This window comes from Sulfitobacter sp. 1A15258 (genome assembly GCF_043557045.1).
Lineage (GTDB): Bacteria > Pseudomonadota > Alphaproteobacteria > Rhodobacterales > Rhodobacteraceae > Sulfitobacter > Sulfitobacter faviae.
The window spans coordinates 1-53962 of sequence record NZ_JBIFFK010000011.1; the positions used below are offsets into that span (position 1 = coordinate 1).

The 53962-nt window shown below is 63.4% G+C and carries 58 protein-coding genes and 1 pseudogene (1 of these 59 cut by a window edge); 33 read left to right on the plus strand and 26 right to left on the minus strand.

What is annotated here, in order from left to right; all coding sequences use genetic code 11:
* Positions 1-1197, plus strand: a 1197-nt coding sequence (locus ACGYK9_RS17265; RefSeq protein ID WP_394422632.1) for a hypothetical protein, incomplete at its 5' end; no start/stop codon positions are given.
* Between the two features lie 68 nt (positions 1198-1265).
* On the opposite strand, the gene ACGYK9_RS17270 is transcribed toward ACGYK9_RS17265, so the two are convergent.
* Together ACGYK9_RS17270 and ACGYK9_RS17275 are read right to left on the minus strand one after the other, a co-directional pair.
* The gene (locus tag ACGYK9_RS17270; RefSeq protein ID WP_394414905.1) at positions 1266-2123 is read right to left on the minus strand and encodes a bile acid:sodium symporter family protein; all 858 of its coding nucleotides are present in this window, start codon (positions 2121-2123) and stop codon (positions 1266-1268) included.
* Positions 2124-2198: 75 nt separating this feature from the next.
* Entirely contained in the window at positions 2199-3971 is a 1773-nt protein-coding gene (locus tag ACGYK9_RS17275) for an SLC13 family permease (RefSeq protein WP_322328161.1), read from the minus strand.
* Between the two features lie 119 nt (positions 3972-4090).
* Here ACGYK9_RS17275 and ACGYK9_RS17280 point away from each other — a divergent pair, with 119 nt between their 5' ends.
* Positions 4091-4831, plus strand: coding sequence for a YebC/PmpR family DNA-binding transcriptional regulator (locus ACGYK9_RS17280; RefSeq protein ID WP_394402223.1), 741 nt, complete (start codon positions 4091-4093; stop codon positions 4829-4831).
* On the opposite strand, the gene ACGYK9_RS17285 is transcribed toward ACGYK9_RS17280, so the two are convergent.
* Positions 4828-5709: a LysR family transcriptional regulator ArgP gene (locus ACGYK9_RS17285; RefSeq protein ID WP_394414901.1), complete on the minus strand. Its 882-nt coding sequence runs from the start codon at positions 5707-5709 to the stop codon at positions 4828-4830. The two genes, ACGYK9_RS17280 and ACGYK9_RS17285, sit on opposite strands and share 4 nt — an antisense overlap.
* A gap of 91 nt (positions 5710-5800) precedes the next feature.
* Here ACGYK9_RS17285 and ACGYK9_RS17290 point away from each other — a divergent pair, with 91 nt between their 5' ends.
* The 6 genes from ACGYK9_RS17290 (at position 5801) to ACGYK9_RS17315 (ending at position 12139) form a co-directional block, all read left to right on the plus strand.
* Entirely contained in the window at positions 5801-6400 is a 600-nt protein-coding gene (locus tag ACGYK9_RS17290) for a LysE/ArgO family amino acid transporter (RefSeq protein WP_209219057.1), read from the plus strand.
* Positions 6401-6455: 55 nt separating this feature from the next.
* Positions 6456-7385: a DMT family transporter gene (locus ACGYK9_RS17295; RefSeq protein ID WP_394414898.1), complete on the plus strand. Its 930-nt coding sequence runs from the start codon at positions 6456-6458 to the stop codon at positions 7383-7385.
* A 92-nt stretch (positions 7386-7477) separates the two neighbouring features.
* Positions 7478-8053 (plus strand): choline-responsive transcriptional repressor BetI, encoded by a 576-nt coding sequence (betI, locus tag ACGYK9_RS17300; RefSeq protein WP_209219056.1) that lies wholly within the window; start codon positions 7478-7480, stop codon positions 8051-8053.
* A 76-nt stretch (positions 8054-8129) separates the two neighbouring features.
* The gene (betB, locus tag ACGYK9_RS17305) at positions 8130-9587 is read left to right on the plus strand and encodes a betaine-aldehyde dehydrogenase (protein WP_394414895.1); all 1458 of its coding nucleotides are present in this window, start codon (positions 8130-8132) and stop codon (positions 9585-9587) included.
* Positions 9588-9744: 157 nt separating this feature from the next.
* On the plus strand, positions 9745-11403 hold the full coding sequence (gene betA / locus ACGYK9_RS17310; protein ID WP_394414892.1) for a choline dehydrogenase: 1659 nt from the start codon (positions 9745-9747) through the stop codon (positions 11401-11403).
* Positions 11404-11464: 61 nt separating this feature from the next.
* Entirely contained in the window at positions 11465-12139 is a 675-nt protein-coding gene (locus ACGYK9_RS17315; protein WP_394414889.1) for a thermonuclease family protein, read from the plus strand.
* Here the strand turns inward: ACGYK9_RS17315 and ACGYK9_RS17320 are convergent, their stop codons facing one another.
* Both ACGYK9_RS17320 and ACGYK9_RS17325 read right to left on the minus strand, forming a co-directional pair.
* Entirely contained in the window at positions 12140-13540 is a 1401-nt protein-coding gene (locus ACGYK9_RS17320) for a short-chain fatty acyl-CoA regulator family protein (protein ID WP_067261653.1), read from the minus strand.
* 78 nt (positions 13541-13618) lie between these two features.
* On the minus strand, positions 13619-14833 hold the full coding sequence (locus ACGYK9_RS17325; RefSeq protein ID WP_394414885.1) for a multidrug effflux MFS transporter: 1215 nt from the start codon (positions 14831-14833) through the stop codon (positions 13619-13621).
* Positions 14834-15002: 169 nt separating this feature from the next.
* On the opposite strand from ACGYK9_RS17325, the gene ACGYK9_RS17330 reads away from it, so the two are divergent.
* The 7 genes from ACGYK9_RS17330 to ACGYK9_RS17360 all read left to right on the plus strand — a co-directional run bounded on the left by ACGYK9_RS17330 (position 15003) and on the right by ACGYK9_RS17360 (position 20786).
* Positions 15003-16535 carry an acyl-CoA carboxylase subunit beta gene (locus ACGYK9_RS17330; RefSeq protein WP_168612268.1) on the plus strand — a complete coding sequence of 511 codons (1533 nt, stop codon included), beginning with the start codon at positions 15003-15005 and terminating at the stop codon, positions 16533-16535.
* Positions 16536-16640: 105 nt separating this feature from the next.
* Complete coding sequence (locus ACGYK9_RS17335; RefSeq protein WP_394414881.1) at positions 16641-16895, plus strand: Rho termination factor; 255 nt, start codon at positions 16641-16643, stop codon at positions 16893-16895.
* On the plus strand, positions 16793-17293 hold the full coding sequence (locus tag ACGYK9_RS17340; RefSeq protein ID WP_394414878.1) for a DUF6497 family protein: 501 nt from the start codon (positions 16793-16795) through the stop codon (positions 17291-17293). The genes ACGYK9_RS17335 and ACGYK9_RS17340 overlap by 103 nt, the downstream gene beginning before the upstream one ends.
* A 214-nt stretch (positions 17294-17507) precedes the next feature.
* Complete coding sequence (locus tag ACGYK9_RS17345) at positions 17508-17648, plus strand: hypothetical protein (RefSeq protein WP_168613065.1); 141 nt, start codon at positions 17508-17510, stop codon at positions 17646-17648.
* Between the two features lie 81 nt (positions 17649-17729).
* The gene (locus ACGYK9_RS17350; protein WP_271693800.1) at positions 17730-18077 is read left to right on the plus strand and encodes a hypothetical protein; all 348 of its coding nucleotides are present in this window, start codon (positions 17730-17732) and stop codon (positions 18075-18077) included.
* A gap of 319 nt (positions 18078-18396) precedes the next feature.
* Positions 18397-18603, plus strand: a complete 207-nt coding sequence (locus ACGYK9_RS17355) for a hypothetical protein (protein ID WP_067261646.1) — start codon at positions 18397-18399, stop codon at positions 18601-18603.
* Between the two features lie 137 nt (positions 18604-18740).
* Positions 18741-20786 carry an acetyl-CoA carboxylase biotin carboxylase subunit gene (locus ACGYK9_RS17360; protein ID WP_394414875.1) on the plus strand — a complete coding sequence of 682 codons (2046 nt, stop codon included), beginning with the start codon at positions 18741-18743 and terminating at the stop codon, positions 20784-20786.
* A gap of 42 nt (positions 20787-20828) precedes the next feature.
* Here ACGYK9_RS17360 and ACGYK9_RS17365 read toward each other — a convergent pair whose 3' ends face one another.
* The gene (locus ACGYK9_RS17365) at positions 20829-21284 is read right to left on the minus strand and encodes a DUF4174 domain-containing protein (RefSeq protein ID WP_394414872.1); all 456 of its coding nucleotides are present in this window, start codon (positions 21282-21284) and stop codon (positions 20829-20831) included.
* A 165-nt stretch (positions 21285-21449) separates the two neighbouring features.
* On the opposite strand from ACGYK9_RS17365, the gene scpA reads away from it, so the two are divergent.
* The 5 genes from scpA (at position 21450) to ACGYK9_RS17390 (ending at position 26289) form a co-directional block, all read left to right on the plus strand.
* A complete protein-coding gene (scpA, locus tag ACGYK9_RS17370) occupies positions 21450-23591 on the plus strand; it encodes a methylmalonyl-CoA mutase (protein WP_394414869.1) in 2142 nt (713 codons plus the stop codon).
* A complete protein-coding gene (locus ACGYK9_RS17375; RefSeq protein WP_394414866.1) occupies positions 23591-24112 on the plus strand; it encodes a GNAT family N-acetyltransferase in 522 nt (173 codons plus the stop codon). The genes scpA and ACGYK9_RS17375 overlap by 1 nt, the downstream gene beginning before the upstream one ends.
* 52 nt (positions 24113-24164) lie before the next feature.
* Positions 24165-24845 (plus strand): molecular chaperone DjiA, encoded by a 681-nt coding sequence (locus tag ACGYK9_RS17380; RefSeq protein ID WP_067261634.1) that lies wholly within the window; start codon positions 24165-24167, stop codon positions 24843-24845.
* On the plus strand, positions 24845-25846 hold the full coding sequence (locus ACGYK9_RS17385; RefSeq protein WP_394414911.1) for an endonuclease/exonuclease/phosphatase family protein: 1002 nt from the start codon (positions 24845-24847) through the stop codon (positions 25844-25846). Before ACGYK9_RS17380 ends, ACGYK9_RS17385 begins: the two co-directional genes overlap by 1 nt.
* A gap of 77 nt (positions 25847-25923) precedes the next feature.
* A complete protein-coding gene (locus tag ACGYK9_RS17390; RefSeq protein WP_394422635.1) occupies positions 25924-26289 on the plus strand; it encodes a hypothetical protein in 366 nt (121 codons plus the stop codon).
* Here ACGYK9_RS17390 and ACGYK9_RS17395 read toward each other — a convergent pair.
* From ACGYK9_RS17395 to ACGYK9_RS17410, 4 genes are all read right to left on the minus strand, one after another.
* The gene (locus tag ACGYK9_RS17395) at positions 26286-27869 is read right to left on the minus strand and encodes a Ppx/GppA family phosphatase (protein WP_394414860.1); all 1584 of its coding nucleotides are present in this window, start codon (positions 27867-27869) and stop codon (positions 26286-26288) included. The genes ACGYK9_RS17390 and ACGYK9_RS17395 overlap by 4 nt on opposite strands.
* An 82-nt stretch (positions 27870-27951) precedes the next feature.
* Positions 27952-30126, minus strand: coding sequence for an RNA degradosome polyphosphate kinase (locus ACGYK9_RS17400; RefSeq protein ID WP_394414857.1), 2175 nt, complete (start codon positions 30124-30126; stop codon positions 27952-27954).
* 61 nt (positions 30127-30187) lie between these two features.
* A complete protein-coding gene (locus ACGYK9_RS17405) occupies positions 30188-30868 on the minus strand; it encodes a chromosomal replication initiator DnaA (RefSeq protein ID WP_394414854.1) in 681 nt (226 codons plus the stop codon).
* A gap of 1 nt (position 30869) precedes the next feature.
* A complete protein-coding gene (locus tag ACGYK9_RS17410) occupies positions 30870-31952 on the minus strand; it encodes an AI-2E family transporter (protein ID WP_067265471.1) in 1083 nt (360 codons plus the stop codon).
* A 201-nt stretch (positions 31953-32153) separates the two neighbouring features.
* On the opposite strand from ACGYK9_RS17410, the gene proS reads away from it, so the two are divergent.
* Genes proS through ACGYK9_RS17430 form a run of 4 tightly spaced genes read left to right on the plus strand, consistent with a single transcriptional unit; the run spans position 32154 to position 36035 of the window.
* On the plus strand, positions 32154-33494 hold the full coding sequence (gene proS / locus ACGYK9_RS17415; protein WP_394414847.1) for a proline--tRNA ligase: 1341 nt from the start codon (positions 32154-32156) through the stop codon (positions 33492-33494).
* 8 nt (positions 33495-33502) lie between these two features.
* The gene (locus tag ACGYK9_RS17420) at positions 33503-34009 is read left to right on the plus strand and encodes a DUF2937 family protein (RefSeq protein WP_394414844.1); all 507 of its coding nucleotides are present in this window, start codon (positions 33503-33505) and stop codon (positions 34007-34009) included.
* Positions 34010-34063: 54 nt separating this feature from the next.
* Entirely contained in the window at positions 34064-35359 is a 1296-nt protein-coding gene (locus ACGYK9_RS17425) for a lipoprotein-releasing ABC transporter permease subunit (RefSeq protein WP_394414841.1), read from the plus strand.
* Positions 35352-36035, plus strand: a complete 684-nt coding sequence (locus tag ACGYK9_RS17430) for an ABC transporter ATP-binding protein (protein WP_394414838.1) — start codon at positions 35352-35354, stop codon at positions 36033-36035. The genes ACGYK9_RS17425 and ACGYK9_RS17430 overlap by 8 nt, the downstream gene beginning before the upstream one ends.
* A gap of 1 nt (position 36036) precedes the next feature.
* Here the strand turns inward: ACGYK9_RS17430 and ACGYK9_RS17435 are convergent, their stop codons facing one another.
* The 6 genes from ACGYK9_RS17435 to ACGYK9_RS17460 all read right to left on the minus strand — a co-directional run bounded on the left by ACGYK9_RS17435 (position 36037) and on the right by ACGYK9_RS17460 (position 41422).
* The gene (locus ACGYK9_RS17435) at positions 36037-36714 is read right to left on the minus strand and encodes a hypothetical protein (protein ID WP_394414835.1); all 678 of its coding nucleotides are present in this window, start codon (positions 36712-36714) and stop codon (positions 36037-36039) included.
* 392 nt (positions 36715-37106) lie between these two features.
* On the minus strand, positions 37107-37817 hold the full coding sequence (locus tag ACGYK9_RS17440) for a hypothetical protein (protein ID WP_394414832.1): 711 nt from the start codon (positions 37815-37817) through the stop codon (positions 37107-37109).
* Positions 37814-39769, minus strand: coding sequence for a DNA topoisomerase IV subunit B (gene parE / locus ACGYK9_RS17445; RefSeq protein ID WP_394422637.1), 1956 nt, complete (start codon positions 39767-39769; stop codon positions 37814-37816). The genes ACGYK9_RS17440 and parE overlap by 4 nt, the downstream gene beginning before the upstream one ends.
* A gap of 95 nt (positions 39770-39864) precedes the next feature.
* On the minus strand, positions 39865-40242 hold the full coding sequence (locus ACGYK9_RS17450; protein WP_394414546.1) for a type II toxin-antitoxin system death-on-curing family toxin: 378 nt from the start codon (positions 40240-40242) through the stop codon (positions 39865-39867).
* Positions 40239-40487, minus strand: coding sequence for a hypothetical protein (locus tag ACGYK9_RS17455; RefSeq protein ID WP_093926785.1), 249 nt, complete (start codon positions 40485-40487; stop codon positions 40239-40241). Before ACGYK9_RS17455 ends, ACGYK9_RS17450 begins: the two co-directional genes overlap by 4 nt.
* Before the next feature lie 47 nt (positions 40488-40534).
* Entirely contained in the window at positions 40535-41422 is an 888-nt protein-coding gene (locus ACGYK9_RS17460; protein WP_394414549.1) for an alpha/beta fold hydrolase, read from the minus strand.
* A gap of 149 nt (positions 41423-41571) precedes the next feature.
* Here ACGYK9_RS17460 and ACGYK9_RS17465 point away from each other — a divergent pair, with 149 nt between their 5' ends.
* Complete coding sequence (locus ACGYK9_RS17465; RefSeq protein WP_394414552.1) at positions 41572-42927, plus strand: MATE family efflux transporter; 1356 nt, start codon at positions 41572-41574, stop codon at positions 42925-42927.
* A gap of 3 nt (positions 42928-42930) precedes the next feature.
* Here ACGYK9_RS17465 and ACGYK9_RS17470 read toward each other — a convergent pair whose 3' ends face one another.
* On the minus strand, positions 42931-43332 hold the full coding sequence (locus tag ACGYK9_RS17470; protein WP_394414555.1) for a hypothetical protein: 402 nt from the start codon (positions 43330-43332) through the stop codon (positions 42931-42933).
* Positions 43333-43343: 11 nt separating this feature from the next.
* The gene (locus tag ACGYK9_RS17475) at positions 43344-44546 is read right to left on the minus strand and encodes a pyridoxal phosphate-dependent aminotransferase (RefSeq protein ID WP_394414558.1); all 1203 of its coding nucleotides are present in this window, start codon (positions 44544-44546) and stop codon (positions 43344-43346) included.
* An 85-nt stretch (positions 44547-44631) separates the two neighbouring features.
* On the opposite strand from ACGYK9_RS17475, the gene ACGYK9_RS17480 reads away from it, so the two are divergent.
* The 3 genes from ACGYK9_RS17480 (at position 44632) to ACGYK9_RS17490 (ending at position 45877) form a co-directional block, all read left to right on the plus strand.
* The gene (locus tag ACGYK9_RS17480; RefSeq protein ID WP_209219029.1) at positions 44632-45033 is read left to right on the plus strand and encodes a helix-turn-helix domain-containing protein; all 402 of its coding nucleotides are present in this window, start codon (positions 44632-44634) and stop codon (positions 45031-45033) included.
* Positions 45026-45292 (plus strand): succinate dehydrogenase assembly factor 2, encoded by a 267-nt coding sequence (locus ACGYK9_RS17485; RefSeq protein ID WP_209219028.1) that lies wholly within the window; start codon positions 45026-45028, stop codon positions 45290-45292. Before ACGYK9_RS17480 ends, ACGYK9_RS17485 begins: the two co-directional genes overlap by 8 nt.
* Before the next feature lie 84 nt (positions 45293-45376).
* Positions 45377-45877 carry a MarR family winged helix-turn-helix transcriptional regulator gene (locus ACGYK9_RS17490; RefSeq protein ID WP_067262129.1) on the plus strand — a complete coding sequence of 167 codons (501 nt, stop codon included), beginning with the start codon at positions 45377-45379 and terminating at the stop codon, positions 45875-45877.
* On the opposite strand, the gene ACGYK9_RS17495 is transcribed toward ACGYK9_RS17490, so the two are convergent.
* Positions 45871-46614, minus strand: a complete 744-nt coding sequence (locus ACGYK9_RS17495) for a DUF1194 domain-containing protein (protein WP_394414561.1) — start codon at positions 46612-46614, stop codon at positions 45871-45873. The two genes, ACGYK9_RS17490 and ACGYK9_RS17495, sit on opposite strands and share 7 nt — an antisense overlap.
* A 106-nt stretch (positions 46615-46720) precedes the next feature.
* A complete protein-coding gene (locus ACGYK9_RS17500; protein WP_067262125.1) occupies positions 46721-47155 on the minus strand; it encodes a VOC family protein in 435 nt (144 codons plus the stop codon).
* Between the two features lie 234 nt (positions 47156-47389).
* Between ACGYK9_RS17500 and ACGYK9_RS17505 the strand changes: the two genes are divergently transcribed.
* The 4 genes and pseudogenes from ACGYK9_RS17505 to ACGYK9_RS17520 all read left to right on the plus strand — a co-directional run bounded on the left by ACGYK9_RS17505 (position 47390) and on the right by ACGYK9_RS17520 (position 50306).
* Positions 47390-48223, plus strand: coding sequence for a thymidylate synthase (locus tag ACGYK9_RS17505; protein WP_394414564.1), 834 nt, complete (start codon positions 47390-47392; stop codon positions 48221-48223).
* On the plus strand, positions 48223-48702 hold the full coding sequence (locus ACGYK9_RS17510; protein ID WP_394414567.1) for a dihydrofolate reductase: 480 nt from the start codon (positions 48223-48225) through the stop codon (positions 48700-48702). The genes ACGYK9_RS17505 and ACGYK9_RS17510 overlap by 1 nt, the downstream gene beginning before the upstream one ends.
* A 43-nt stretch (positions 48703-48745) precedes the next feature.
* Positions 48746-49929: pseudogene (locus tag ACGYK9_RS17515) on the plus strand (cytochrome P450).
* A gap of 83 nt (positions 49930-50012) precedes the next feature.
* Positions 50013-50306: a hypothetical protein gene (locus ACGYK9_RS17520; RefSeq protein ID WP_394414570.1), complete on the plus strand. Its 294-nt coding sequence runs from the start codon at positions 50013-50015 to the stop codon at positions 50304-50306.
* A 54-nt stretch (positions 50307-50360) separates the two neighbouring features.
* Here the strand turns inward: ACGYK9_RS17520 and ACGYK9_RS17525 are convergent, their stop codons facing one another.
* Entirely contained in the window at positions 50361-50567 is a 207-nt protein-coding gene (locus ACGYK9_RS17525; protein WP_067262111.1) for a cold-shock protein, read from the minus strand.
* Positions 50568-50735: 168 nt separating this feature from the next.
* On the opposite strand from ACGYK9_RS17525, the gene ACGYK9_RS17530 reads away from it, so the two are divergent.
* The gene (locus tag ACGYK9_RS17530) at positions 50736-51056 is read left to right on the plus strand and encodes an ArsC/Spx/MgsR family protein (protein ID WP_394414573.1); all 321 of its coding nucleotides are present in this window, start codon (positions 50736-50738) and stop codon (positions 51054-51056) included.
* Here ACGYK9_RS17530 and ACGYK9_RS17535 read toward each other — a convergent pair.
* The 5 genes from ACGYK9_RS17535 to thrS all read right to left on the minus strand — a co-directional run.
* Positions 51053-51586 carry a DoxX family protein gene (locus ACGYK9_RS17535; protein ID WP_394414576.1) on the minus strand — a complete coding sequence of 178 codons (534 nt, stop codon included), beginning with the start codon at positions 51584-51586 and terminating at the stop codon, positions 51053-51055. The two genes, ACGYK9_RS17530 and ACGYK9_RS17535, sit on opposite strands and share 4 nt — an antisense overlap.
* A complete protein-coding gene (locus tag ACGYK9_RS17540) occupies positions 51583-52341 on the minus strand; it encodes a putative DNA-binding domain-containing protein (protein ID WP_394414579.1) in 759 nt (252 codons plus the stop codon). The genes ACGYK9_RS17535 and ACGYK9_RS17540 overlap by 4 nt, the downstream gene beginning before the upstream one ends.
* Positions 52338-53183, minus strand: a complete 846-nt coding sequence (locus ACGYK9_RS17545) for a DUF692 domain-containing protein (RefSeq protein ID WP_394414582.1) — start codon at positions 53181-53183, stop codon at positions 52338-52340. The genes ACGYK9_RS17540 and ACGYK9_RS17545 overlap by 4 nt, the downstream gene beginning before the upstream one ends.
* 59 nt (positions 53184-53242) lie before the next feature.
* Positions 53243-53545 carry a DUF2282 domain-containing protein gene (locus tag ACGYK9_RS17550; RefSeq protein ID WP_271687884.1) on the minus strand — a complete coding sequence of 101 codons (303 nt, stop codon included), beginning with the start codon at positions 53543-53545 and terminating at the stop codon, positions 53243-53245.
* Positions 53546-53770: 225 nt separating this feature from the next.
* Positions 53771-53962: the final stretch of a threonine--tRNA ligase gene (thrS, locus tag ACGYK9_RS17555; RefSeq protein ID WP_394414585.1), read on the minus strand. The gene runs 1755 nt beyond the window's last position; only the last 192 of its 1947 coding nucleotides appear in the window; its start codon lies beyond the right edge, outside the window; the stop codon is at positions 53771-53773.

The window sequence follows — 53962 nt, forward strand, 5'->3', positions numbered from 1 at the left end:
GGTGGCACCAAGGGCTCCGGCTCGGGTGGCACGAAGGGTTCTGGTTCTGGCGGCACGAAAGGCTCCGGCTCGGGTGGCACTAAGGGTTCCGGTTCCGGCGGTACGAAGGGCTCCGGCTCTGGTGGCACCAAGGGCTCCGGCTCGGGTGGCACGAAGGGTTCTGGTTCTGGCGGCACGAAAGGCTCCGGCTCGGGTGGGACCAAGGGCTCCGGCTCGGGTGGCACGAAGGGCTCCGGCTCGGGTGGGACCAAGGGCTCCGGCTCGGGTGGCACGAAGGGTTCTGGTTCTGGCGGCACGAAAGGTTCCGGCTCCGGCGGTACCAAGGGTTCCGGCTCTGGCGGTACGAAGGGCTCCGGCTCGGGTGGCACGAAGGGCTCCGGTTCTGGCGGCACGAAGGGCTCCGGTTCTGGTGGCACCAAGGGCTCCGGTTCTGGCGGCACGAAGGGCTCCGGTTCTGGTGGCACCAAGGGCTCCGGTTCTGGTGGTACGAAAGGTTCCGGCTCGGGGGGCACCAAAGGCTCCGGCTCTTGCGGCACTAAGGGGTCTGGCTCGGGTGGTACGCAAGGTAGTGATACCGGTGGCGACGATAAGTCCGTTCTTAATTTCCTGATGGGAGAGAATGGGGAGATCACAATCGCCGTCACGGAAACGCCGGAGGGGCAGTTGCACTTCAACCTCTCGCCCACTGATCCCGAAGCGGAATCCCACGCTGACATCAACGGGCTTTTCTTCAATGTGACTGATGGCAGCGCAATCGAAGAACTGAACTTCTTCCCTGATGTGAACGCCGAAGGCTATCACCTGACGGATGTGAAGGCCGTGGATGACGGTGTCGACGGTTTCGACGATGGTCCCCAAGCGGGGGGCAGCTTCGATGTGGGTCTGCAGTTCGGCACGACCGCTGACAGTTCCGATGATGAGGTCACAAGCACGAACTTCACCCTCTGGACCTATCCCGGCTCGCTGTCTTTCGAAGATATCGATCTGAGCGGCATGCGTGTTGTGTTGGACTCGGATGAGAGCGGCGGTGAGGTGCTTGAGGTGTCCGGTATGGTCGATCCTGACATGGAGGACTCCGATGCCGATACCTCCGACCCCGCGAGCGCCCTCATGGACGCGCTGACCCTCACTTCCGTGCCGGAGGAGGAAGACGAAGGGGGCGACACCTGCGAGGATGACGCCTTCGACATGGCCTAAGGGGCCGTCAGTCTAAAAACGAAAGGCGCGTCCCTCGGGGCGCGCCTTTTGCTTGGCGGGCGTCGCCCTCAGCGTCCGCGCATCCAAAGGACGAAGGGCAGGGCCACCAGATACATTGTGATGCCATAAACCGCCGAGGGCAGGGCATAGGCGCTGAACCCCGACACTTGGCCTGAGATCAACCCGGCGAGGGTGATGCCGAGCGTCGCGTTCTGGATGCCCGCTTCGATCGAGATCGTCTTGCGCGTCTGCCACGCCAGACCAGCCGCCGCGGCAATGCCCAGCCCCAACAACATCAGCGCCGCGTTCATGCTGATGAGCGCGGGACCAAGGCGGGCGAGATTCTGGGTGAAAACGCTCCAATTTCCGGCCAATGCGGCGAGGACAATCAGCACGAAGAGCAGCGCGGCGAGGGAGGAGAGGCCCGGCTCGATCCGCGCGGCAAAGCCGGGGGCGAGGTGGCGCAGGGCAAGCCCAAGCGCCACGGGCAAGGTGGTGATCACGAACATCGCCACCGCCAGCGCCGCGACCGAAACATCCGGCGCGGCATCGCCCATGAAGTGCCGCACGGCGATGGCGGTGAAGACCGGCACGGTCAGGATGCTCAGAAGCGAGACGACCGCCGTCAAAGTCACCGAAAGCGCCACATCGCCCCGTGCGAATTTGCTGATCATGTTCGAGGTCACACCGCCGGGGCAGAAAGAGAGGATCATCAGCCCCACGGCCAGTTCTCCACGCAGGCCAAAGGCCATGGCCACCGCCCATGCGGCAGCGGGCACCAGCACCACTTGGCAAAGCGCGCCCAAGGCAAAGGCGCGCGGGTATTTCGCCACGCGGGTGAAGTCTGGGACCGTGAGGCCCACGCCCAGCGACAGCATGATGATCGCCAATGACAGCGGCAGTACGACGTTGATTAGAATGTCCATTTGTCCCCCCAAAGCTGACCTTCAGCCTAGGGGCGGCAAATATGCTCTGGCAAGTCCGACGCGCGGGGGCGGCTGTTAAAGCGGCCAGAAGAACAGGATGGCGGGGATCGACACGGCGACGACGATGATCTCCAGCGGCAGCCCCATGCGCCAATAGTCGCCGAAGGAATAGCCGCCGGGGCCGAGGATCAGCGTGTTGTTCTTATGCCCAATCGGCGTCAGGAAAGCCGAAGAGGCCGCCACCGCAACCGCCATCAGAAACGGGTCAGGGGAGACGCCGAGCGACTGGGCCATTTGTATGCCCACGGGCGCCGCGACGATGGTCGTCGCGGTGTTGTTGAGCACATCCGACAGCGACATGGTCACCACCATCAGAACCGTGAGGACCACCCAAGCGGGCAGTCCCTCGGTCAGCCCCACCAGCGCGCCCGCGATCAATTCGGTCCCGCCCGAAGTCTCGAGCGCCGCGCCCAGCGGGATCATGGAGCCCAACAGCACGATGACCGGCCATTCGATATGGGTATAGAGTTCCGACAGCGGCACGATCTTGGCCAGCACATAGCCGACCACGACGATTCCAAGCGCGATGGGCAGGTAGATCAGCCCGAAGGAGGCCGCCGCCACGGCCCCCGCGAACATCGCGATGGCGAGCCATGTCTTGCTGTCTTGGGTCACCGCAAGCCCCCGGTCGGCCAGCGGCAGCACGCCCAGCCAGTCGGTGACATGGGCCACCGTGTCGCGCGGGACCAGCAGCAACAGGATGTCCCCGGGTTTCAGCTCGGTCGTGCGCAGTTGCGAGGTGATCTTGCGGCCCTGTCGCGACAGGCCCAGCAGCACCGTGCGCTGCCGCCACGACAGACCCACCGCCTGCGCCGTGCGCCCGTTGAGCCGCGAGCCATCGGTCACCACGACCTCGACAATCTCGACCCCGTCGCCATCGGCCAACAGCAGGTCTTCGCGGTCCCGGTCAGCCAGCGCGAGGTTCAGCGTGCTGCGGAACTCGTCCAGCGCGTCGGGCGTGGCCTCAAGCACGATCGCGTCTCCGGCTTGCAGCACCACGTTGCGCGCCGTGCCATAGCGCCGCTTGCCGTCGCGCATCAGGCCCAAGATCGCCACATCGGCGCGATGCGCCTCTTCTTGCAACTCGGCCAGCCGTTTGCCGATCTGTTTGTTGCCCTCGGGTACGGTTAGCTCGGCGATATATTGGGCGATATCCTCGGCCTCGATCATGGCGTCTTCGCGGGCGGGGATCAGCCGCCAGCCGATCAGCGCGACAAAGATCAGCCCCGCGATGGCGGCCAGCCCACCGACTGGGGCGAAATCGAACATCTTGAAAGGCGCGCCCAAGGATTCCTGCCGGATGGAGGCGATAATGATATTGGGCGGCGTGCCGATCAGCGTGGCCATGCCGCCAAGGATGGTGGCGAAACTGAGTGGCATCAGGCTCAGCCCCGGCGCGCGGCCCGCCTTGCGTGCGGTCTGGATATCGACCGGCATCAGCAGGGCCAAGGCGGCGACGTTGTTCATAAAGGCCGACAGCACCCCGCCCACGGCGCCCATCATGGTGATATGCGCGCCCAAGCTGCGCGAACTGTCGACCAACGTGCGGGTGATCAGCATCACCGCGCCCGAACGGACCAACCCAGCCGAAACCACCAAGACCAGCGCCACGATCAGCGTGGCCGGATGGCCGAAGCCGTCAAAGGCGTTTTCCGTGGGCACCACCCCCAGCACCACGCCGAGCATCAGCGCCCCGAAGGCCACGATGTCATAGCGAAACCGCCCCCAAAGCAGCAGACCAAAGACCGCGCCGAAGAGGGTGAATAGGATGATCTGATCAGTGGTCATAAATCCGGTCTAACGTGGTTGCCCCATCGGCGGAAAGCTAAGCACAGGCCGGGTGGCTTGTTCCAGCGGTGATGCTGGCATATAGAGTGGCGCAAACGCATTGCCAGAACGAGGTATTCATGGCCGGTCACTCCAAATGGGCAAACATCCAGCATCGCAAGGGCCGTCAGGACAAGCTGCGCGCCAAGGTGTTTTCCAAACTCTCCAAGGAAATCACCATCGCGGCCAAGATGGGCGACCCCGACCCGGACAAGAACCCGCGTCTTCGTCTGGCGGTGAAAGAGGCCAAGGGCCAGTCCATGCCCAAGGACAACATCGAACGCGCCATTAAGAAGGCCGTCGGCGGTGAGGGCGAGGATTACGAGGAAATCCGCTATGAGGGCTATGGCCCCAATGGCGTGGCGGTGATCGTTGAGGCGATGACCGACAACCGCAACCGCACCGCCTCGACCGTGCGCTCGACCTTCACCAAGAACGGCGGCAATCTGGGCGAGACCGGTTCGGTCGGCTTCATGTTTGAGCGCAAGGGCGAGGTGATCTATCCCGCTTCCGTGGGCGACGCCGACACCGTGATGATGGCCGCGATCGAAGCCGGTGCCGAAGACGTGGAAAGCTCTGAAGAAGGCCATGTGATCTATTGCGCCGACACCGATCTCAACGACGTGTCGACCGCGCTGGAGGCCGAACTGGGCGAGTCGGAATCGACCAAGCTGATCTGGCGTCCGACCACCACCACCGAGATGGATCTTGAGAACATGGAAAAGCTGATGAAGCTGATCGATGCGCTTGAGGAAGATGACGACGTGCAGCGCGTCACCACGAACTTTGAGGCCTCAGACGAGGTTATGTCGCAGCTTTAACGCGGCATTTGCACCAGCGCCTCGCGCGCCGCGGCCCTTATGGCGGCGGTGAGCGGGGCCAGCGCGGGCGCCATGATCCGCGCCACCTGCCAGTAAAGCGGCACATCCAGCGGCAGCGCCTCGTCCAGCGACACGAGCCGCCCCGCCGCCATATCCTCGGCCACCAGCGGCGCGGGGTTCATCCCCCAGCCCAGTCCTTGCTGCGCTGCTGCGACAAAGCCGTGGCTTGAGGGTAGGTGGTGGCTCGGCGGGGTCAGTCGCTGCCCGGTCTTTCGCATCAGCCATCGCCCTTGCAGTTGGTCCTTGTGGTCGAAGGTGAGCATTGGCGCGCGGGCCAGTGCCTGGGTCGTGACGCCCTCGGCAAACCACGTCTCGCGATAAGCGGGGCTGGCGGTGGCATGGTAGCGCAGCGCCCCCAAGGGCAGCACGTCGCAGCCCGGTGCCGCGCGGGCTTGCCCCGTCACCGCCGCGCTGACCTCCCCCTTTCGCAGCCAATCGGCAGAGGTGTCTTGGTCGTCGATCATCAGATCGAAGAGCATGTCGGGCACCTGCGCCAGCGCCGGGATCAGCCATGTGGCCAAGACATCCGCAGGCACCGCAAGGCGCAGCCGGGGCGGGGCGGTGGCATCGCCCGCGCCAAGCGCCTGCGCTTCGAGCAGGGCCACATCCTCCGCATGTTTGGCAAGACGCTGGCCCATGGGCGTGCCGGTGCAGGGCTGGCCGCGCAGAACGAGGGTGGCCCCCACACGATCCTCCAGCGCCTTCACCCGTTGCGAGATTGCCGAGGGGGTCACCCCCAGCACCGCCGCTGCGGCATCAAAACTGCCGAGCCGTAGGATATGGGCTAAGGCGGTTAGCTGCGCGCTGTCGAGCTGCATAAGATTTGCTAATCCTAACGTAGACTATTGAATTTGAGTAATCTGAACCGCCGGGCTAGGCAAAGGCAACCCATGTTATAGGACGCCTTTGATGTTCACCTCACTCCTTCCCGGCTTCGCCCTCAGCCTCACCCTCATCATGGCCATCGGGGCGCAGAACGCCTTTGTCTTGCGCCAAGGGCTGCGCCGCGAACATGTGCTGCCGGTGGTGCTGGTTTGTGCTGCCTCGGATGCGGTGTTGATCATGTCGGGGGTCGCGGGCTTTGGCGCGCTGGCCGAGGCGGCCCCGTGGTTCGGCCCGCTGATGCGCTATGGCGGCGCGGCTTTCCTGCTGTGGTACGGCTGGCGCAACGCGGTTTCCGCATGGCAGGGCGGGGAGGCGCTGGAGGCCGAGGGGCAATCCACCCGCAGCCTGCGCAAGGCGATCCTGACGCTGCTGGCGCTGACTTGGCTGAACCCGCATGTCTACCTCGACACCTTGGTGCTGCTCGGCTCGATCTCGGCGCAATATCCCGACCGGCTCAGCTTTGGCATCGGGGCGGTGCTGGCAAGCTTCGTCTTCTTCTTCTCACTGGGCTATGGCGCGCGGCTGCTGGCGCCGCTCTTTGCCAGACCGCGCAGTTGGCAGGTCTTGGACGCCATCATTGCCGTGACCATGTGGGCGATTGCCATCAAATTGCTTGCGATGTGAATAAAAATGCCGCGCCCATCTTGCCCTTGGCAGCGCTTTGGGAAAGGGTCGCGGCATGACACACTCTCCCGCCACCACCCCCGACATCCCCGCTCCGCCCAACCGTCCGCTTGTCGGGGTCTTTTGGATGTTGGTGACGGGGGCCTGTTTCATCGGCGTGACCGCGCTGGTGAAATACATGGGGCCGCGCCTGCCTTCGGCAGAGGCCGCTTTCCTGCGCTACGCCATGGGGCTGGTCTTTGTCTTGCCGATCCTGCGGTCGCTGCTGGCCACCCCGGTAAGCCGGCGGCAATGGGGTCTGTTTGGCATGCGGGGCCTGTGCCACGCGGGCGGGGTGATCCTGTGGTTCTACGCCATGACCCGCCTGCCCATCGCCGAGGTGACGGCGATGAACTACCTCGCGCCGATCTATGTCACCGTGGGTGCCGCGATCTTTCTAGGGGAGAAGCTGGCCGCGCGGCGCATCGTGGCGGTCTGTCTGGGGCTGGCGGGGGCGGCGATCATCCTGCGGCCCGGTTTTCGCGAAGTCTCTACCGGGCATCTGGCGATGTTGCTGGCGGCGGTGGTCTTTGCCGGGTCCTACCTCTTGGCCAAGGTGCTGGCGGATGAGGCGCGCCCGGTGATGATCGTGACGATGCTGTCGATCTTTGTGACCATCGGGCTGGCGCCCTTTGCCTTCGCCGTCTGGATCGCGCCAACACCGCAGGAACTGCTGATCCTCGCCGGGGTCGCCTTTTTCGCGACGGCGGGGCATTTCACCATGACGCTGGCCTTTGCCGCCGCCCCGGTGACGGTGACACAGCCGGTCACTTTCCTGCAATTGGTCTGGGCAACGATCCTCGGCGTGGTGGTCTTTGCCGAGCCGGTGGACCTCTGGGTCGTGCTGGGCGGGGCGGTGATCTTGGGCTCTGTCACCTTTATCACATGGCGCGAAGCGATGTTGAAACGGCAGGTCACGCCCCCCTCGCATGCGACGAAATTCTGACCTTCCGCTATGTCGGGTGGTACTTGATTGACGAGTCAATAAAGATTCCCCTATCCTGAGGCGGTCAACACTGCCCCAAGGATCCGAATCCAATGCCCAAAGTCGGAATGGAACCCATTCGCCGCTCTGCGCTGGTCAAAGCCACCATCGCCGAGATCGGCGAGGCCCAGTCGCTGGATGTGACGGTGAGCCAGATCGCCAAGCGGGCAGGCATGTCGAGCGCGCTGGCGCATCACTACTTCGGCGGCAAGAACCAGATCTTTCTGGCGGCGATGCGGCATATCCTGTCGGAATATGCCGCCGGGGTCCGCGAGCGGCTTGCCACGGCCCGCACGCCGCATGACCGCGCGGCGGCGATCATCGTGGCCAGTTTCGACGACACCGGCTTTCACCCCGGCACGATCAGCGCGTGGATGACACTCTACGCCCATGCCCGCACCAACCCCGAAACCCGGCGGCTGCTGACGGCCTATCAAAGCCGGTTGCGGTCCAACCTCACACATGCGCTGCGCCCGATCAGCCCTCAGCCCGAAGGCGACGCCGAAACCTTGGCGGCGCTGATCGACGGGCTCTACCTGCGCGCGGCGCTGTCGGATGGCGTCAGCGCGGCAGAGGCCATGACCCGCGCGCTCTATACACTCGACCTGCTGCTTAAAGCGGGCCGTTGAACACCGCGGAGACGGGCGGCACCGCCGCGCTCCGCTTCTCTGAACACTCCTCGCCTCAGGCAAGAAAGTCCCTTTGATGTCCTATGATCCCCAACCCACCGCCAGCCACTTTATCGACGGCGCCTATGTCGAAGACACCAATGGCACGCCGATCCCGGTGATCTATCCCGCCACGGGCGAAAAGATCGCCACGGTCTATGCCGCCACGCCTCAGATCGTGGAGCAGGCCATCGCCTCGGCCCGCCGCGCGCAGGCCGCATGGGGCGCGATGAGCGGCACCGAGCGCGGCCGTATCCTGCGCCGCGCCGCCGACATGATCCGCGACCGCAACCACGATCTGTCGGTGCTGGAAACCCAAGACACCGGCAAACCCTATCAGGAGACCTCCGTCGCCGATGCCACCAGCGGCGCGGACGCGCTGGAGTATTTCGGCGGCCTCGCTGGCAGCCTGACCGGCGAGCATATCCAGCTTGGCGAGGATTGGGTCTACACCCGGCGCGAGCCCTTGGGTGTCTGCGTCGGCATCGGCGCATGGAACTACCCCACCCAGATCGCCTGCTGGAAGGCCGCGCCCGCGCTGGCCTGCGGCAATGCGATGATCTTCAAACCGTCCGAGACCACGCCGCTTTGCGCCCTGAAGGTCGCCGAAATCCTGATCGAGGCCGGGCTGCCTGCGGGCCTCTTCAACGTGGTCCAGGGCATGGGCGAGGTCGGCCAGTCGCTGGTCACCGATGCCCGTGTCGACAAGGTCTCGCTCACTGGGTCCGTGCCCACGGGGCGCAAGGTCTATGCCGCGGCTGCCGAGGGCATCAAACATGTGACGATGGAACTGGGCGGCAAGTCGCCCCTGATCGTCTTCGAAGATGCGGACATCGACAATGCCGTCGGCGGCGCGATCTTGGGCAACTTCTACAGCTCGGGGCAGATCTGCTCGAACGGCACCCGCGTCTTTGTGCACCGCGACATCAAGGAGAAGTTCCTCGCCCGGCTTTCTGAGCGGCTGGATAACGCTGCGATCGGCGATCCGATGGACCCCGACACAAGCTTCGGTCCCATGGTTAGCGAACGTCAGATGCAGATTGCGCTAGACTACGTCGAAAAGGGCAAGGCCGAAGGTGCGCGACTGGTCTATGGCGGCACCCGGATCGAACGTGATGGTTTCTACATGCGGCCCACGGTCTTTGCCGATGTGACCGACGACATGGTCATCGCCCGCGAAGAGATTTTCGGCCCCGTCATGGCGGTGCTCGACTTCGAAGACGAGGGTGAGGTCATGGCCCGCGCCAACGCGACCGAGTTCGGCCTTGCTGCCGGTGTCTTCACCCGCGACCTCACCCGCGCGCACCGCGTCGCGGCGGGGTTCGAGGCCGGGACCTGCTACATCAACAGCTACAACGACGCCCCCGTCGAAGCGCCCTTCGGCGGCATGAAGAACTCCGGCGTCGGCCGCGAGAACGCCAAGGCGGCGATCGAGCACTACAGCCAGGTGAAGTCGGTCTACGTGCGCATGGGCGATGTCGAGGCGCCCTTCTAAGGGGTGAATTTGTTGAGAGGTGCTTGAGGGATCAGCCTGATCCTCAAGTCACCTCGTCAATTCTGGGGAGCGATTCCCCACCGCCTCAAGGACAAGCCGCGCCTTCGCGCGGTGCTGCGCATCCTTGACCCGGCGGGGAATCACGGAAGGAAGAGCTATGGAAGCTGAATTTGTCATTGTCGGCGCGGGCTCCGCGGGTTGCGCCATGGCCTACCGTCTGGCCGAGGCGGGCCGGAAGGTCATCGTCATCGAACATGGCGGCAGCGACGCGGGTCCTTTCATCCAGATGCCGGCGGCGCTCAGCTATCCGATGAACATGCCGCGTTACGACTGGGGCTATAAATCCGAGCCCGAGCCGCATCTCAATAACCGCGAGCTGGTCTGCCCGCGCGGCAAGGTGATCGGCGGCTCGTCCTCGATCAACGGCATGGTCTATGTGCGCGGCCACGCCAAGGATTTCGACCATTGGGAAGAGTCCGGCGCGCGCGGTTGGTCCTACGCCGATGTGCTGCCCTACTACAAGCGCATGGAGACATGGCATGAGAACGGCCATGGCGGCGATCCGGCATGGCGCGGCAAGGATGGCCCGCTGCACGTCAGCCGCGGCCCGCGCGAGAACCCGCTATTCGATGCCTTCGTGCAGGCCGGGGCGCAGGCCGGCTACCAGGTGACCCATGACTACAACGGCCGCCAGCAGGAGGGTTTCGGCCCGATGGAACAGACTGTCTGGAACGGGCGGCGCTGGTCGGCGGCCAATGCCTATCTTCGCCCGGCGCAGAAGACCGGCAACGTCACCCTGATCCGCGCGTTGGCGCAGCGCGTGGTGATCGAAGAGGGCCGTGCTGTGGGTGTCGAGGTCAAGCGTGGCCGCGCGACGGAGGTGATTCGCGCCAGCCGCGAGGTGGTGCTGGCGGCCTCGTCGATCAACTCGCCCAAACTGCTGATGCTTTCGGGGATCGGCCCCGCCGCGCATCTGGCCGAACACGGGATCGAGGTGCTGGCCGACCGCCCCGGCGTTGGGCAGAACCTGCAGGACCATCTGGAGCTTTACATCCAGATGGCCTCGCGCCAGCCGATCACGCTCTACAAGCACTGGAACCTCTTGTCGAAGGCCGTCATTGGCGCGCAATGGCTGTTCACCAAGACCGGCATGGGGGCCTCGAACCAGTTCGAATCCGCGGCTTTCATCCGCTCGAAGCCCGGCGTGGAATACCCTGATATTCAATACCATTTCCTGCCCATTGCCGTGCGCTACGACGGGCAGGCGGCGGCCGAGGGGCATGGCTTTCAGGCCCATACCGGGCCGATGCGCTCGAAGTCGCGGGGCGAGATTACCCTGCGCTCCGCCGACCCTGCCGAGGCGCCGCGCATCCGCTTCAACTACATGTCCCATCCCGACGATTGGGAGGAGTTTCGCACCTGCATCCGCCTCACGCGGGAGATCTTCGCGCAGGACGCCTTCAAGCCCTTCGTCAAACACGAGATCCAGCCCGGAGAAGCGCTGCAATCGGACGCGGAACTGGACGCCTTCATCGCCGAACACGCCGAGAGCGCCTATCACCCCTGCGGCACCTGCCGCATGGGGGCGGCGGACGATCCCAACGCCGTGGTCGACCCGCAAGCACGGGTGATCGGGGTCGAGGGGCTGCGCGTGGCCGACAGTTCGATCTTCCCGCGGATCACCAATGGCAACCTTAACGCGCCTTCGATCATGGTCGGCGAAAAGGTCTCGGACCTCCTTCTGGGCCGCGATCCGCTGCCGCGCGCGAATGACGAACCTTGGCTGCATCCGAACTGGCAGGTGGCGCAGCGTTGATCATTAACCTGCCTTAACATCCTGTCTTGAAGGCCGCGGGGCGGGGCGTCATACCTGCCTCATGTTAAGGATTTGTTCACTTTTCGCCCTCAGTCTGACACTGAGCCTCGCAACTGGATCAGCGGGGGCGCAAACCGTCTCGGGCCTGGTTCGCGTGATCGATGGGGATACTTTCGATCTCGGCGGTACGCGCATCCGCTTGCATGGTATCGATGCGCTCGAGTCCAGCCAGTCCTGCGAGACCGATGACGGGCAGGCCTGGGCCTGCGGAGATTGGACAACGAGGGAGGTGCGCGACAGATACCAAGGGGCCAACGCGCATTGTGAGGCACTAGACCGCGACCGCTATGATCGCATCGTCGCCCGCTGCCATGTGGGCGACGTTGACGTGGGGCAGGCGCTGGTGCGTGACGGGCTGGCCTTTGCCTATCGGAAATATTCGATGGACTATGATCTGGATGAGAAGGCCGCCTTTGTCGCGGGCCGTGGGATTCACGGGTTCAAGACGGTTTCCCCCGCCCGCTACCGCGTGACCCGCCGCAGCGGGTCCGAGCCTGCCCGACCCGAGGGGAGCTGCCAGATCAAAGGTAATATCAGCGCCAAGGGGGTCAAGATTTACCATATGCCGGGGCAGGAATTTTACAGCCGCACCCGCATCAGCGCCCGCAAGGGCGAGCGTTGGTTCTGTTCCGAGGCAGAGGCACGCGGCGCGGGGTGGCGGCGCGCGCGGCGCTGATCACTCCACCCGGTAGGGCAGGGTGTCGCGCAGATGCGGGTCGACCACCAACTGCCGCTCTAGCGGCGGGACGGAGCGTTGATGGCAATCCCGGCGCTCGCAAATCCGGCAGGAAATGCCAATCGGTTCAAAGGCATCGCTGCGGGTGACGTCCATCCCATCGGCGTAGACCAGCGCGGGCGCATGGCGCACCTCGCAGCCGAGTGAGATCGCGTAGCGCCGCACCGGCGCGCCAAACCGTCCCGCCGGTTTCGAGATGTCCCGCGCCAAACTGATATAGCGCACCCCATCCGGCGTCTCGGCCAGCTGCCGCAGGAACCGCCCCGGCGTCTCAAAGGCACGGTGGACGTTCCAAAGCGGGCAGGCGCCGCCGAAACGCGCGAATTGCAGCCGGGTGGCGGAATGGCGTTTGGTGATCGTGCCCGCCTGATCGACCCGGACGAAGAAGAAGGGCACCCCCTTTGCCCCGGGCCGCTGCATCGTCGATAGCCGATGCGCCACCTGCTCGATCGAGGCACCGAAATGCCCGGCCAGCACCTCCAGATCATGGCGGCAGTCCTGCGCCTTTTGCAAAAACCGCCCATAGGGCAAGAGGGCCGCCCCGGCGAAGTAATTGGCCAGCCCAATCTTTGCGATATCCCGCGCCGCGGTGCTGTGGAAGCGGGCGAGGTCCAGCGTCGCCTCCAGCAGCGCGTCTTGCTGGGTCAGCGCTACCTGCAACAACATCTGAAATGTCTGCGTCTCAGGTGCCGCACGGGCCGATAGATGCAGTACCTTGCGGGCGGGATCATAGGCGCGCAGCCGGTCGTCATCCTCAAAAACCACGCGCACCCCGGCACTCTCAAGCGCACGCGCCGCGGTCGCCCGCGTGTCACTGCCGCTGCCTTCGCGGGTCGCGAAATGCTCTGCCGCACGGTCGACGGCGTCGATGTAATTGTCGCAATAGTGAAAGAAGTCCCGCACTTCTTCCCAAGGGGAGGGCATCGCGCGGGCGTCTTCGCGGCCCAGGGCTTCGTCCAGCGAGGCCAGCCGTTCATGTACCTGTCGGTAGCTTTGATGCAGCGCGAGAAAGGCATGTGCCAGCCCCGGCGCGTTGGAGGCGGTAAGGCGCAGATCGGCCACCGGGGGTGCCTTTCCGGCGAAAATCGGATCGGCCAGCGCCTCGCGCAGATCGCTGACCAACCGCTCCCCATCGCCGCTGGAAAGCTCGGTCACATCCAGCCTGAACTCCGACGCCAAGGCGAGCACGACATTGGTGCTGACAGGCCGGTTGTTGTTCTCCATCTGGTTGAGATAGGGCAAGGAGACGCCCAGCCGGGCGGCGAAGTCTTTCTGCGTCAGCCCCGCGCGGGTGCGGGTCTCACGTAGTTTCACACCGGCATAGAGTTTCTGGATCGCCATCCGCGCGCCTTTGCAAATTTGCAGTCGGGTGCAGCCTAGCTTTGCAAAGCCGGGGTCACAAGTGCGGAGAGCGTGGGCCTAGAGGCCCAAAGCTTTCTCACGCCGGATCACCACCCAGATGGAGGCGACCGAGGCGATGGCCGTCAGCAGCATGAGCCACAACAGCGGATAGGCTCCGGTTTCAGGGGTGAGCAGGGCGCCCGCCAGCGCGCTCAAAGCCGCGCCGCCGACGATCATGATCGCCCCGCCCAGCCCGGAGGCCGTGCCCGCCAAGTGCGGGCGCACCGACAGCATCCCGGCGGTGGCATTGGGGATGCAGAGCCCGTTGCCCAGCCCCACCAGCGTCATTAGTCCGAAGAAGCTGAGTGGCGAGCCGTAGCCCGCCAGGAAGATCAGCAGCGACACCGTGCCACCCACGGCATTGGAAATGCAGCCCCAAAGCACCAGCGTATTGACGCCAAACCGGGTCGCCGTCCGCGCGGTGACGAAGTTGCCGATGAAATAGCCAATCGCGGGTGCGCCGAAATAGAGGCCAAGCACCGCAGGCTCCATCCCGAAGACCACGGTGCCCACGAAGGGCGCGCCGCCGAGATAGGCAAAGAAGGCGCCCGAGCAAAAGCCCGTGGCCAGCGCATAGCCCCAAAAACGGGGGGAGCGGAGCAACTCGGGGTATTCGCCGAACTGCTGGCGCAGCGATTTGCCACTGGCCCGGGCGGTCTCGCCCAAATCCGCCCAAGCCACCCAAAACACCAACCCGCCAAGGATCAGCATCGCCCAGAAGGAAGCCTGCCAGCCGAAACCCTGTTCCAGCAGCCCGCCTAAGGCGGGGCTGATCATCGGCACCAGCGCCATGCCCATGGTGACATAGCCGATCATAGAGGCCGATTCGTCTTGGGTATAGAGATCGCGGATCACCGCGCGGCTCAGGACCATGCCCGTGGCGATCACAGCCTGCGCCATGCGGAATACCAGAAACACGGCGATGTTCGGCGCCAGCAGACAGCCCACCGTGGCCACGAAGAAGATGCCCAAGCCCCAAAGCATCACCCGCCGCCGCCCGAGGTTGTCCGAAATCGGCCCGATGAAGATTTGCAGTATCCCGCTGAAGAACAGGTAGAGCGGCACCGAAAGCTGGATCACCGCATAATCCGTGTCGAAATGCTCTGCCATCTTCGGCAGGCTGGGCAGGAAAATGTTCATGACCATGGCCGAAAGCCCGGCCAGCAGGATCAGCGTTGAGATATGGGGTGGGGTCGTCCGGTCTAGATACCGGACCCGGGGGATATCGCTCATGCAAATGCAAGTAGTCGCGGGTATGGGAAATGTCCATGTTAACTAGATTGTTTTGCAACTTTTCATTTTGCTTCACCACGCCTGTATTGATTTTGCAAATTTGCAAAATTGCGCTTTGGTCAGTTGCGCTCCTCCGGTAGACTGGTCGAAATCACAATAGGGGTGCGTCATGAAAGACATTCTCGAACAACTGGAGCGGCGTCGCGAAGATGCGCGTTTGGGCGGCGGTCAGGCACGGATCGATGCGCAGCACGGCCGCGGCAAGCTCACCGCACGGGAGCGTGTCGATCTGCTGCTCGACGAAGGCTCCTTCGAGGAATTCGACATGTTCGTCACCCACCGCTGCACCGATTTCGGCATGCAGGATCAAAAGCCCGCCGGCGATGGCGTGGTCACCGGCTGGGGCACGATCAATGGCCGCCTCGTCTATGTCTTCAGTCAGGATTTCACCGTCTTCGGCGGCTCCCTATCTGAAACCCATGCCCAGAAAATCTGCAAGATCATGGACATGGCAGTGCAAAACGGCGCCCCGGTGATCGGCATTAACGATTCCGGCGGCGCGCGCATCCAAGAAGGCGTGGCAAGCCTTGCAGGCTACGCCGAGGTCTTCCAGCGCAACATCGAAGCCTCCGGCGTGATCCCCCAGATCAGCGTCATCATGGGCCCCTGCGCGGGCGGGGCGGTCTATTCGCCCGCGATGACCGACTTCATCTTCATGGTCAAAGACAGCTCCTATATGTTCGTCACCGGTCCGGACGTGGTGAAAACCGTGACCAACGAAGTCGTCACCGCCGAAGAGCTGGGCGGCGCCACCACCCACACGCGCAAATCCTCCGTCGCCGACGCGGCCTTCGAGAACGATGTGGAGGCGCTGGCCGAAGTGCGCCGCCTCGTCGATCTGCTGCCCGCCAACAACCGCGAGAAACCGCCGGTCCGCCCCTTCTTCGACGATCCCAATCGGATCGAGCCCTCGCTCGACACGCTGGTGCCGTCGAACGCCAACACCCCCTATGATATGAAGGAATTGATCCTCAAACTGGCGGATGAGGGCGACTTTTACGAAATCCAAGAGGAATTCGCCAAGAACATCATCACCGGTTTCATCCGCCTTGAGGGGCGTACCGTTGGCGTGGTGGCCAACCAACCGATGGTGCTGGCCGGATGCCTCGACATCGACAGTTCGCGCAAAGCGGCGCGTTTCGTACGCTTCTGCGATGCCTTCGAAATTCCGATCCTCACGCTGGTGGATGTGCCCGGCTTCCTGCCCGGCACCGGTCAGGAATTCGGCGGCGTCATCAAACACGGCGCGAAACTGCTCTTCGCCTATGGCGAGGCGACGGTGCCGATGGTCACCGTCATCACGCGCAAAGCCTATGGCGGCGCCTATGACGTGATGGCCTCGAAACACCTGCGCTCGGATTTCAACTACGCTTGGCCCACCGCCGAAGTTGCCGTGATGGGCGCCAAAGGCGCGACCGAGATCATCCACCGCAAGGATCTGAACGACCCCGAAAAGATCGCCAAACACACCAAGGATTATGAGGATCGTTTCGCCAATCCCTTCGTCGCCGCCGAACGTGGTTTCATCGACGAGGTGATCCAGCCCCGCAGCACCCGCAAACGGGTCGCCCGCGCCTTCGCCTCTCTGCGCAACAAGAAAGTGCAGACCCCGTGGAAGAAACACGACAACATCCCGCTCTGAGCGCCATCATGCAGCTTCATCCTTTCTCAAATACCGATCCCACGAGGGCCGCGCGCGGAACCCTCGGCGGGCTGGGTGGTTTTCCTTGCAAAGGAGGACCGGATCATGCCGAATTCATCCATCAAGGACGAAGAGACCTACAAGTCCCTGCGCGAGGATGGGGCGAGCAAGGAGAAAGCCGCCCGCATCGCCAATGCGCAGGCCAACGACAACCAGCACCCCGGCAAGAAGGGGGGCAAACAGCCGCCCTACGAGGATTGGACCAAGGACGATCTCTACGACCGAGCGCAGGAGCTCGGGATCGAAGGACGCTCGGACATGGACAAGGACGCGCTGATCGACGCGCTGCGCAACCACTAGGCGCTCTTCTGCGCCGGGCTTGGCTGCCAGCCCTGCTGGCGGTCGGGCTTGCAGCCCCCGCGCGGGCCATTGATGTCCCCTCTGGCCAAACCGTTGACCTGCAAGAGGTCTTGGTCGAGGATCTCGGCGGTGAGACTTGGCTTCGCTTCCGTTTCATTGCGCCGCAGATTGCCAAAGGGCCGGGGGCCATCGCCTATGACCGCGCCGCGCCGGATATGGAACATCTCTGCGCGGTCGTCGCACTTCCTTACATGACTGAACATGCGCTGGCGGGGCAGGTGATCGTCGTCTCCCTCGCCGACCGTCCGGTGGAATTCGGCGCGGCCGACCCCGAGGCGACCCAGTATTTCGAAGCTTTCCGGGCGCAGAATGACACCTGCATTTGGGAGGGTTTGTGATGCGCAGGCAATATCTTGCAAGAATCCGCCGATCCTCGGATTGGAATGATGCTTTGGAGTCACAACGTGGCCGATTGCACTTGCAACCGTATCCATTGCCATGTGAATCGCATATGATGCGGTCAAGGAATACCCACGTATCCCTTACCTCAGAACCCGGGCTTGGCCGGCGTGTTGTCGTGTCAGGTTCATTTAACATTAATAGGAGATATACATGTCCAAGAGCATCAAGTTGCTGGCAGCTATCGGTTTCGTCGCAGCGGTTTCGGCCTGCGCACAGCAAGAAGAAGAGTACGTCGTGGTTGAGCCCGAGCCCATCTCGGTTGAGCCCGTCTACACCGGCAAGTACAAGTAATGCCGTCGCAGGGCAGGCGTTTGCGCCTGCCCTGATCCCAGCCACCCCTGCAACCGGGAGGGGTGTCTGATGCCCGCCTATATGTTGAAACACCGCGGGTTCCCCGGGCGTCTGCCCGGCACCGATTTCCAATTCACAATTCGCCGTCCGAACCCCAAAGGGGTCACGCCCATCACCCGGCGTGAGCGTCGCCCCGACCGCCGCGCCCCGGATCGCCGCGCTGATACCGCCTTTGTCAAAGCCCTTTGGGAAGCCTTTGGCGAACATCCTTTCGAGCGTGGCAATCTGGATGCGGGCCGTCTGTCTTGGCTTTTTGGCCGTGAGGTTCTGCCCGCGACCGATCCTTTCGATCCTGCCGATTACGAAGCTCTGCTGGTGCTCGACGTGCCTGCTGCCCGCGCCGCATTCCCCGAAGCTTTCGAGGATTGATCGGCATGATGTCGCCGCGCCTGTTCACAGATCAGCATGGCTTTGCCGAAGTTCCGTTCGGGACTGGCGCAGGCTTGGCGCCGCTGCGGGCTTGGACCAAGCTTGCCTTGGCTAGCGGCACATCATTTGTCCTTCGTGCCGTTGGACATGAAGACCATACCCCTTCCCCTATCGGGCAGTCGCGCGCTTGCGCGGGGCTGCCCGACTTTTCGAAAGGGTGGTTTTCGCGCCACAGGGCAGCAGACCGAAAAACCGACCGGGAACTTGTCAAACGGCAGGGCGTTGGTCGGATAGTAGATAGCAGTGAAGGAACAGGCACATGTCCATTCGTAACATCATTCTCGCGCTTGGCGCGACAGCCGGTCTGGCCGCATGCGGCGACAACATCGGCGAACAAGGTTTGGGTGGCGCAGCCGTCGGCGCAGGTGCGGCAGCCGTCACAGGCGGGTCGCTGGCGCAGGGCGCGGCCATCGGCGCTGCAGCCAACGTCGGTTATTGCCAGCTCAATCCCGGCAAATGTAACTGATCCAGCTACAATAGCCGCTTTGCCCGCCATCCGCGCGGGCAGGGCGGCCTCCCTTTCATCTTTACCCCTACAGGCACCCGCGCAGCCCCGGCTGACGCGGCATTTTGCGTGGCCTGTCACCGTCAAAGGAACTGCTGATGTTTGACAAGATCCTCATTGCCAACCGGGGCGAAATCGCCTGCCGCGTGATCAAGACCGCGAAGAAAATGGGCCTGACCACCGTGGCGATCTATTCCGATGCAGACGCGCAGGCGCTGCATGTGGAAATGGCGGATGAGGCCATTCACATCGGCCCGCCCCCGGCGAACCAGTCCTATATCGTCATCGACAAGGTGATGGAGGCGATCAAGCAATCGGGCGCGCAGGCGGTGCATCCGGGCTATGGTTTCTTGAGCGAAAATAGCAAGTTCGCCGAGGCGCTCGACGCGGCTGGCGTGGCCTTTGTCGGCCCACCCGTCGGTGCGATCGAGAAAATGGGCGACAAGATCACCTCCAAGAAGATCGCCAAAGAGGCCGGGGTTTCCACCGTGCCGGGCTACATGGGGCTGATCGAAGACGCCGAGGAAGCGGTGAAGATCTCCAATGACATCGGCTATCCGGTGATGCTCAAAGCCTCCGCCGGCGGTGGTGGCAAGGGCATGCGGATCGCTTGGAACGACGAGGAAGCGCGCGAGGGTTTCCAATCGTCCAAGAACGAGGCCGCGAATTCCTTCGGGGATGACCGGATTTTCATTGAGAAATTCGTGACCCAGCCGCGCCACATCGAAATTCAGGTGCTTTGCGACAGCCACGGCAATGGCATCTATCTGGGCGAGCGGGAGTGTTCGATCCAGCGGCGCAACCAGAAGGTGGTCGAAGAGGCGCCGAGCCCCTTCCTTGACGAAGAGACCCGCCGCGCGATGGGCGAACAGGCCGTCGCATTGGCTCAAGCCGTAGGCTATACCAGCGCGGGCACGGTGGAATTCATTGTCGACGGCGAAAAGAACTTCTACTTCCTCGAAATGAACACCCGCCTGCAGGTGGAACACCCGGTGACGGAGTTGATCACCGGCGTCGATCTGGTGGAGCAGATGATCCGCGTGGCCAACGGCGAGAAGCTGTCGATCACCCAAGACGACGTGACCCTGACCGGCTGGGCCATCGAGAACCGGCTTTACGCCGAAGACCCCTACCGCGGCTTCCTGCCCTCCATTGGCCGCTTGACCCGCTACCGCCCGCCGCAGGAGGTGGCCGCGGGGCCGCTTCTGGAGCAGGGCACATGGCAGGGCGACGCGCCCGCCGGTGACATGGCCGTGCGCAACGACACCGGCGTCTACGAGGGCGGCGAGATTTCGATGTATTACGACCCGATGATCGCCAAGCTTTGCACTTGGGCGCCGACCCGGGAAGAGGCGATCGAGAAGATGCGCGTGGCGCTCGACAGTTTCGAGGTCGAGGGCATCGGGCACAACCTGCCGTTCCTTTCCGCCGTGATGGATCACCCCAAGTTCGTCTCGGGCGAGATGACCACCGCCTTCATCGCCGAGGAATACCCCGAGGGCTTCGAAGGTGTGACCCTGCCGGAGAGCGAGTTGCGCCGCATCGCCGCCGCCTGTGCCGCCATGCACCGCGTTGGCGAAATCCGCCGCGCCCGCGTCTCGGGCCGGATGGACAACCACGAGCGCAAAGTCGGCAGCGACTGGAACGTGAAGCTTCAGGGTGAGAACTTTGATGTGGTCACCAAGGCCGATCCCGAAGGGGCGACGGTGGCTTTCTCTGACGGCAGCGAAATGCGCGTCAGCGGCGATTGGACCCCGGGCGACCAACTGGCCGAGATGACCGTCGATGGCGCGCCTTTGGTGCTGAAGGTCGGCAAAATCTCAGGCGGCTTCCGCATCCGCACCCGCGGTGCAGACCTGAAAGTCCATGTCCGCACGCCGCGTCAGGCGGAACTGGCGGCCCTGATGCCCGAAAAGCTGCCGCCTGACACGTCGAAGATGCTGCTCTGCCCGATGCCGGGTCTGGTGGTGAAGCTCGACGTCGAAGTGGGTGACGAGGTTCAGGAGGGCCAAGCGCTCTGCACCATCGAGGCGATGAAGATGGAAAACATCCTGCGCGCCGAGAAGAAGGGCGTCGTCAGCAAGGTCAACGCCGGTGCGGGCGACAGCCTTGCGGTGGACGATGTGATCATGGAGTTCGAATAGGGTGCGACGCGCGGGCGATCAGGGCGGGCAGGGCGCGGGGCATCAGCGGATGATGTCGCGCTCCTTCGCCTCTCTGATCTCTCGCTGCCTCAGCGGCATTTTGTCGATGCTACGGGTGATCTCGCGCACGTCCCAAGGGAAGGGTTTGCGTAGCTCGATCTGGCCTTCCTTGTCGACCAGCACCAGCATGAAACCACGCGGGCGCATCCGCAGCCGCAGCGGGCTCTGCGCGGCGGGATCGGTATCGGTCAGCACGACGACATCGCGCAGGCGCAACTCATCCTCACGCTCGCGGAGGTATTCCATCTGCGCGACGAAGGCGGGATCATTCTCGGAATTGGCAAAGACCAGCACGGGCCGTTTGGTCCATTGGAAGGTGCTGAGATCGGCCATATCGGCAGGCAGGAACAACGGATCCTCCACCGGGGCATCGGCCCCTTGGGCCATGGTCGCCGTGGTCATCAATCCTGCAAAAACTAGTGAGATCAAACGTTTCATCAAGGCTCCTGTCCCCTCAAATATAGGGGGCCTGTGCCAGTTTGCGAAGGGCAAAGCGCCGCAGGGGGAATTTATCCCCCTAGGGGCGCGGCCTTTGACAATTCAGCCGCCACAGTTGCGCAGGCCGATGCCTGCCGCCGGGCGCTAAGGGAGAAGGACAAGCATATGACATCCGACCAAAAGGACGCGAAGGCCCGTTGGCAGGAACTGGCTACCGGCGAATTGCGTGGGCGCAGCCTCGATGATCTCACGTGGAAGACGCTGGAGGGGATCGACGTCCAGCCGCTCTACACCGCCGAGGACGTGAACGGGCTGGAGCATCTCGGCAGCATCCCCGGCGAGGCGCCGTTTACGCGCGGCGTGAAGGCGACGATGTATGCGGGCCGCCCTTGGACGATCCGGCAGTATGCGGGTTTCTCCACGGCCGAGGAATCCAACGCCTTCTACCGCCGTGCCTTGGCGGCAGGCCAGCAGGGTGTCTCCGTCGCCTTCGATCTGGCGACGCACCGCGGCTATGACAGTGACCATCCCCGCGTGGAGGGCGATGTTGGCAAGGCGGGCGTGGCCATCGACTCTGTTGAGGACATGAAGATCCTCTTCGATGGCATTCCGCTCGATCAGGTCTCGGTCTCCATGACGATGAACGGCGCGGTGATCCCGATCCTCGCCAATTTCATCGTCGCGGGCGAGGAACAGGGCCACGACCGGGCCAAGCTCTCGGGCACGATCCAGAACGACATCCTCAAGGAATTCATGGTGCGCAACACCTATGTCTACCCGCCGGAGCCGTCGATGCGGATCATCGGGGACATCATCGAATATACCTCGGACCACATGCCCAAGTTCAACTCGATCTCGATCTCGGGCTACCACATGCAGGAGGCGGGCGCGAACCTCGTGCAGGAACTGGCCTTCACCATCGCCGACGGGCGCGAATATGTGCGCACGGCGATTGCGGCAGGGATGGACGTGGACCGCTTCGCGCCGCGGCTGTCGTTCTTCTTTGCCATCGGCATGAACTTCTTCATGGAGGCCGCCAAGCTGCGCGCCGCGCGTCTCTTGTGGTCGCGGGTGATGGAGGAGTTCGAGCCGAAGAACCCCAAGTCCTCGATGTTGCGCACCCACTGCCAGACCTCGGGCGTGAGCTTGGCCGAGCAGGACCCCTACAACAACGTGGTGCGCACGGCTTACGAGGCGCTTTCGGCGGTCTTGGGCGGCACGCAATCGCTGCACACCAACTCGCTGGATGAGGCCATCGGCCTGCCGACCGACCATTCCGCGCGCATTGCCCGCAACACCCAGCTGATCCTGCAGGAAGAGACCGGCATCACCAATGTCGTCGACCCGCTGGCGGGCAGTTACTACGTCGAGAAGCTGACCGCCGATCTGGCCGAGGCGGCGTGGAAGCTGATCGAGGAGGTCGAGGAGATGGGCGGCATGACCAAGGCCGTGGCCTCGGGCATGCCCAAGCTCAGGATCGAAGAGGCGGCGGCCCAGCGTCAGGCGGGCATCGACCGCGGGTCCGAGGTGATCGTTGGCGTCAACAAATATCGCCGCGACAAGGAAGAGCCGATCGACATTCTCGATGTCGACAACGTCAAGGTGCGCGCCGGTCAGGTCGCGCGTTTGGAGCGCATTCGGGCAGAGCGGGATGACGCGGCCTGCGAAGCCGCTCTGGCAGAATTGACACGGCGGGCGGCCGAGGGCGGCAACCTGCTCGACGCGGCGGTCGAGGCCGCACGCGCACGCGCCACAGTGGGGGAAATCAGCATGGCGATGGAAAAGGAATTCGGACGGCACCGGGCCGAGGTCAAGACACTCTCAGGCGTCTATGGCGCGGCCTATGAGGGCGACGCGGGCTTTGCCGACATTCAGAAATCGGTCGATGAGTTCGCCGAGGCCGAGGGCCGCCGCCCGCGCATGTTGGTGGTCAAGATGGGCCAGGACGGCCACGACCGCGGTGCCAAGGTGATCGCCACTGCATTCGCCGACATCGGCTTTGACGTGGACGTGGGCCCGCTGTTCCAGACCCCTGCGGAGGCCGCGCAGGACGCCGTGGACAACGACGTGCATGTCATCGGCATCTCCAGTCAGGCGGCGGGGCATAAGACGCTGGCGCCACAGTTGATCCAAGCGCTGAAGGATGCGGGCGCCGAGGATATCCTCGTGATCTGCGGCGGGGTGATTCCGCAGCAGGACTACAAGTTCCTGCAAGACGCGGGCGTGAAGGCGATCTTCGGCCCCGGCACCAATATCCCAACCGCCGCGCAGGATATCCTGAAGCTGATCCGCGAGACGCGGAAGTGATGCAAGACGACGGAAGCGCCGCCCTGAGGGGCGGCGCGATCCGCCCCGCCGTGGCGCAGGATGCCGCCGCCGTGGCGGCGCTGTGGAACGGTATGATCCGCAACAGCCTGTCGACCTTCACCACCGATGAAAAGACGCCGGAGGAAATCGCGGCGCTGATCGCCGCCCGCGCCGATGCCTTTTGGGTGGCCAAAGGGGAGGGCGCGGTGCTGGGCTTTGTCACCTATGGCAGCTTTCGGGGCGGGCCGGGCTATGCCGCGACGGTGGAGCATAGCATCGTCCTGTCCGAGGCGGCGCAGGGGCGGGGGCTGGGCCGCGACCTGATGACACAGGCCATAGAGGCGGCAGCGGCGGCGGGCCGTCACGTCATGGTCGCCGCGATCAGCAGCGCCAATCCCGGCGCTGTGACGTTCCATGAAAAACTGGGCTTTGCGCAGGTCGGGCGGATGCCCGAGGTGGGGCGCAAACATGGCCAATGGCTCGATCTCATCTTGATGCAAAAAACGCTGACAGCATCCTGACTTCCCCGATGCCAGCGGTTAAGCTGGGGGCCGAATACCAAAGGGTCAGCCCATGTCGATCTGGACGCGCATCTCCGAAGCTCTGTCAGCCCTCACCGCGGGCGAGGGGCTGTCGGCTGTCTTTGACCGGCTGCGCAGCCCGCCTGAGCGCTCGGTCGCCTTTACCATCGCGGTGATCGCGCTTGGCGCCAAGATGGCCAAGGCCGATGGGCTGGTGACCCGCGATGAGGTGACCGCCTTTCGCGAAGTGTTCCAGATCGCCGAGGCGGATCAGGAAGGGGCGGCGCGGGTCTTTAACCTCGCCCGCCAAGACGTGACCGGTTTCGAGGATTACGCCCGCCGCATCGCGCGGATGTTCAGCGACCAGCCCCAGACCCTGCATGACCTGATGGAGGGGCTGTTTCACATCGCGATGGCCGATGGCATCTACCACCCCAACGAAAACGCCTTTCTTGAGGATGTGGCCGCGATTTTCGGCATGGATGAAGAGGCTTTCGCCTCGCTCAAAGCGCGTTTCGTGCCCGATAGCTCGCCCCTGCCGCGCACGGTTCTGGGCATCGGCCCCAATGCGACGTTGGAAGAGGCCCGCCGCGCGTGGCGGCGGCTGGTGCGCGAGAACCATCCCGACGCGCTGGTGGCGCGCGGCCTGCCGCAAGAGGCGATCAAGATGGCCGAGAAACGCATGATCGACATCAACCGCGCATGGGAAACGCTCTCGGGCAAACACGCTTGATGCGCATCGCGACCTACAATGTTGAGTGGTTCGCGAGCCTTTTTGACGATGACAACCGGCTTTACGACGATGACGCTTGGGCCGGGCGGCACGGGGTGACCCGTGCGCAGCAGACGGCAGCTTTGGGCCACGTGTTCAGGGCGCTGGATGCCGATGCGGTCATGGTGATCGAAGCGCCGAACCACGGGCGGCGGCAATCCACCGTGGCGGCGCTTGAGCATTTTGCCGCGCGGTTCTCCCTGCGCACGCGGGCAGCCGTCATGGGGTTTTCAAACGACACCGAGCAAGAGATCGCGCTGCTCTATGACCCCGACAAGCTTAGCGCCCGCCATGTGCCGCAGGGTGCCGCCGATGCCCCGCGCTTTGACCAGACGCTGCGGATCGACCTTGACGTGGATGCGACCGAAGACGCGGTGGTCTTTTCCAAACCGCCCTTGGAGTTGGAGGTGACCACGAAGGCCGGTTTCACCTTCCAGATGATCGGCGCGCATCTCAAATCCAAAGCGCCCCATGGCGCCAAGTCCAAGGCCGATGTGCTGCGCATCGCCATCGCCAACCGGCGCAAACAATTGGCACAGGCGATATGGCTGAGGCGGCGGATCGACATGCATTTGGCGGCGGAACGGCCCGTGATGGTCTTGGGCGATCTGAACGACGGGCCAGGGCTGGATGAATTCGAAAGCCTCTTCGGGCGGTCCTCGGTCGAGATCGTGCTGGGGCAGGGGGCGGCGGCGCTGTTCGAACCTCATGCCAAACAGGCGCTCAGCCGCCGTTTGGGGGCCGCGCCCACCAGCGCGCGTTTCTGGATCGCGCCGGAGGAACGCTATCTTCAGGCGCTGCTGGACTACATCATGGTCAGCCCGCAGATCGCCGCCCGTGCGGCCCGCTGGCGGATTTGGCACCCGATGGATGATCCGGCCTGCTGGCAAGATCTCGCCCTGCGTGACGCGCTGTTGGCCGCCTCGGATCACTTCCCCGTCACGCTGGATGTCGATCTTTAGGCGGGGGGCTGCCAGCGGCGTGGCGTAAGACTGGACATGCGCGCGGCGCCGCCTACTTCAATCCTATGACACGCTTTATGCCCCTTATCGCCCTTTGTACGGTACTGCCCCTCGCAGCCCATGCGCAGGAAGAATCCGAAGAACGCGGTCTCGGCCTGATGGAGCGCGGCGCGCAGATGTTCATGGACGGGATCATGGATGAGATGGGCCCGGTCATGGAGGGGTTTGAAGGGTTCAGCGAAGCCATGCGCCCCGCGCTGCGCGATTTCGCGCGGGAGATGGGGCCGAAGCTTACGGAGCTTTTGGACGAGGTCGAGGATTGGAGCGCCTATCAAGCGCCCGAGATGCAGCCCAACGGCGATATCATCATCCGCCGCAAGCCCGATCACCCGATGGTCCCGCCAGAGACTCCAACCGAACCCGCGCCGCAGATCGAGCTTTAACGCGCGGCGCGTTTGCCGGTCCGAACATGCACCTCTGCCTCAAGCGATTTGGCGAGTGAGCCCAGCCGCGCCTCTGCGACCTCTCCGAAAAGGGGGACCATGTCGGGGGTGAGCCAGAGTTCCAATTGCTTCTTCTTGGGGAACCAGCGCAATTCGCCGCGCTGTTCGCCCTTGTCCATCCAGAGCATCGCGCCAAAGCGCATGGCCTTGCCAAGGATTTCGGCCTCCAACCGGGTCTTTTCATCGACCATCTCATAGAGGTCTTCGAAACGCGTGTTTTCACGCTTGTTGGAATAGCGGTGCAGCAGGGCCAGCCCGAGGTAGATGCGTTCGGCGTGTTTCAGCCCGCCAAGGTTGGCGCGGGTGGCATTGTCGAAACAGGTTTCGGCCCGGTAGTCGGGATGCGCGCGCCAGCTTACGTCGTGCAAAAGGCAGGCCGCTTTAACCAAACGCCTGCGGGCGTGCGGGGCAGAGCGGTAGAGCGGTAAGATGAAGTTATAAAGCACCTTGCCGAAACCGGGCATCCGCGCGTCCTTGGCCTCGGCAAAATAGCAGGCTTCGATCAGTGGATCCCGGTCGCGCAGGCGCTGCGGCATCTGCTCATAAAGCATGCCTTCGCGGATGCCGTAGCTGGAAATGGCGATGTCCTTTGGCCGGAACGTTTTGACCAGACGGCTCAGCACCTCGGCGGCGTAGGGCACCAGCGACATCCGGCTGGCGGAGACGCCGCAGGCGTTGCGCAGCTCTTCCAGATCGGAGGATTGGATGAACTTCACCGTCTCGCGAACCGAGGTCACGGTCATGCGGTATTCATGCAGAACGTGCAGCGGATAGCCCCGGCGGTACATGTCGATCCGCGCGATTGCCCGCCATGAGCCGCCGACGAGGAACAGCCGGTCACGCTGGCTGCCCATCTTTTCCTGAAGCCCGGTGATGACCTCTTTGATATGCGCGTGCCGCCCCTTGGCCCCGCCCTTGAGGTCGCGCAGCTTGAGGGGGCCAAGCTGCGAGGTGACCCGCCGTCCGACGCGCCCGCCCGATATTTCGGCAAGCTCCATCGAAGAGCCGCCGATGTCGCAGACAAGGCCGTAAGCGCCGGGCCAGCCCAAAAGCACCCCTTGCGCCGAGAGCCGCGCCTCTTCTTCGCCGTCGATCACCCAGATGCGCAACCCGGTCTCGCGCAGCACATCGGCGCAAAATGCGCGCCCGTCACTGGCATCGCGCACCGCCGCCGTGGCGACGACGGTAAGCTCCGACAGGCCCATGCCATCGGCCAATTTGCTGAACCGCCGCAGGGCCGAGAGCGCGCGGGCGCGGCCCTCGGGGGACAGATGCCCGGTCTCGGCCATGCCCGCGCCCAGGGCGCACATGATCTTTTCGTTGTAGAAATAGGCCGGAGAGCGCGCCGCGCCGTCAAAGACCACCAGCCGGACGGAGTTCGACCCCACATCCACCACGCCCACGCGGGCCAGCGCCCGCGCGCCCGGATCCTGAAACAAGGGTTTTCCGAAAAGGCCCAGTTCCGCCACACCCGTCTCAGGGACGGGGGCGGCTCGGGAAGGGTCGGTCTGGTCTGCCATCAATGCTCCTGCGGGCCATCCGTTTCACTGGATAATTGGCGCAGGGGGGCGGTGAGGTCAATTGCTAAAGGGGGCTTGCCGGTCAATCCTCGGTATGGGTCAGCTTGGGCACATCCGAGGCCCCGGCGCTGCCCCGACCCGAAAGCGAGGGATTTTCCATGAAAAACCGGTGGCAGTTGAAGGCGAAAGTGCCTTCGGGGATCGCCGGGCGGGTGAATTTACCATCCGGTCCCATGACCCAGCTTTGCGCCACGTCAGCCAGATTGGCTGCCATGATCTGGCTGGTGATCTGCGCCTTGACGGTGGGGTTTTCGATCTCGACTAACGTCTCGACCCGGCGGTTCAAGTTGCGGCCCATCCAATCGGCCGAAGACATGAAGACCCGTGCCTTTTTATGCGGCAGCCCGTGCCCGTTACCGAAGCAGACGATGCGGCTGTGCTCCAAAAAGCGCCCGATGATGGATTTGACGCGGATGTTGTCCGATAGCCCCTTCACCCCGGGGCGCAGCCCGCAGATGCCACGAATGACGAGGCTGATTTCCACCCCGGCTTGGCTGGCGTCATACAGCGCGTCGATCACCTCGGCGTCGATCAGCGCGTTCATCTTGGCCCAGATCACGGCGGGGCGTCCCGCCCGGGCATGTTCGGCCTCGGCACGGATCATCTCAAGCAAGCGCGGCTTCAGCGTCGTGGGGGAAATGGCGAGGTTCTCCAACTGCTCTGGCGGGGCATAGCCCGACAGGAAGTTGAACACTTTCGTCGCATCGCGCCCAAGGCTCGAGTCGCAGGTAAAGAGCGACAGGTCCGTATAAATCCGCGCGGTGATCGGGTGGTAGTTGCCGGTGCCGTAGTGGGTATAGGTGACCAGTTGATCACCCTCGCGGCGCACCACGGTCGAGATCTTGGCGTGGGTCTTGAGGTCGAGAAAACCGTAGACCACATGCGCGCCCGCCCGCTCCAACCGGCGCGATTGGCGGATGTTGGCAGCCTCATCAAAGCGGGCCTTCAACTCGACCAGCGCGGTGACCGATTTGCCATCCTCCGCCGCTTCGCAAAGCGCGCTGACGATCGGGCTGTCGCGCGAGGTGCGGTAGAGCGTCTGCTTGATCGCCACCACATCCGGGTCGCGCGCCGCTTGGGCAAGGAAACGCACCACCATGTCGAAGGTCTCGTAAGGGTGGTGCAGCAGCATGTCTTTCTGTCGGATCGCCGCGAACATATCGCCGTCATGGTCGCTGACGCGCTCAGGCACGCGGGGGGTAAACTGCGGCCAGAGCAGGTCGGGCCGGGCGTCGGTCACCAGTTTCGAGAGGTCGGCGATGCCCAACATGCCGTCGATCTCGATCACGTCTTGGGGGCGCACGCAAAGCTCGCGCATGACGACGGATTTCAGCTTTTCCGGCGCGCCTGCGGAATGGGTCAGTCGCACGACCTCGCCCCGGCGGCGGCGTTTGAGGGCGACCTCGAATTCCCGCACGAGGTCTTCGGCCTCATCCTCCACCTCAAGATCGCTGTCGCGCAGCACGCGAAATTCGAAATGCGCCTTGAGTTTGTAGCCCGGAAAGAGGTTGGGAATATTGATGATCAGCAGATCTTCAAGCGGCAGATAGCGCAGGCTGCCATCGGGGGCGGGCAGGGGCACGAAACGGTCGATCTGCGCCGGGATCGGCAGCAGCGCCTGTAGCGGGCGTTTATCGCGGGTGCGCTCTAGTTGCAGCGCCAGCGCGTAGCCGGTGTTGGGAATGAAGGGGAAGGGGTGCGCGGGGTCGATCGCCAGCGGCGAGAGCACGGCGAAGACTTGGTTGAGGAAGACCCCTTCGAGATGTTTGTAATCGGCCTCGGTCAGGTCGGCGGTGCGTTCCAGCATGATGTTCTGCGCGTCCATCTCAGCCATGAGATCGACCAACACCCGTTGCTGGGACATCATCAGATTGCGCGCGTCTTCGTTAATCAACACCAGTTGCTCGCCGGGGCTCAGCCCATCGGCGGCGGCGGTGGTGTTGCCCGCCTGCGCAAGCTCGCGCAGGCCCGCCACGCGCACGGTATAGAACTCATCCAGATTGGTGGCCGAAATCGACAGAAAGCGCAGCCGTTCCAGCAGCGGCACGCGCGGGTTCTCGGCCTCTTCCAGTACGCGCCAGTTGAAGTCGAGCCAGCTTAGCTCACGGTTAAAGAACCGGCCCGGCCCGGTGGTGTCTAGATCGGGCAGATCGGTGGCGGGCGGAAAGGGCGCTTGCAGGAAATCGGCTTGGGTCATGCGGGCCTCATGACATTGGAATGTAACGGGTTTGCGAAGGCTTGCGTTATTTATTCCAGTATCACGTGCGCGGCGGGGCGATGTCCAGCACCTGCGCGGCCAGTGCGCGGGTCAGGGGGCGCTTCTGTGCAAGGCTGGCGGCATCCAGCCGGTCGACCAGCGCGATGGCAGCGGCGAAAGAGCGGTCCATCCGCGTCATGAGGTAGTTGATTAGCTCCGGCTTGGGCGTCAGTTGCCGGTCGGCCAGCAGTTTGACCAGCAGGGCCGAGAGCAGCGCATCGTCGGGCGCCTCCATCTCGACCATCGTGGCGCCGCGCATCCGGCTGACCAGATCGGGCAGCGTGAGGCCCCAATGCGCCACCGGCCCGGTGCCGGTGAGCAGCAGCGCCTGACCTTCGGCCAGCACGAGGTTGTGCAGATGGAACAGCGCCGTTTGCGCGGCCGCGTCTCCGGCGATCAGATGCACATCCTCCACCGCCACGGGGCCACGGGCGAGGGCGGGAATGTCAGCCTCCAGCAGGTCCGCCGCACTGATGATCCGCGCGCCCGAAAGGTCCGCCCAAACATGCGTCAGATGCGTCTTGCCTGAGCCCTGCGGCCCGGTCAGCGCCAGCTTGCCGCCCGCCCAACCGCGCCAGCCGTCGATCATCGCCATGGCCATGGCGTTGGAGGGGGCGACAAAAAAAGCGTCGCGGCCCAGAGCCGTTCGGCTGGGCAGGTTCAACCCGAGTTGGTGGGCCATGTTAGCGGATGTCCTCGTCGACGGTCGTTTCAGGCTCTCGGCCTTTGTAGAGCACGCTCTCGCGGTAGCGTGCCGTGGCGAAACGCGCGATCACCCCGATGGCGGCGGCCACGGGCACCGCGACCAGCAGTCCCACGAAGCCGAAGAGCGTGCCGAAGACCGACAGCGCCAGCAGCAGCCAGACCGGGTGCAGGCCGACCGAATTGCCGACGAGCTTTGGTGTCAGCAGGTTGCCCTCGACCACTTGGCCCAGCACGAAGATGCCCGCGACGAGACCGATGGAAAGCCAATCCCCCCAGAATTGAAACAACGCCAGACCGATCGCCAGCGCCCCGCCGATCAACGCGCCGAGGTAGGGGATGAAGGTCACCAGCCCCGCGACAAAGCCGACGACGAGACCGAATTGCAGCCCCACCAGCATCAGCGCCACGGCGTAATAGGTGCCAAGGATCAAGCAGACCGTGCCCATGCCGCGCACGAACGAGGCCAACGTCGCGTCAATCTCGCGCGCCAACTGGCGAATCGTCGGGGCATGGTCGCGCGGCAGCAGCCGGTCGATCGCGGCGACCATACGGTCCCAATCGAGCAGCAGGTACACCGCGACCACCGGGACGATGACGAACAAGAGCAGGACGTTGATCAGCGAGGCAAAGGAGGCCAGCGCGGTTTGCAGCAATTGCCCGCCGCGTTCCTGAATGGTGGTGCCCAGCGTCGTCAGCGACGTGCGCAGGGTCGAATCGTCGTCCAAGAGAGAGGGGAAACGGTCGGTGATGAAATCGGTGAAATTGCGGGTGAGCTTGGGTGCGGTCTCGATCAGGTTCACGGTCTGATTGACCAGCGTCGGGATCACCAAAAGCGCCATCAGCACGAAGACCAAAAGCGCCACTACGGTGATGACGGCGGTGGCCATGGTGCGGCTGAGCCCCAAACGCTCCAACCGGTCGGCCACGGGGTCGAGGAAATAGGCAATCGCCCCGCCCAGCAGGAAGGGCAGCATCACATCGCCGATGAACCACAGCGCCACCATGAACACCGCTGCCGCGATGCCCCAGTACTTCAATTGGTCTCTGATTGGCAGGGCCATGGCGCTCTCCGGCAGGGAATGCCATCACATCGCCCATGTGGCGTTTCGTTTCAAGCCTTGGCTGCGGGTGGCGCGCGCGTCAGGGGCGCGGAACGGGCAAGCGGTGGAACTGGCCCAGCGGGCCGCCAGACCTCAGCGATGTGATTGTCTCGCCCTTTGACATGCACTAGTCAGGGGGCAATGCGTCAATGAGGAAACACCATGCGTCTGTCCCAATATTTTCTACCCGTGCTGAAGGAAAACCCTGCCGAGGCGCAGATCGTCAGCCACCGGTTGATGCTGCGGGCGGGGATGATCAAGCAATCCAGCGCGGGGATCTATTCTTGGCTGCCGTTGGGCTACAAGGTGCTGCGCAAGGTCGAAGAGATCGTGCACCAAGAGCAGCAGCGCGTGGGCCATATCCCGATGCTGATGCCGACGCTGCAATCGGCGGACCTGTGGAAGGAATCGGGCCGCTATGACGCCTATGGCCCCGAGATGCTGCGCATCCGCGACCGGCAGGACCGCGACATGCTCTATGGTCCCACCAATGAAGAGATGATCACCGATATCTTCCGCAGCCACGTTGGCTCTTACAAAGACCTCCCGCTGACGCTCTACCACATCCAGTGGAAATTCCGCGACGAGATTCGCCCGCGTTTCGGCGTGATGCGGGGGCGTGAGTTCCTGATGAAGGACGGCTACAACTTCGACCTCACCAAAGAAGACGCATTGCACGCCTATAACCGCCATCTGGTCAGCTACCTGCGCACCTATGAGCGGATGGGTCTGCAAGCGATCCCGATGCGCGCCGACTCTGGCCCCATCGGCGGCGATGACACGCATGAGTTCCTTGTGCTGGCCGAAACGGGCGAGTCGGAGGTTTTCTATGACAGCGAGATCACCGATCTGACCTTCGGCGACCGCGAGATCGACCCAAATGATCAAGACGCCTGCCGCGCGGTGCTGGAGGAGTTCACCTCCCGCTACGCCCGCACGGATGAGACCCACGATCCGGAGGTATTTGCCAAGGTACCGGAAGAGCGCCAGCGCAGCGCCCGCGGCATCGAAGTGGGGCAAATCTTCTATTTCGGCACCAAATATTCCGACGCGATGAACGCCAAGGTGCAAGGCCCCGACGGCAAAAAGGTGCCGGTGCATATGGGCAGCCACGGCATCGGCGTCAGCCGCCTGCTGGGCGCGATCATTGAGGCGAGCCATGATGACAAGGGCATCATCTGGCCCGAGGGGGTGACGCCTTTCCACGCGGGGATCGTGAACCTTAAACAGGGCGATGCGGAGGCCGATGCGGCCTGTGACGCGCTTTACAAGAGCCTCAAGGCGCTGGGCCTCGATCCGCTTTATGACGACCGCAAGGGCGGGGCGGGGATGAAGTTCGCCACGATGGACCTCATCGGTCTGCCATGGCGCATCACCGTCGGCCCGCGCGGGCTGAAGAATGGCGTGGTCGAACTCACCAGCCGCCGCACAGGCGAGAGCGAGGAACTGCCGCCGGAACAGGCGGTTGAGAAGATCGCCAAGATCTACGCCGGTATCGTCTGAGGGCCGCGATGATCCTGCGGGCGCTGACATTGGCCGGTGGGATCGTAAGCGCAGGCATTGCCGCACAAGGCCCGGGGGTCACCCGGGCCTATGTGTTTCAACTGGAGGCGGCGGAGCAGCGCCTCGCCAAAGTCGTGGCGGATTTCGATGCCGCCGCGCAGGCCGCGGGGCTCGACCGGGAAGGCGCCGTGGCGCGGCTGCGCGGATCGGCGCTGCTGGAGCGTCGGCGCTTGGACATGCGCCGCAACATCGAACGGCAAGGGTGGCTTGAGGCCACATTGCCGAGGCTCCAATCAGCGGGCCCGTTCCTGCGTTGCTATCTGCTATGGCGTAACCCGGATGCCGAAGCCTTGCGCGCCGCCCTGCGCGGCTTTGCCCCCACAGCCCCGCGCAGCCGTGCCGAATGGCTCTTCGCCGGTTTGGGGTTCATCACGGGGGCCAGTCTCACCCGCCTGCTGCTATGGCTGCCCACATGGCCCGCGCGCTTCCGCCGCCGCCGGGCATTGCGTTCTTGACCCTGCTGGGGCAAAGCCTCAGGTTGCGCGCACCTCAGACCGGAGCCTTCCCGCATGGCCAGCAAACCCACACGCACCGCCCCATTCGCGGCCTTTGAATGGATGATCGCTTGGCGCTACCTGCGCGCCCGCCGCGCCGAAGGGGGCGTCAGCGTTATGACGTGGATCAGCCTTATCGGCATCACGCTGGCGGTCTTCGCGCTGATCGCCACGCTTTCGGTCCGCTCAGGCTTCCGCGCTGAGTTCGTCGACACGATCCTCGGGGCCAATGCCCATGTCACCGTCTACACGATGGGGGAGGTGCTGCCCAACGGCCAGATCGACCGCACCATCGACGATTACGAGGCCATGGCCGAGCGGGTGGCAGCCGTCGAAGGCGTGACCCGCGTGGCCCCGCTGGTGCGGCAACAGGTCATGGCCAACCGCCGCCAGTCCAACGCGGGGGTCGAGGTTTTCGGTATCGCTTCGGATGATTTGATGACCATCCCCGGCATCCAGCCTTCGGAGCGTTCTTTCGGTGACATCACGCGTTTTGAAGAGGGCATGGCCATCGGCAGCGGCGTGGCGCAGTCCTTGGGCGTGCAGGTCGGCGATAGCGTCAAGCTGATCTCGCCCAATGGGGTAAAGACCGCCTTTGGCACCAGCCCGCGGGTCAATGCCTATGAGGTGGTCTATATCTTCTCTGCTGGGCGCTACGACATTGATAAAACACGGGTCTACCTGCCGATCACCGAGGCGCAGAGCTTTTTCAATCGCGAGGGCGTGGCGGATGAGCTGGAGGTTATGGTCGAGGATCCCGAGGGGGTGGACGCCATGGCGCCCACGCTCATGCAGGCGGCGGGCGAGCGGGCGCAGGTCTGGACTTGGCGCGACGCCTCAAGCTCCTTCCTCTCGGCGCTCGACATCGAGGACCGGGTGATGTTCGTGATCCTGAGCGTCTTGGTGCTGATCGCGGCGATGAACATCGTCTCGGGGCTGATCATGCTGGTCAAGAACAAGGGCCGCGACATCGGCATTCTGCGCACCATGGGGCTGTCTGAGGGCTCTGTGCTCCGGGTGTTCTTCATCTGCGGGGCCTTCACCGGCATCATCGGCACCGCCGCGGGCGTGGTGCTGGGGGTGCTGTTTGCCACTTACGTCGATCAGATTTTCGGCTTCGTGAACTACCTCAGCGGCGGCAATGCTTGGGACGCTTCGATCCGCGGCATCTATTTCCTGCCCGCGAAACTGCAATTGGGCGATGTGCTCTCGGCCGTGGCGCTCTCGCTCGGCCTGTCCTTCGTCGTCACGATCTTTCCCGCCCGCCGCGCGGCGCGGATGAACCCGGTGGAGGCCCTGCGCTATGAATGATCCCGTCCTGCGCCTGAGCGGCATTTCCAAGGCCTATAACCCCGGTGCGCCGAATGAGGTGCAGGTGCTGCGCGGCATCGACCTTGAGGTGGCCCCCGGCGAGGTGGTGGCGCTGGTCGCGCCCTCCGGGGCCGGCAAGTCGACGCTGCTGCATATCGCGGGGCTTCTCGATATCGCCGACAGCGGCACGGTGGAGATCGGGGGCGATGACCTGACGGGACAGAGCGACCGCCGCCGGACAGCTGTGCGCCGCGCCGACGTGGGCTTCATCTACCAGTTCCACCATCTGCTGCCAGAGTTCACGGCGCTGGAAAACATCGTGCTGCCGCAACTGGCCAATGGCGTGGCGCGCAAGGAGGCCGAGGCGCGGGCGCGGGAGCTTCTAGCTCAGGTAGGCATTGCCGAGCGCGCCGATCATCGCCCCGCTGCCATGTCGGGCGGTGAGCAGCAGCGGGTGGCCTTCTGCCGGGCGCTGGCCAACGCGCCGCGCCTGTTGCTGGCGGATGAGCCCACGGGCAACCTCGACCCTTCGACCTCGGATCAGGTTTTCGCCGCGCTGATGGCGCTGGTGCGCGGCACCGGGCTTTCGGCGGTGATCGCCACCCATAACCTCGAACTGGCGGCCCGGATGGACCGTCAAATTCGGCTCGACGCGGGGCAGTTGGTGCCGGTCTGACTCAGCCGCAGATGTTTTCTAACTCGACCCCGTCCCAGGGCAGGCCCACGTCATAGGGGCGGCTTTGGGGCAGGGGGGCCACGGGCATCACCTCCGACAGCATCGCATGCAGCCGCTTTGTGCGCGGCGCCTGCGGGTCGAGCGCGCGGCAGCAGACGAATTCCTCCACGATCGAGCCTTGCTGCTCATAGCCAAAGTCGAGAAACCGCGGCTTGGTATCCACGTCGAAGAGGTAGGGGTCCGGACTGGTGAATTGCTCGGAGGCGGCGCGCAGGGGCGAATAGCCGGTGAGGTCGCGGTTCTGCCATTGCCAGACATGGGTGACCTCATGCGCCAGCAGCATGGCGGCGATCAGCCCGATGCGGTCGGGATGGTCGGGCAGGTAATCCTCAAGGTACCAGTCCTTGTCGAAGAGCACATGGTTGAAGAGCGCCACGGCGGCGGGTTTCGAGGTGACGGTCTCGCCCACCTGCGGCGGCAGGATACGCTCGCGGCAGGTGGTGCGCGGGCGCGGCTTGCGGCGGAAGGTGACCGCGCGGGTGGGCGCGCCATCGTGCAGACGCACGCGGTCGTAGTCGAGGGTGGGGCCGTGGAGGGTGGCGAGATAGGCGCGTTCGTTGTCCGTCAGCGGTCGACCGCAGGCGGCGAGGAGGAGGCAGAGGAGAAGCGCGCGGATCATGGGATGAGTTAGGCGCGGGGCAGGCTGTGGATCAAGGGGGAAGTTTGGGCATACGCGAAACATTAGGGCCGCGCCCGACCTCGGGCCGAAGGGCTACTTGGAAAAGGTCCAGTGGACCTTTTCAGCCCGGAGGGCGGCGCAAGCCGCGGGGTGCACGGATGTGCGCCCTCCCCGTGGGGGAGAGTTTGAGGTCTGAACGGGCGGAGCCCCGGACAGGCGCGGCCCGGGACGGGGGCTGGGAGGGCTTTGTGGATAGCTGAGAAGTTCAACGCAGACTAAACTAATGCCCTTTGTAGTGATCTCGACCTGTCGTCTTTCAAAGCTAACTTTATTCTGCGGATATGTTCAGATCTGAATGGCGAAAGATTAATGGCTGCCGAGTCAAATAGCCATCAGTGAATGCGGACGGCTTCGAAAGAAGGCCAGCTTGTATCAGCGGCGTGCCTCAAGACGTATTTTTGCGTAAACTGATCATTTTCTCGATCAATAAATGTAACGTCAATCTGGCAATCAGAAAAGTAGTTTTCGAGATAGTCAGTCGTTGATTGTTCAATCGTGTCGCCGGTTTCAAAATGCAGTGTATGTACGATTATCTTGTCGTCATTGGCCGCGATCAGTTCAGCACGAAATCTGGAAACACTTCCACCGGTATTAGTAATCGCCAATTTGTACTTGTGAATATTGCCTCTGCCAGCTGTCGCGCGAAAATCGACTACCAGATTTGGTTGTAGACTCTCTTTCCTTTGTTTCAGAGATAATCCCATCATTTCTTGCTCATGCTGCAGGCTTTCACGTGTGACACCGACCAGTTCTTCTTGTTGTCGGACTGAGTTTGCTAGTTCTTCTGCCTGTAGTTTAAGCGTCGCAATACTATTCCGTAGCTCTTTGCCCTGTTGGAAAAATCCCAAGACTAGCCAGAACAATGCAAGGGGGCCGAAAGCACCGGCGAGTAGGTCTCCGAGTTCGTTTAGTCTAAGAGTGCCAAATTCAACAAGCGACCAGGACTCCGCAATTGCTATCCCACCAGTCAATACGACGAAGTACAGTCCTGTAGCTATGAGGCCGTATCGCGATAAGCGATCTGGAGGGCGGTCTTTACTCAAACATCCAACTCCTCCACAAACTGCGCGTTCTGCTGAATATACGCGAACCGCATCTCCGGCTTCTTCCCCATCAGCCGCTCGACCAGATCCCCGGTTTCGCCCGGCACGTCCTCATCCACGGTCACGCGGATGAGCTTGCGGGTCTCGGGGTCCATCGTGGTCTCTTTCAGGTCCTTCGCGTCCATCTCGCCCAGACCCTTGAAGCGGCTCACGTCGATCTTGCCCTTGCCACCCAAGCCTTTCTCCAACCACATGTTTTTCTCGGCCTCATCCAAGCAATAGACCCGTTTCGCACCTTGGGTCAGGCGGAACAGCGGCGGGCAGGCGAGGTACAGATGTCCGGCGTCGATCAGCGGGCGCATCTGGGTGAAGAAGAAGGTCATTAGCAGGGACGCAATATGCGCCCCGTCGACGTCGGCGTCGGTCATGATGATGATCTTGTCATAGCGCAGATCGTCGAGGTTGAACTTCGTGCCCATGCCGACACCGAGCGCCTCGCAGAGATCGTTGATCTCGGCATTGGTCGTCAGCTTGCTGGAGGCAGCACCCAGCACGTTCAGGATTTTACCCTTAAGCGGCAGCAGCGCTTGTGTATTTCGGTTACGCGCGCCTTTGCCGGAACCGCCCGCCGAGTCGCCCTCGACGATGAACAATTCGGTGCCTTCACGCGTCTTGCTGGTGCAGTCGGTCAGCTTGCCCGGCAGACGCAGTTTCTTCGTGGCGCTCTTCCGAGCCGTTTCTTTTTCCTGCTTCCGGCGCATCCGCTCTTCGGCGCGCAGCACGAGGAAATCGAGGATGGCGCCTGCGGATTTCGTATCCGCCGCCAGCCAGTTGTCGAAATGGTCGCGCACGGCGTTTTCCACCAGTCGCTGCGCCTCGGTGGTGGCGAGACGGTCTTTGGTCTGGCCCACGAACTCCGGCTCGCGGATAAAGCAGGACACCAGCGCGCAGCCGCCGGTGATCAGGTCATCGCGGGTGATGTCCTTGGCCTTGCGGTTGTTGGCAAGCTCGCCATAGGCGCGGATGCCTTTCAGGATCGCGGCCCAGAAGCCGCTCTCATGGGTGCCGCCCTCGGGCGTGGGGACGGTGTTACAGTAGGACTGGATGAAACCGTCGCGCGCGGGCGTCCAGTTGATCGCCCATTCGACCTTGCCCGGCACGCCGAAGCGCTCTTGGAACTCGACGGTGCCCGCAAAAGGGTTCTCGGCATAGGTCGTGGCCTTGCCTAGCGTTTCGCGCAGGTAGTCGGCGAGGCCGCCGGGGAAGTGGAAGGTCGCCTCCATCGGCGTATCGCCGTCCTCGATCTCGGACTTCCAGCGGATCTCGACGCCGGAAAAGAGATAGGCCTTGGAGCGGACCATCTTAAGCAGACGCGAGGGTTTGAAGCGGTGTGTGCCGAAAATCTGTTCATCGGCGTGGAAGGTCACGGTGGTGCCGCGCCGGTTGGGGGCCGCGCCGATTTTCTCCACCGGGCCCTGCGGGATGCCGCGCGAGAAGCGTTGCTCAAAGAGTTTACGGTTGCGCGCGACCTGTACGACCATGGAATCGCTGAGCGCGTTGACCACCGAAGCGCCCACGCCGTGCAGACCGCCCGAGGTCTGGTAGGCCTTGCCGGAGAACTTGCCGCCCGCGTGCAGGGTGCAGAGGATCACCTCGAGCGCGGATTTGTCGGGAAACTTCGGGTGCGGGTCGATCGGGATGCCGCGGCCGTTGTCGCGGATGGTGATCGAGTAATCGGCGTTCAGCTCCACCTCGATGCGGTTGGCATGGCCCGCGACCGCCTCGTCCATCGAGTTGTCGAGCACCTCGGCCACCATGTGATGCAGCGCGCGCTCATCGGTGCCGCCGATATACATCCCGGGGCGTTTGCGGACGGGCTCCAGCCCCTCCAGCACTTCGATGGAGGAGGCATCGTATTCGGTGGGTTCCTGGCCGGAAAGAAGGTCGGTCATGGGGCCTGCTCTTTGTTATGGGGTGAAGGGCATTTTGACAGGACCGCGCGCCGGGGGCAATCGCGGGTTTGTCTTGGGCTGCTGTTTTGCCCCGGTCAGCCAGCTTTGGCGCGCAGCCAGTCGGCAAGGGTCTCTTCATCGATGCGGCCTTGAGCCACTTCGCGGATCAGGTCGCCTGCCTCGATGCTTTCGTGGTCAAGCTGCACCCCATTGAGATCAAGGCAGATATCGAGAACGAGATGCGCGGTTCGCTTGTTGGCATCGTTGAAGACATGCCCGGTGGCAACTGCCACGCAATAGGCCGCGGCAAGGTCGAAAACATCTTCGATCATGCCGTAGACCAGCCGGTTATCGACCCGCGCCAATGCCCCTTCTAGCGATTTGTCCAAGGCCATGCCGGCCAACTCGCCTGGGTTTAGTGCGGAATCGTGAATCCTGACGACGAGGTCAGGTGAAAGCAGCACATAGGTCATTTATCTTTGAGGTAGTCCAGAACGGGCTGATTGATGTGCTTCCTGCGGGCGATGCTCTCCATCACCTCATCCAGCGTGGCCACGCGCGGCTCTTCTTGCAACGTCGCCTCGGCGGGTACGAAATAGCCCACGCAGCGCGAGTTCTTCATCACCGCCACGGGCTTGCCGCCCGAACGTTCTAACACCTTATGCGGCTCGCGCATCTCGGTCATGGTGGCGATGTGGTTGGTGTGAATGCGGGTCATGGCGCGGCTCCTGAATGCATATCTGAATATACATTCTTTCGCCCATTTTACAAGGGCCGCTGCCTGCTCCAGTCGAGCACCGCCGCCGCCACCTCCGACGGCTTTTGGTGGTGCAGCCAATGATCCGCCCCTTCGATCTCGACCCGGGTGAGGTCCGGCGCGAAAGCCTCCAACCCGGCGGTGGCTTCGGGCAGAAGGGCGGTGTCTTCCGTTCCCCAGATCAGCAGATGCGGGCAGGGGACGCGCAAACGGTCGACCGGGAATTCTGGCAGGTCGCGCAGGGGCTTGCCGGGCGCGGCGACTTGCAGGGGGGAGGCGCGATACCAGTTGATCATCGCCCTGAGCCGCCCCGGCCGCCCCCATTCCGCGCGGTAGTCCTCAAGCCGCGCGGGCGTCAGCCAGCTGAGGTCCATATTGGCGGAAAAAAGGTCGAGCAGCCCCGCGAAATCGTCCCGCGTAAGCCGCACCGCGCTGCCTTCGGCGCGCAGGGCGTTAATGTATTGCGAGGCGCGCGACTGCGCCCCGCCTGCGGCCATGGCGCGCTGAAACGGCACGGGATGCACGCCGTTAAGAACGATCAGCCGGGCCACCAATTCGGGCCGGAACATCGCCAAAGCGTAGCCCACGGAGGCGCCCCAGTCATGCGCCAAGACGGTCACTGGCCTGTCGCCGATCAAAGCGGCCATATCGGCCATGAGATGCGCCATCGCATAGGGTTCGATCCCCTCGGGCGCGCTGCTTTGGCCATAACCGCGCTGGTCGGGCGCGATGCAATGGAAGTCTTGGCACAGCAGCGGTGCCAGATCACGCCACGCGCCGCCGTATTCGGGAAAACCGTGGAGCATCAACAACGGCGGCAGGCTCTCATCGCCCCAGTGGCGAATGAAAATCTCCTGACCGTTCAATCGGCGGGTTTCGGTCCGTGTCGGTTCCATCGCGAGCCCTCCTGCCACCAGCTTTGCCGTTAAGGGACGCGGACGCAAGGATTTCATGGCAAAACAGTGGCATCGACCCCCCGCAAACCCATGGCAGAGCGTAAAAACCGCACTTCCCCTTTGCAGCGACCCGGCGTAAGGCTCGTGTCATGAGCAAGACTATGACCAACCGCAATCACGTCCGGGCGATCCTGACACTCGGCCTGCCGCTGATCGGCGGGCATCTGGCACAGATGGCGATCGGCGTGACCGATACCGTCATGCTCGGCTGGTATTCGGTCGAGGCACTGGCGGCGGTGGTCTTGGGCAGCACCTATTTCTTCGTCCTGTTCATCTTTGGGTCGGGCTTTGCCATGGCGGTAATGCCCTTGGTGGCCGCCTATGACGCCGAGGATGACGAGATCGGCCTGCGCCGCGCCACGCGCATGGGGCTCTGGCTTTCGGTGGGGTTCGCCATGATCGCACTGCCCGCGATGATCTGGTCGCCTGCGGTGTTGGACCTGCTGGGGCAGGGGCCGAACCTTGCCGACCGGGCGGGCGATTACCTCGAGGTAGCGGGCTGGGGCATCGTGCCTGCACTTTTGGTGATGGTGCTGAAATCCTACCTTGCCGCTTTGGAGCGCACGCAGGTCGTGCTGTGGATCACCCTGCTGGCCGCCGGGGTCAATGCGCTGGCGAATTACGCGCTGATCTTCGGCAACTGGGGCGCGCCGGAGCTTGGCGTGATGGGGGCGGCTGTGGCATCGGTCACGACGCAATGCGTCTCGCTGATCGGGGTGGTGATCTATGTGCTGATCGCCCTGCCGCAGCACAGCCTGTTCGTGCGGCTTTGGCGGGTGGACGGTCAGATGTTGCTGCGGGTGTTCACGCTGGGCCTGCCGATTGGCCTGACCACGCTGAGCGAAGTCGGCCTTTTCGCCGCCTCCTCGCTGATGATGGGCTGGCTGGGGACGATCCCGCTGGCCGCACATGGCATCGCGATCCAACTCGCCTCGCTGACCTTCATGGTGCATCTGGGGCTGAGCAATGTCGCCACGATCCGCGCGGGCAATGCCTATGGCCGCCGCGACGTGCCGCATATGAAGCGCGGCGCGGTGATCGTGACCGTGCTGTCGCTGGTATTTGCGCTGCTCACCATGGTCGGCTTTGTCGGCTGGCCCGAGCCGCTGATCTCGGTCTTCATGCAAGAGGATGAGCCCGCGCGGGCTGAAATCCTCGTCATTGGCACCGGGCTTCTGGTGATGGCCGCGCTGTTCCAACTGGTGGATGGGGCGCAGGTGGTGGCCCTTGGGCTGTTGCGCGGGGTGCAGGATACCAAAGTGCCGATGGTCATGGCCGCGGTCAGCTATTGGATCGTCGGCATGCCCTGCTCCTACCTGCTGGGCTTTGTGATGGGCTTCGGGGCCATGGGCATCTGGGCCGGGCTGGTGGCAGGGTTGGCGGTGGCCGGGCTGCTGCTGAATGCGCGTTTTTGGGGCGTGATCGTCAAGCGGCTGGCGGTCTAAGCCTCAGCCCCGGTCCATCCGGTCCGCCTTTTTGCGCACCAGCGTGCTGCGCAGGTCGTGCATCGCCAGCAGCAACTCATCCGTCACCGCCTCAAGCTCGGCATCCGTGGCGCGGGACTGCGCCCATTGGGTGGTGAGGTTCAGGTGCTCCACCGCGCGGCGGATGTCATCGATCTCGCGCGCCGCAAGGGTCGCGCGGCGAGCCTTGGTCCAGCGGGCAATCTCGGCCTGATCGGCCTCGGTCAAACGGTGCTGCCCATGAGGCTTTACCTCTCCGTTGCGGATGTTGACGACGGCGATCTGCTCCATCTCGATCCGGCGCTGGCGGTTCGCGGCATCCAGCCGAAACACCGCCGCGCCATTCTCGCGGATCCTGAAGTAATAGTCGGGAAGATCGCCCGCCATGGTGTTGTCCCTTACGTCAGCCCGGCGCAGAAGCTCTGGATGCGGCTGCACGCCTCTTTCAGCGCCTCATCCGAGGTAGCGTAGCTGACCCGGAAATTCGGCGAAAGCCCGAAGGCCGCGCCAAAGACGACCGCAACACCGGTTTCCTCAAGCAAAGCGGTGGCGAAAGCCTCGTCATCCGTGATCTTGGTGCCCGCCGCCGAGGTCTTGCCGATCAGCCCGGCGATTGAAGGGTAGACGTAGAAGGCTCCCTCGGGCGTCGGGCAAGTGATGCCCTCGATGGCCGAGAGCATCTCAACCACCAGATTGCGGCGGCGCACGAACATCTCGTTGTTCTCGGCTATGTAATCCTGCGTGCCGTTCAGCGCCTCAACGGCAGCCCATTGGCTGACCGAACAGGGGTTCGACGTGCTCTGCGACTGGATCTTGCGCATCGCACCGATCAGCTTTTCCGGCCCTGCGGCATAGCCAATGCGCCAGCCGGTCATGGCATAGGCTTTCGACACGCCATTGACCGTCAGCGTGCGGTCGTAGAGCGCGGGTTCCACCTGCGCAGGCGTGCAGAACTCGAACCCGTCATAGGCGAGATGCTCATACATGTCGTCGGTCATCACCCAGACATGCGGGTGGCGCATCAGCACGTCGGTCAGCGCCTTCAGCTCGTCGCGGCTGTAGCCCGCGCCGGTGGGGTTCGAGGGCGAGTTGAAGATGAACCATTTGGTCTTAGGCGTGATCGCCTCTTCCAGCGCCTCGGGGGTGAGCTTGAAATCATTCTCCAGCGTCGCGGGGGCGATGACCGGCGTGCCGCCCGCCAAAAGCACCATGTCGGGATAGCTGACCCAATAGGGCGCGGGGATCACAACCTCTTCACCGGGGTTCATCGTGGCCATCAGCGCGTTGTAGAGGATCTGCTTACCCCCGGTGCCGACGCTGACCTGCGCGGGCGTGTAATCCAGCCCGTTGTCGCGCTTGAACTTGGCGCAGATCGCCTGTTTCAATTCGGGGATGCCATCCACGGGCGTGTATTTCGTCTTGCCCGCGTTGATCGCGGCCACCGCTGCGTCCTTGATGTTCTGCGGCGTGTCGAAATCCGGCTCGCCCGCGCCAAGCGCGATGATGTCGCGCCCCGCAGCCTTGAGTTCTGCCGCTTTGGTGGTGACGGCGATGGTGGGCGACGGTTTGACCCGATCAAGGGTCGCGGACAGCAGTTCCATTTCAGCCTCGGGTTGCTTATGAATATCTCCACGTTCATAGGGGGCGTCCCCGCACCCGGCAAGGGTGTCTGGCAGGAGATAAAGCATGACCGACGAGATTGACTGGTACGGCCCCGAGGCCGCCACCTTTGGCGACCGGGTCGCGGCGGCCCGCGAACAGACCGGCATGACACAGGCGATGCTGGCCAAACGGCTGGGCGTGCGCCTGTCCACCCTGCGCGGTTGGGAAGACGACCTGTCAGAGCCGCGCGCCAACCGGCTGTCGATGCTGGCGGGGCTGCTCAATGTCTCGATGATGTGGTTGATCACGGGCGAGGGGGAGGGCGTCGACGCCCCCGAAGCGGGCGAGACCGCGCGCCGTGTCGACCTCGAAGAGGTGCTGGCCGATATGCGCGCCCTGCGCAGCGACCTGCTGAAAAAGGCCGAAACGGTCGGCAAATTGGAAAAGCGCATTCGGCGCCTCATGACGGAGCCCGCAGATGGCTGAAGCCCCCGAACACCGGATCAAACGCCTGCAAATGCGCTCCATGCGTCGGGGCATCAAAGAGATGGACCTGATCCTCTCGGCCTATGCCGAGGCGCGTTTGCCGCAGATGGATGACGCGGGCCTCACGCTCTACGACCAAATGCTGAACGAGAATGACCACGACCTCTATCTTTGGGTCAGCGGACAGGCCGAGGCACCTGCCGAATATGCGGGATTGATCGCGGATATCCGAGGGCAATTGGCCGAGGCGCGGGGCTAATTCAGAAAACCCGAAAGGGTTTAACGAATTATTCTGATTTTTTAGCGAGTTTCCGGTTCAAACAAAGTGAACCGGAGATTTCGCATGAGCATTCAAGACCCCGCCACGCAGCCGATGGCCATAAAGGGTTTCATGGCAGGCTATCTTGAGTCCCTGTCTTTGGTCGAGCGGCTGCACCGCTTGCTGCTGGACGTGATCAAGGACGAATTCGAGCGCGTCGGCGTGTTGGAGATCAACGCGGTGCAGGCGCTGCTTTTGTTCAACATCGGCGATAATGAGGTCACCGCGGGGGAGCTTAAAAGCCGCGGCTACTATCAGGGCAGCAACGTCAGCTACAACCTCAAGAAACTGGTCGAAATGGGCTATATGCACCACCAGCGCTGCGAGATTGACCGCCGTTCCGTGCGCGTGCGCCTGACCGAAAAGGGGCGCTATATCCGCGATGTGGTAGCCGATCTATTCTCGCGCCATGCGGATGGGATGGAAAGCAAGGGTGTCTTGGGGGATGCGGGGATCGAGGATATCACCCGCTCGCTCAAACGGATGGAGCGGTATTGGACGGATCAGATCCGCTATATCTACTGATCCCGGGCAGGGGGGAGCTGGGCATAGGCCCGCCCGTCCAATTCGCGCAGGAGTTTTCGCGTCATGGCGCGGGCGTAGTCTTCGAACCCCTCTGCCGTCTCAACAAAAGCTCCGGGGCCGAGGATGACCTCGGCCCGGTAATATGACGCCAGCGCGCCGACCTCGGCCTGTCCGCCATCGTCAAGGCCCGCGTATTCCGCGCCGATCACCAAGCCGTTGATGGTCAGCCCCTGCGGCCCAAGGGGCTGGTTTTGCAAGCTGTCGCGTATATCCCGGGGCCGCGGCCCGAAGTTCGAGATACCATCGCCCGAAATATCCAGCGTGTGTTTCCGGCAGTCTGAACGCGCCGCCAACTGCCGCGCGCCGAATTGCATCGCATCGCCCAAGGCCGTGCCGGGCGACGCCGCGCGCCGCTCGGTGCTGCGCAAAAGGGTGATGGCATCGTCAAGCGCGGCGGCATCGCGCACAGACGTCCAAGGCAGTATCACCCGCTGATCGCTGGACCCGCTCCACTCATAGACCATTAGATCGACATGATGCCCGGGCCGGGTCAGCAGGGCGTCCCGCAGGCGCGGATCGTCCAACGCTTCGGCCAAACCGCCCATCTGCAACCGATACTCCCGCGCATCGACGGAACCGGAGACATCCAGCCCCAAGGCCAGCGCCTGACGACAGGCGGCCTCGGCCCATTGCGGGCCCGATAGGGTGAGAAAAAGGGCGAGGGCGGCGCGGATCATCTCTCTGCCTTCGGCGGGGCATCAGAAAAGCGCGGGCCGAGCGCGGGAGGCGGAAAAGCCCCCCGCGCTACACTCATCAGCGCCGGGGCGGCGCGGGGGCTACCCCTTACCAATGGCCGGTGTTTTCCATGCTGGCCCATGGCTCCTGCGCGGGCAGGGCGTCACCCTCTTGCAGCAATTCGACGGAGATATTGTCGGGCGAGCGGACAAAGGCCATGCGCCCGTCGCGCGGCGGGCGGTTGATGGTCACGCCGTTGTCTTGCAGGTGCTGGCAGGTCTCATAAATATTCTCGACGGTATAGGCTAGGTGGCCGAAATGGCGGCTGTCGCTGGGCAGCGCGTCGTCGCCGTCCCAATTGTAGGTCAGCTCAACATCGGCATGACCGTCGTCCATGCCCGGGGGGCATAGGAAAACCAGCGTGAAACGGCCCCCTTCGTTGTCGATCCGGCGCCGCTCGACCAGGCCCAGAAGTTTGTAAAATGCGATGGAGGCGTCGAGATCTTTCACGCGCACCATGGTGTGCAGGTATTTGATGGGCATCGGTTTTCCTTTGGTTGGCTGGCCTGAACGGGGCGGCGCCCCTTCCAAGCTTGAATGTCGTTCAAAGCGGGCGGGGGCAAATTAACCCTTCGCGCTTCGCGGTGGAGTTTAGGGGCGAAACCGCCGGTGTCAAAGTGGGCGGGCGATGTCAGTTGATTGCGCAATGATTGGCTGTAGGCTAAAGGCCCGGAAGGCAACGCAAAGGCAAATGCCAAGATTGACGAGGGTCGCCGCATGAAACAGTACCATGATGCGCTGCGCGAAGTGCTGGAGCAGGGGGTGACCTCGACCGATCGCACGGGAACGGGGACGATCTCTCATTTCGGGATGCAGCAGCGTTACCGGATGGCCGATGGCTTCCCGCTGGTCACCACGAAAAAGCTGCATCTGAAATCCATCGTGCATGAGCTTTTGTGGTTCCTCGCCGGGGATACGAACATTGCCTATCTCAAGGAAAACGGCGTTCGCATCTGGGACGAATGGGCCGATGAAAAGGGCGATCTTGGCCCGGTTTACGGCCACCAGTGGCGGCGTTTTCCCATGGTGGGCGAACCGATGCCCCAGCCCGATGGCACAGTGCTGCATCAGGCCGGGCAGGTCGACCAGATCGCCAAACTGGTCGAGGCGATCCGCAAGACCCCCGACAGCCGCCGCCTGATCGTTTCGGCGTGGAATCCGGGCGAGGTGGACCAGATGGCGCTGCCGCCCTGCCATACGCTCTGGCAGGTGCGCATCGCGGGCGGCAAGCTGCATTTGCAGCTTTACCAGCGCTCGGCGGATATGTTCCTCGGCGTGCCGTTCAACATCGCCTCCTACGCGCTGCTCTTGGAAATGCTGGCCCATGTCACTGGCTATGCGCCGGGTGATTTCGTGCATTCCATGGGTGACGCGCATATCTATTCCAACCATCTGGAGCAGGTGAAAACCCAGCTTGCGCGGACGCCCAAGCCGCTGCCGAAACTGCGGATCAACCGCGAGGTCAGTTCGATCTTTGATTTCCGCTATGAGGATTTCACCTTTGAGGGCTATGATCCCGACCCTGCGATCAAAGCGCCGGTGGCCGTCTGATGCTGAGCCTGATTGTCGCCCGCGCCCGCAACGGCGCCATTGGCAAAGGCGGGGATATCCCTTGGTCGCTGCCCGAAGACCTAAAATTCTTTCAGCGTGAAACCACCGGCGGGGCCATCATCATGGGGCGCCGCACATGGGCGAGCTTGCCTGTCAAGCCACTGAAAAACCGGTTGAATTGCGTCGTCTCCAGCAGCGAGGTCGAGGGCGTCCATGTGGCGCGCGACCCGCAAGCCGCTTTGGGCTATTGCGCGGCAGAGGGCTATCGCCGGGTCTACGGCATCGGCGGCGAAGGCATCTACCGCGCGCTTTTGCCCCTCGCGGATCGGCTTTTGGTGACCGAAGTGGATGTGGAAATCGACGGCGCCGATGCGTTCTTTCCCGAATTCGATACGGACGAATGGATCGAATTGGGCAACCTTTGCCTGCGCACATCCGGTCCGCGTGCCATCGCGCGGGAGTGGCTGCGCCGCTGCTGACCGGCCATTGACATGGGCCGCGCGGCGGGCATCACTGCGGGCCATGTTTGATCTATCCGCACCGCCCGAAGGGTTTGTCGAGAACCCGTTCCCCCATTACGACCGCCTTCTGCGCGACGCCCCGGTGCTGCGCCAGCCTGACGGCTCGATCCTGATTTGCCGCCATGCGGATCTGAACGCGATCTACCGCGACACCACGCTTTATATCTCGGATAAGAAACTGGCCTTCGCGCCGAAATTCGGCCCCGGCAGCCCCCTGTTCGAACATCACACCACCAGCCTCGTTTTCAATGACCCGCCTTTGCATACCCGCGTGCGGCGGATCATGACCTCGGCCCTTACGCCCAAGGCGCTGGCGCGGATGGAGCCGGGGTTGATCGACACGGTCGACCGGCTGCTTGAGGGGCTGAGCCCCGCGCCGGACCTGATCGAGGACTATGCCAGCTGCATCCCGGTGCAGATCATCGGCAACCTGCTGGACGTGCCGATGGAGGAGCGCGGCCCGCTTCGCGATTGGTCGCTGGCGATCCTCGGCGCGCTGGAGCCAACCTTGAGCGATGCTGAGCTTGAGGCAGGCCATACCGCGGTGCGGGAGTTCAAAGCCTATCTGCAAGACCTCATCGCGCGACGCCGGGCCGCGCCGGGGGATCCCGAAACCGATGTGTTGACCCGGTTGATCGCGGGGGATGACGGGGGCAGTTGACTGAGATCGAGTTGATCCAGAACTGTATTTTCATCCTGAACGCGGGCCATGAGACGACGACCAATCTGATCGGCAGCGCCCTTGCGCTGCTGCATGACCATCCCGACCAAAAGGCCCGGCTGCTGGCCGAGCCTGCTCTGATCGGGCCTTGTATCGAAGAGGTGCTGCGCTTCCGCTCGCCCAACCAATTCGGCAACCGGGAGACCACGGCCCCGGTCACCATAGGCGGGGTCGAGATCGCCGCGGGCAGCAACCTGCACCTTTGTATCGGGGCTGCGAACCGAGACCCGGAAGTCTTTGAGGAGCCGACAAAATTCGATATCGGGCGCAAGCCCAATCGGCATCTGGCCTTTGCCGGTGGCCCGCATGTCTGCGTGGGGCTGACTTTGGCGCGGATGGAAGGGAAGATCGCGCTTCAACGCTTCCTGAACCGCTACCCGGATTATGAAATCAGCGCGGCGCGCCAAGGGGGCGGGCGCACCCGCTTTCACGGCTATGCGACGCTCCCGGCGCGGCTGAACTAAAACGGGCCTGCCATAAAAGACTGGACTAAAAGAAATCGCCCCGGCAATCTTTGTTAATATTATACATAATTACGAGGGTTATCATGCGTGTAACGACAGCTATTGCAGTGGCGGCAGGGCTGCTTTCAGCCGGGCTGGCCAGTCAGGTCTCGGCAGAGCCCAAGGTCTACGCCTATCCCAGTTCTGCAAATTATTGTCCGGCGGGGCTGCAGCCGGTGACCCTTGGCGGGGCGATCTGCTGTGGGACGCCGAGCCAGACCATGACCTATGCTGAGGTCAAGGCGCACCCCGTGCAGCGCCGTCACCGCGTGGTCACACCGCGCCGTTCAGCCCGCGTGCCTTGCCCGGTAGGGACCAAGGGCTGTTCGTATAACTGATCTTTCAAGCAACGCCCGGCGCGGGACGCCGGGTGTTTTCTTGCAATGTCATGGCTAGAGCAGCGCGAGGTCGGTGGCCATCTGCCGTCCGTCGCGGCCTTCGGTCAATTCATAGCTGACCTTTTGATCGTCCGCCAAGCCGGTCAGGCCAGACCGTTCGACCGCCGAAATATGAACAAATACATCGTTACCGCCGCTTTCGGGGGCGATGAACCCGTAGCCTTTGGTGGTGTTAAACCATTTCACGGTGCCAGTTGGCATAATCTCCGCGCCTCCTTTGTCTTTGCGTCTCTGCGTCCAGCAGAATGGCGAAAGCGATTGAATTGCGACCCGCCATAATAGAAAGATCGCGCGGACTGGAAAAAAATCAAGCGATCAGCTGCGAGATCCGCAACTGGGCGTGGGATCGCGAGGCTGAGGGAGACGGATGTGCTAATTTATGGGCTGAAAAATTGTGACAGCTGTCGTAAGGCGAAAAAGGCGCTGCCAGAGGCGCAATTGGTCGACGTGCGGGAGGAGGGCGTGCCCACCGCGGTCTTGGAAAAGGCCCACGCGCAGTTTGGTGCGGCCTTGCTCAACACCCGTTCGACAACCTGGCGCGGGCTGGATGACGCGGCCCGCAAGGAAGAGCCGCTGGCCCTGATTAAAGCCCATCCGGCCCTGATGAAGCGCCCCCTGATTGCGGTGGGTGATCGGCTATTTCTAGGGTGGAACAAAGAGATAGAAGCCGCCGTTCAAGCGATGCTTTAACCGCGGCTCGCCAAAAGCCGGTCCAGTGACAGGGGGCCGGCCCCTTTGATGACCAGCACCAAAAGCAAGAAGACCCAGAGCGCCCGCTGGTCGAGGATATGGGCGTCGGGGAAACGGTCGAACCACGCGCCGAGGGCGCTGCCGTGGCCGTAGAGATCGGTCAGCGATTGCACCACGACAAAGCCCACCATCGCCAGCGCGGCCAGCCGGGTCAGCAGGCCGATGACGATAAGCAGGGGCAGGATGAACTCAGCCACTGTTCCGGCGACGACGACAAGCCAATGAAACAGCCCAAGCGCGTCGGTGTCATAGCCGACCGCCTCGAAAACGCGGGGGAAGATTTGGGAGTAGGCGCCGGTGGAAGGGGTGAAGATGCCCAAAGGGCCGGGGCCGAGTTTGGTCAGACCGGCGTTCAGGAAGTAGACCAGCAACACCGCGGCAAAGAGGAAGCGGGCAAGGGTTAGAAGCAGCCAGTCGGCACGCTCTAGTCGGTCGGCGGTGGTGCGGTAAAGGGGCAGAAATCGGGTCATTGGCTTTCCTCCACGGAAATCGCGCTGAAGACGCCGTGGCTCAGGGCAAAGCCTAGGGCGGCGGCGAGGTCGAACTCAGGTGCGGCACCGACTGTGGCGTCATTGGCCGCCCCGAAGGTCCGCCCCTCGGCAAGGTGACCGAACCATTGCGCCGCGCCGGGCGGTGTCAGATGCGGGGCGGGGTCATAGGCGGGGCGGGTGATTACCACGTCCTGCCCCACGTTGCGCGGCTTTGGCGCGTTCTCGGTGAAATTATAGCGCCAGATGTCGAAAAGCGGCCAATCTGACCGCAGAACGCGGGTCGCGGGGGCGAGGGTAAGCTTGGCCGCCATTAGTGCATCGGGAGGGAGCGCCTCGAAGGTCTGCGGATCCAGCGGTGCCGCGTCGGCGGCGTGGTAGGAGGACCGCAGCGCGAGGTCGAGCCTTGCGGCATCGGCGAGATAGCCGATCCTCGCCAGTGGCGCGAAACCTGCGATGAACCCCGGGAAATCCGCGCCATAATGCATCATCATCGGCGATTTCGGTGGATGCGCCCGGACATAGAGCGGCGCGAGTTCGGCAAAATTGCGGGCACCGATCAGCTTGCGCACCAGCGGAAAGGCCACTTCGAGAGCGGCGATCAGGGAATGGGTGACATTGTTGCGATAGACGCCATAGCGCGCGCCCGCCGGTTGCCCCTTGCCATCGCGCAGCCCCGCGGGGGCGGGCCGCGTAGGGTCAAGCAACGCCGTGCGAAAACTGTGCTGGTCGGTCACGCCAGAACCTCGGCGGCGCGATTGGCTTCGGCCCGCAGGACGGGCCAGTCGGGCACGTCATTGTCCCACTCGACCAGTACCGGCTTTGGACCGGTTTGGGCCAGCGTGTAGCTGAGCAAGTCCCAGACCGGATCGACGACCTCTTTGCCATGGCTGTCGATCAACAGCGGCGCGCCGTGATCGTCGGTGTCGTCGTCATGGCCGCCCACATGGATCTCCCCCACATGGTCTGTCGGGAAGGCGTCGATGTAGCCCTGCGGCGATAGCCCGAGGTTGGTGGCCGAAATGAAGACATTGTTGACATCCAGCAAGAGCCCGCAGGAGGCTCGCGCGATGATCTCTGCTAAAAAGTCGGTTTCGGACAAGTCGGATTCTTCGAATGCGAGGTAGCTGGAGGGGTTTTCGAGCAGCATTTGCCGCCCCAAGACGTCTTGCACTTGATTGATATGCGCGGCGACGCGGGTCAGCGTTTCTTCGGTATAGGGCAGGGGGAGGAGGTCGTTGAGATATTCCATCCCATGGGTAGACCAAGCCAGATGTTCGGAGAAGGACGCGGGCTGGCTTCGGTCACAGAGGGTCTTGAGCCGCGCGAGATGGTCTGGGTCGAGGGGGCCTTCGCCGCCGATCGACAGGCCGACGCCATGAACCGATAGGGCGAAACGTTCCTGCAAGGCGCGCAGCTGCGCATGGGGGCGGCCACCGTCGCCCATGTAGTTTTCGGCATGCACCTCGATCCAGCGGACCGGGCCGGGATCAGCCATCAAGCCATCGAAATGCCGGGATTTATATCCGACTCCGGGGGCATTGGGCAGCGTGGTGAGAGGGGGGGTATCGTCGCGCATATTGGCCTCCGGCATGGGGCGGGGCAGGGTCCGGGCGGGTGCCGCCCGGACCGCTTTGATTAAGCGGGTAGGTCGCGGTCGAGCGGTTCCAGAGAGCCTGTCCGCTCGGTCCCGTCGGCCATGGCGGGCAGATCGATCTCGGCGCAGGTGCCTTCGTCGACGAGGGTCCATGCGTTGCCCTGGTAGTCGGTCACGGAGGTGCCGGCGCAGGTCGTGCCAGGGCCCGCGGCGCAGTCGTTCTCACCAGCCAGCGATACGCCATAGCATTTCTCTTGCGAAGCGGCGGTTGCGGTGGTGGCGTGGCTGCCGAGTGCGGCGGCGACGGCCCCTGCGATGGCGGCGGTCTTGAGTGTGTTGGACATTGTCATTTTCCTTCCTGATGGTGTTGACAGGCTTACTAGAGCAGCCCGTTCGCTCACAAGCCAGTCACGAGCGAGTGTGTCACAGTCCCGTCAGAATTCACGCGGAAAAACGGCGAAAGTTGTAACGATCCCGCGCAGGAAGGGTGGGATTGTTACAAAAACGCTCCGGCAGGCAGGGGGCATATTGCCCGCAAACCGGCCGGAGCGCATGTTTGTTACAGCGCGTTAGCGCAGGTCAGGCGGGGTCGCGTCCTGTGCCAGTTCGGCGGTGAGTGCGTCGAGCGGCTGTACGGATGTCTGCTTTTGCCCCAGACGCCGCACCGAGACCGTGCGCTCTTCGACTTCGCGCGCGCCCACGGCGAGGATCACCGGTACCTTGCCCAGCGAATGCTCGCGGACCTTGTAATTGATCTTTTC

Bases quoted from the DNA above. Each gene is read 5' to 3' on its own strand.
- ACGYK9_RS17270 (WP_394414905.1), bottom strand. From the start codon at position 2,123: ATGGACATTCTAATCAACGTCGTACTGCCGCTGTCATTGGCGATCATC.
- ACGYK9_RS17275 (WP_322328161.1), bottom strand. From the start codon at position 3,971: ATGACCACTGATCAGATCATCCTATTCACCCTCTTCGGCGCGGTCTTT.
- ACGYK9_RS17280 (WP_394402223.1), top strand. From the start codon at position 4,091: ATGGCCGGTCACTCCAAATGGGCAAACATCCAGCATCGCAAGGGCCGT.
- ACGYK9_RS17285 (WP_394414901.1), bottom strand. From the start codon at position 5,709: ATGCAGCTCGACAGCGCGCAGCTAACCGCCTTAGCCCATATCCTACGG.
- ACGYK9_RS17290 (WP_209219057.1), top strand. From the start codon at position 5,801: ATGTTCACCTCACTCCTTCCCGGCTTCGCCCTCAGCCTCACCCTCATC.
- ACGYK9_RS17295 (WP_394414898.1), top strand. From the start codon at position 6,456: ATGACACACTCTCCCGCCACCACCCCCGACATCCCCGCTCCGCCCAAC.
- betI (WP_209219056.1), top strand. From the start codon at position 7,478: ATGCCCAAAGTCGGAATGGAACCCATTCGCCGCTCTGCGCTGGTCAAA.
- betB (WP_394414895.1), top strand. From the start codon at position 8,130: ATGTCCTATGATCCCCAACCCACCGCCAGCCACTTTATCGACGGCGCC.
- betA (WP_394414892.1), top strand. From the start codon at position 9,745: ATGGAAGCTGAATTTGTCATTGTCGGCGCGGGCTCCGCGGGTTGCGCC.
- ACGYK9_RS17315 (WP_394414889.1), top strand. From the start codon at position 11,465: ATGTTAAGGATTTGTTCACTTTTCGCCCTCAGTCTGACACTGAGCCTC.
- ACGYK9_RS17320 (WP_067261653.1), bottom strand. From the start codon at position 13,540: ATGGCGATCCAGAAACTCTATGCCGGTGTGAAACTACGTGAGACCCGC.
- ACGYK9_RS17325 (WP_394414885.1), bottom strand. From the start codon at position 14,833: ATGAGCGATATCCCCCGGGTCCGGTATCTAGACCGGACGACCCCACCC.
- ACGYK9_RS17330 (WP_168612268.1), top strand. From the start codon at position 15,003: ATGAAAGACATTCTCGAACAACTGGAGCGGCGTCGCGAAGATGCGCGT.
- ACGYK9_RS17335 (WP_394414881.1), top strand. From the start codon at position 16,641: ATGCCGAATTCATCCATCAAGGACGAAGAGACCTACAAGTCCCTGCGC.
- ACGYK9_RS17345 (WP_168613065.1), top strand. From the start codon at position 17,508: ATGTCCAAGAGCATCAAGTTGCTGGCAGCTATCGGTTTCGTCGCAGCG.
- ACGYK9_RS17350 (WP_271693800.1), top strand. From the start codon at position 17,730: ATGTTGAAACACCGCGGGTTCCCCGGGCGTCTGCCCGGCACCGATTTC.
- ACGYK9_RS17355 (WP_067261646.1), top strand. From the start codon at position 18,397: ATGTCCATTCGTAACATCATTCTCGCGCTTGGCGCGACAGCCGGTCTG.
- ACGYK9_RS17360 (WP_394414875.1), top strand. From the start codon at position 18,741: ATGTTTGACAAGATCCTCATTGCCAACCGGGGCGAAATCGCCTGCCGC.
- ACGYK9_RS17365 (WP_394414872.1), bottom strand. From the start codon at position 21,284: ATGAAACGTTTGATCTCACTAGTTTTTGCAGGATTGATGACCACGGCG.
- scpA (WP_394414869.1), top strand. From the start codon at position 21,450: ATGACATCCGACCAAAAGGACGCGAAGGCCCGTTGGCAGGAACTGGCT.
- ACGYK9_RS17375 (WP_394414866.1), top strand. From the start codon at position 23,591: ATGCAAGACGACGGAAGCGCCGCCCTGAGGGGCGGCGCGATCCGCCCC.
- ACGYK9_RS17380 (WP_067261634.1), top strand. From the start codon at position 24,165: ATGTCGATCTGGACGCGCATCTCCGAAGCTCTGTCAGCCCTCACCGCG.
- ACGYK9_RS17385 (WP_394414911.1), top strand. From the start codon at position 24,845: ATGCGCATCGCGACCTACAATGTTGAGTGGTTCGCGAGCCTTTTTGAC.
- ACGYK9_RS17390 (WP_394422635.1), top strand. From the start codon at position 25,924: ATGCCCCTTATCGCCCTTTGTACGGTACTGCCCCTCGCAGCCCATGCG.
- ACGYK9_RS17395 (WP_394414860.1), bottom strand. From the start codon at position 27,869: ATGGCAGACCAGACCGACCCTTCCCGAGCCGCCCCCGTCCCTGAGACG.
- ACGYK9_RS17400 (WP_394414857.1), bottom strand. From the start codon at position 30,126: ATGACCCAAGCCGATTTCCTGCAAGCGCCCTTTCCGCCCGCCACCGAT.
- ACGYK9_RS17405 (WP_394414854.1), bottom strand. From the start codon at position 30,868: ATGGCCCACCAACTCGGGTTGAACCTGCCCAGCCGAACGGCTCTGGGC.
- ACGYK9_RS17410 (WP_067265471.1), bottom strand. From the start codon at position 31,952: ATGGCCCTGCCAATCAGAGACCAATTGAAGTACTGGGGCATCGCGGCA.
- proS (WP_394414847.1), top strand. From the start codon at position 32,154: ATGCGTCTGTCCCAATATTTTCTACCCGTGCTGAAGGAAAACCCTGCC.
- ACGYK9_RS17420 (WP_394414844.1), top strand. From the start codon at position 33,503: ATGATCCTGCGGGCGCTGACATTGGCCGGTGGGATCGTAAGCGCAGGC.
- ACGYK9_RS17425 (WP_394414841.1), top strand. From the start codon at position 34,064: ATGGCCAGCAAACCCACACGCACCGCCCCATTCGCGGCCTTTGAATGG.
- ACGYK9_RS17430 (WP_394414838.1), top strand. From the start codon at position 35,352: ATGAATGATCCCGTCCTGCGCCTGAGCGGCATTTCCAAGGCCTATAAC.
- ACGYK9_RS17435 (WP_394414835.1), bottom strand. From the start codon at position 36,714: ATGATCCGCGCGCTTCTCCTCTGCCTCCTCCTCGCCGCCTGCGGTCGA.
- parE (WP_394422637.1), bottom strand. From the start codon at position 39,769: ATGACCGACCTTCTTTCCGGCCAGGAACCCACCGAATACGATGCCTCC.
- ACGYK9_RS17450 (WP_394414546.1), bottom strand. From the start codon at position 40,242: ATGACCTATGTGCTGCTTTCACCTGACCTCGTCGTCAGGATTCACGAT.
- ACGYK9_RS17455 (WP_093926785.1), bottom strand. From the start codon at position 40,487: ATGACCCGCATTCACACCAACCACATCGCCACCATGACCGAGATGCGC.
- ACGYK9_RS17460 (WP_394414549.1), bottom strand. From the start codon at position 41,422: ATGGAACCGACACGGACCGAAACCCGCCGATTGAACGGTCAGGAGATT.
- ACGYK9_RS17465 (WP_394414552.1), top strand. From the start codon at position 41,572: ATGAGCAAGACTATGACCAACCGCAATCACGTCCGGGCGATCCTGACA.
- ACGYK9_RS17470 (WP_394414555.1), bottom strand. From the start codon at position 43,332: ATGGCGGGCGATCTTCCCGACTATTACTTCAGGATCCGCGAGAATGGC.
- ACGYK9_RS17475 (WP_394414558.1), bottom strand. From the start codon at position 44,546: ATGGAACTGCTGTCCGCGACCCTTGATCGGGTCAAACCGTCGCCCACC.
- ACGYK9_RS17480 (WP_209219029.1), top strand. From the start codon at position 44,632: ATGACCGACGAGATTGACTGGTACGGCCCCGAGGCCGCCACCTTTGGC.
- ACGYK9_RS17485 (WP_209219028.1), top strand. From the start codon at position 45,026: ATGGCTGAAGCCCCCGAACACCGGATCAAACGCCTGCAAATGCGCTCC.
- ACGYK9_RS17490 (WP_067262129.1), top strand. From the start codon at position 45,377: ATGAGCATTCAAGACCCCGCCACGCAGCCGATGGCCATAAAGGGTTTC.
- ACGYK9_RS17495 (WP_394414561.1), bottom strand. From the start codon at position 46,614: ATGATCCGCGCCGCCCTCGCCCTTTTTCTCACCCTATCGGGCCCGCAA.
- ACGYK9_RS17500 (WP_067262125.1), bottom strand. From the start codon at position 47,155: ATGCCCATCAAATACCTGCACACCATGGTGCGCGTGAAAGATCTCGAC.
- ACGYK9_RS17505 (WP_394414564.1), top strand. From the start codon at position 47,390: ATGAAACAGTACCATGATGCGCTGCGCGAAGTGCTGGAGCAGGGGGTG.
- ACGYK9_RS17510 (WP_394414567.1), top strand. From the start codon at position 48,223: ATGCTGAGCCTGATTGTCGCCCGCGCCCGCAACGGCGCCATTGGCAAA.
- ACGYK9_RS17520 (WP_394414570.1), top strand. From the start codon at position 50,013: ATGCGTGTAACGACAGCTATTGCAGTGGCGGCAGGGCTGCTTTCAGCC.
- ACGYK9_RS17525 (WP_067262111.1), bottom strand. From the start codon at position 50,567: ATGCCAACTGGCACCGTGAAATGGTTTAACACCACCAAAGGCTACGGG.
- ACGYK9_RS17535 (WP_394414576.1), bottom strand. From the start codon at position 51,586: ATGACCCGATTTCTGCCCCTTTACCGCACCACCGCCGACCGACTAGAG.
- ACGYK9_RS17545 (WP_394414582.1), bottom strand. From the start codon at position 53,183: ATGCGCGACGATACCCCCCCTCTCACCACGCTGCCCAATGCCCCCGGA.
- ACGYK9_RS17550 (WP_271687884.1), bottom strand. From the start codon at position 53,545: ATGTCCAACACACTCAAGACCGCCGCCATCGCAGGGGCCGTCGCCGCC.